General features: G+C 68.5%; 54 protein-coding genes (2 of these 54 only partly in view). 26 read left to right on the top strand and 28 right to left on the bottom strand.

The window, feature by feature from the left end:
* Positions 1-222: the final stretch of a DEAD/DEAH box helicase gene (locus tag LRK53_RS07310; protein ID WP_235642593.1), read on the top strand. It extends 1,107 nt beyond the left edge of the window; the window shows 222 of its 1,329 coding nt (coding positions 1,108-1,329); its start codon lies off the left edge, out of view; it ends in the stop codon at positions 220-222.
* Positions 223-387: 165 nt separating this feature from the next.
* On the opposite strand, the gene fghA is transcribed toward LRK53_RS07310, so the two are convergent.
* Positions 388-1,236, bottom strand: a complete 849-nt coding sequence (gene fghA / locus LRK53_RS07305; protein ID WP_027493501.1) for an S-formylglutathione hydrolase — start codon at positions 1,234-1,236, stop codon at positions 388-390.
* Between the two features lie 157 nt (positions 1,237-1,393).
* Between fghA and LRK53_RS07300 the strand changes: the two genes are divergently transcribed.
* The 4 genes from LRK53_RS07300 to LRK53_RS07285 all read left to right on the top strand — a co-directional run bounded on the left by LRK53_RS07300 (position 1,394) and on the right by LRK53_RS07285 (position 6,455).
* A complete protein-coding gene (locus tag LRK53_RS07300) occupies positions 1,394-3,238 on the top strand; it encodes a DEAD/DEAH box helicase (protein ID WP_027493502.1) in 1,845 nt (614 codons plus the stop codon).
* 425 nt (positions 3,239-3,663) lie between these two features.
* Positions 3,664-5,259 (top strand): hypothetical protein, encoded by a 1,596-nt coding sequence (locus LRK53_RS07295; RefSeq protein WP_027493503.1) that lies wholly within the window; start codon positions 3,664-3,666, stop codon positions 5,257-5,259.
* Positions 5,260-5,389: 130 nt separating this feature from the next.
* The gene (locus LRK53_RS07290; RefSeq protein WP_235642338.1) at positions 5,390-5,914 is read left to right on the top strand and encodes a winged helix-turn-helix domain-containing protein; all 525 of its coding nucleotides are present in this window, start codon (positions 5,390-5,392) and stop codon (positions 5,912-5,914) included.
* Positions 5,865-6,455 carry an IS630 family transposase gene (locus LRK53_RS07285; RefSeq protein ID WP_338109854.1) on the top strand — a complete coding sequence of 197 codons (591 nt, stop codon included), beginning with the start codon at positions 5,865-5,867 and terminating at the stop codon, positions 6,453-6,455. The genes LRK53_RS07290 and LRK53_RS07285 overlap by 50 nt, the downstream gene beginning before the upstream one ends.
* Before the next feature lie 20 nt (positions 6,456-6,475).
* On the opposite strand, the gene LRK53_RS07280 is transcribed toward LRK53_RS07285, so the two are convergent.
* Positions 6,476-6,862 carry a YkgJ family cysteine cluster protein gene (locus tag LRK53_RS07280; protein WP_027492359.1) on the bottom strand — a complete coding sequence of 129 codons (387 nt, stop codon included), beginning with the start codon at positions 6,860-6,862 and terminating at the stop codon, positions 6,476-6,478.
* Positions 6,863-7,018: 156 nt separating this feature from the next.
* Positions 7,019-7,876 (bottom strand): KPN_02809 family neutral zinc metallopeptidase, encoded by an 858-nt coding sequence (gene ypfJ / locus LRK53_RS07275; RefSeq protein WP_027492358.1) that lies wholly within the window; start codon positions 7,874-7,876, stop codon positions 7,019-7,021.
* Positions 7,877-7,999: 123 nt separating this feature from the next.
* Between ypfJ and LRK53_RS07270 the strand changes: the two genes are divergently transcribed.
* Both LRK53_RS07270 and LRK53_RS07265 read left to right on the top strand, forming a co-directional pair.
* A complete protein-coding gene (locus tag LRK53_RS07270; RefSeq protein WP_008434404.1) occupies positions 8,000-8,389 on the top strand; it encodes an MAPEG family protein in 390 nt (129 codons plus the stop codon).
* A 120-nt stretch (positions 8,390-8,509) separates the two neighbouring features.
* A complete protein-coding gene (locus LRK53_RS07265) occupies positions 8,510-9,337 on the top strand; it encodes a CPBP family intramembrane glutamic endopeptidase (RefSeq protein WP_235642592.1) in 828 nt (275 codons plus the stop codon).
* Here LRK53_RS07265 and LRK53_RS07260 read toward each other — a convergent pair.
* The 7 genes from LRK53_RS07260 to LRK53_RS07230 form a co-directional block, all read right to left on the bottom strand.
* Complete coding sequence (locus LRK53_RS07260) at positions 9,321-9,896, bottom strand: Maf family protein (RefSeq protein WP_037090221.1); 576 nt, start codon at positions 9,894-9,896, stop codon at positions 9,321-9,323. The two genes, LRK53_RS07265 and LRK53_RS07260, sit on opposite strands and share 17 nt — an antisense overlap.
* A 5-nt stretch (positions 9,897-9,901) precedes the next feature.
* On the bottom strand, positions 9,902-10,351 hold the full coding sequence (locus LRK53_RS07255) for a GNAT family N-acetyltransferase (RefSeq protein ID WP_027493560.1): 450 nt from the start codon (positions 10,349-10,351) through the stop codon (positions 9,902-9,904).
* 21 nt (positions 10,352-10,372) lie between these two features.
* Entirely contained in the window at positions 10,373-10,843 is a 471-nt protein-coding gene (rlmH, locus tag LRK53_RS07250; RefSeq protein WP_027493559.1) for a 23S rRNA (pseudouridine(1915)-N(3))-methyltransferase RlmH, read from the bottom strand.
* 14 nt (positions 10,844-10,857) lie between these two features.
* Entirely contained in the window at positions 10,858-11,244 is a 387-nt protein-coding gene (gene rsfS / locus LRK53_RS07245; protein WP_008434396.1) for a ribosome silencing factor, read from the bottom strand.
* A gap of 104 nt (positions 11,245-11,348) precedes the next feature.
* Positions 11,349-12,416: an NAD(P)H-dependent flavin oxidoreductase gene (locus LRK53_RS07240; protein WP_027493557.1), complete on the bottom strand. Its 1,068-nt coding sequence runs from the start codon at positions 12,414-12,416 to the stop codon at positions 11,349-11,351.
* A 93-nt stretch (positions 12,417-12,509) separates the two neighbouring features.
* Positions 12,510-13,202, bottom strand: a complete 693-nt coding sequence (locus LRK53_RS07235) for a DUF1345 domain-containing protein (protein WP_027493556.1) — start codon at positions 13,200-13,202, stop codon at positions 12,510-12,512.
* Positions 13,203-13,223: 21 nt separating this feature from the next.
* The gene (locus LRK53_RS07230) at positions 13,224-13,499 is read right to left on the bottom strand and encodes a GNAT family N-acetyltransferase (protein WP_037090219.1); all 276 of its coding nucleotides are present in this window, start codon (positions 13,497-13,499) and stop codon (positions 13,224-13,226) included.
* Positions 13,500-13,647: 148 nt separating this feature from the next.
* On the opposite strand from LRK53_RS07230, the gene LRK53_RS07225 reads away from it, so the two are divergent.
* Positions 13,648-14,073: an OsmC family protein gene (locus tag LRK53_RS07225; RefSeq protein WP_027493554.1), complete on the top strand. Its 426-nt coding sequence runs from the start codon at positions 13,648-13,650 to the stop codon at positions 14,071-14,073.
* Between the two features lies 1 nt (position 14,074).
* Here the strand turns inward: LRK53_RS07225 and LRK53_RS07220 are convergent, their stop codons facing one another.
* Positions 14,075-15,160 carry a 3-deoxy-7-phosphoheptulonate synthase gene (locus LRK53_RS07220; RefSeq protein WP_027493553.1) on the bottom strand — a complete coding sequence of 362 codons (1,086 nt, stop codon included), beginning with the start codon at positions 15,158-15,160 and terminating at the stop codon, positions 14,075-14,077.
* Positions 15,161-15,395: 235 nt separating this feature from the next.
* Between LRK53_RS07220 and LRK53_RS07215 the strand changes: the two genes are divergently transcribed.
* The 6 genes from LRK53_RS07215 (at position 15,396) to LRK53_RS07190 (ending at position 22,961) form a co-directional block, all read left to right on the top strand.
* A complete protein-coding gene (locus tag LRK53_RS07215; RefSeq protein ID WP_235642591.1) occupies positions 15,396-16,319 on the top strand; it encodes an oxygenase MpaB family protein in 924 nt (307 codons plus the stop codon).
* A gap of 76 nt (positions 16,320-16,395) precedes the next feature.
* Complete coding sequence (locus tag LRK53_RS07210) at positions 16,396-18,270, top strand: 3'-5' exonuclease (protein ID WP_027493552.1); 1,875 nt, start codon at positions 16,396-16,398, stop codon at positions 18,268-18,270.
* A 254-nt stretch (positions 18,271-18,524) separates the two neighbouring features.
* Entirely contained in the window at positions 18,525-20,687 is a 2,163-nt protein-coding gene (locus tag LRK53_RS07205) for a TonB-dependent siderophore receptor (RefSeq protein WP_027493551.1), read from the top strand.
* A 4-nt stretch (positions 20,688-20,691) separates the two neighbouring features.
* Positions 20,692-20,991: a hypothetical protein gene (locus tag LRK53_RS07200; protein ID WP_027493550.1), complete on the top strand. Its 300-nt coding sequence runs from the start codon at positions 20,692-20,694 to the stop codon at positions 20,989-20,991.
* A 127-nt stretch (positions 20,992-21,118) separates the two neighbouring features.
* Positions 21,119-21,382, top strand: a complete 264-nt coding sequence (locus LRK53_RS07195; protein WP_027493549.1) for a hypothetical protein — start codon at positions 21,119-21,121, stop codon at positions 21,380-21,382.
* 10 nt (positions 21,383-21,392) lie between these two features.
* Positions 21,393-22,961: a PepSY-associated TM helix domain-containing protein gene (locus LRK53_RS07190; RefSeq protein WP_027493548.1), complete on the top strand. Its 1,569-nt coding sequence runs from the start codon at positions 21,393-21,395 to the stop codon at positions 22,959-22,961.
* 157 nt (positions 22,962-23,118) lie between these two features.
* On the opposite strand, the gene nadD is transcribed toward LRK53_RS07190, so the two are convergent.
* The 8 genes from nadD to LRK53_RS07150 all read right to left on the bottom strand — a co-directional run bounded on the left by nadD (position 23,119) and on the right by LRK53_RS07150 (position 31,895).
* Positions 23,119-23,775: a nicotinate-nucleotide adenylyltransferase gene (gene nadD, locus LRK53_RS07185; RefSeq protein ID WP_027493547.1), complete on the bottom strand. Its 657-nt coding sequence runs from the start codon at positions 23,773-23,775 to the stop codon at positions 23,119-23,121.
* A 57-nt stretch (positions 23,776-23,832) separates the two neighbouring features.
* Complete coding sequence (gene holA, locus LRK53_RS07180; RefSeq protein ID WP_027493546.1) at positions 23,833-24,843, bottom strand: DNA polymerase III subunit delta; 1,011 nt, start codon at positions 24,841-24,843, stop codon at positions 23,833-23,835.
* On the bottom strand, positions 24,843-25,391 hold the full coding sequence (locus LRK53_RS07175) for an LPS-assembly lipoprotein LptE (protein ID WP_027493545.1): 549 nt from the start codon (positions 25,389-25,391) through the stop codon (positions 24,843-24,845). Before LRK53_RS07175 ends, holA begins: the two co-directional genes overlap by 1 nt.
* A gap of 5 nt (positions 25,392-25,396) precedes the next feature.
* Positions 25,397-28,219 (bottom strand): leucine--tRNA ligase, encoded by a 2,823-nt coding sequence (leuS, locus tag LRK53_RS07170; protein WP_235642590.1) that lies wholly within the window; start codon positions 28,217-28,219, stop codon positions 25,397-25,399.
* A gap of 92 nt (positions 28,220-28,311) precedes the next feature.
* Positions 28,312-28,938, bottom strand: a complete 627-nt coding sequence (locus LRK53_RS07165; RefSeq protein ID WP_027493544.1) for a PqiC family protein — start codon at positions 28,936-28,938, stop codon at positions 28,312-28,314.
* Positions 28,935-30,635: a PqiB family protein gene (locus LRK53_RS07160; protein WP_027493543.1), complete on the bottom strand. Its 1,701-nt coding sequence runs from the start codon at positions 30,633-30,635 to the stop codon at positions 28,935-28,937. The genes LRK53_RS07165 and LRK53_RS07160 overlap by 4 nt, the downstream gene beginning before the upstream one ends.
* A complete protein-coding gene (locus LRK53_RS07155) occupies positions 30,628-31,281 on the bottom strand; it encodes a paraquat-inducible protein A (protein WP_027493542.1) in 654 nt (217 codons plus the stop codon). The genes LRK53_RS07160 and LRK53_RS07155 overlap by 8 nt, the downstream gene beginning before the upstream one ends.
* Entirely contained in the window at positions 31,278-31,895 is a 618-nt protein-coding gene (locus LRK53_RS07150; RefSeq protein ID WP_027493541.1) for a paraquat-inducible protein A, read from the bottom strand. The genes LRK53_RS07155 and LRK53_RS07150 overlap by 4 nt, the downstream gene beginning before the upstream one ends.
* Before the next feature lie 123 nt (positions 31,896-32,018).
* Between LRK53_RS07150 and trxA the strand changes: the two genes are divergently transcribed.
* From trxA to LRK53_RS07135, 3 genes are all read left to right on the top strand, one after another.
* Positions 32,019-32,885, top strand: a complete 867-nt coding sequence (gene trxA / locus LRK53_RS07145) for a thioredoxin (protein ID WP_027493540.1) — start codon at positions 32,019-32,021, stop codon at positions 32,883-32,885.
* A 325-nt stretch (positions 32,886-33,210) separates the two neighbouring features.
* Positions 33,211-34,233: an IS110 family RNA-guided transposase gene (locus LRK53_RS07140; RefSeq protein WP_081666535.1), complete on the top strand. Its 1,023-nt coding sequence runs from the start codon at positions 33,211-33,213 to the stop codon at positions 34,231-34,233.
* Between the two features lie 91 nt (positions 34,234-34,324).
* Complete coding sequence (locus tag LRK53_RS07135; RefSeq protein WP_027493563.1) at positions 34,325-34,777, top strand: DUF4442 domain-containing protein; 453 nt, start codon at positions 34,325-34,327, stop codon at positions 34,775-34,777.
* Positions 34,778-34,833: 56 nt separating this feature from the next.
* Here LRK53_RS07135 and LRK53_RS07130 read toward each other — a convergent pair whose 3' ends face one another.
* The gene (locus tag LRK53_RS07130) at positions 34,834-35,439 is read right to left on the bottom strand and encodes a hypothetical protein (RefSeq protein ID WP_027493564.1); all 606 of its coding nucleotides are present in this window, start codon (positions 35,437-35,439) and stop codon (positions 34,834-34,836) included.
* Between the two features lie 397 nt (positions 35,440-35,836).
* On the opposite strand from LRK53_RS07130, the gene LRK53_RS07125 reads away from it, so the two are divergent.
* From LRK53_RS07125 to rapA, 5 genes are all read left to right on the top strand, one after another.
* Positions 35,837-36,898 carry a tellurite resistance/C4-dicarboxylate transporter family protein gene (locus LRK53_RS07125; protein WP_037090229.1) on the top strand — a complete coding sequence of 354 codons (1,062 nt, stop codon included), beginning with the start codon at positions 35,837-35,839 and terminating at the stop codon, positions 36,896-36,898.
* 245 nt (positions 36,899-37,143) lie between these two features.
* Entirely contained in the window at positions 37,144-37,800 is a 657-nt protein-coding gene (locus LRK53_RS07120) for a DUF502 domain-containing protein (protein ID WP_027493565.1), read from the top strand.
* Positions 37,801-37,824: 24 nt separating this feature from the next.
* Positions 37,825-38,058 carry a hypothetical protein gene (locus LRK53_RS07115; protein WP_027493566.1) on the top strand — a complete coding sequence of 78 codons (234 nt, stop codon included), beginning with the start codon at positions 37,825-37,827 and terminating at the stop codon, positions 38,056-38,058.
* 120 nt (positions 38,059-38,178) lie between these two features.
* On the top strand, positions 38,179-40,308 hold the full coding sequence (locus LRK53_RS07110; RefSeq protein WP_027493567.1) for a M13 family metallopeptidase: 2,130 nt from the start codon (positions 38,179-38,181) through the stop codon (positions 40,306-40,308).
* 234 nt (positions 40,309-40,542) lie between these two features.
* Positions 40,543-43,383, top strand: coding sequence for an RNA polymerase-associated protein RapA (gene rapA / locus LRK53_RS07105; protein ID WP_235642589.1), 2,841 nt, complete (start codon positions 40,543-40,545; stop codon positions 43,381-43,383).
* Positions 43,384-43,434: 51 nt separating this feature from the next.
* Here the strand turns inward: rapA and LRK53_RS07100 are convergent, their stop codons facing one another.
* The 5 genes from LRK53_RS07100 to LRK53_RS07080 form a co-directional block, all read right to left on the bottom strand.
* On the bottom strand, positions 43,435-44,790 hold the full coding sequence (locus tag LRK53_RS07100; RefSeq protein WP_027493568.1) for an amino acid permease: 1,356 nt from the start codon (positions 44,788-44,790) through the stop codon (positions 43,435-43,437).
* Positions 44,791-44,815: 25 nt separating this feature from the next.
* On the bottom strand, positions 44,816-45,433 hold the full coding sequence (locus LRK53_RS07095; RefSeq protein WP_027493569.1) for a rhomboid family intramembrane serine protease: 618 nt from the start codon (positions 45,431-45,433) through the stop codon (positions 44,816-44,818).
* 134 nt (positions 45,434-45,567) lie between these two features.
* A complete protein-coding gene (locus LRK53_RS07090) occupies positions 45,568-46,248 on the bottom strand; it encodes a C40 family peptidase (RefSeq protein WP_027493570.1) in 681 nt (226 codons plus the stop codon).
* A 183-nt stretch (positions 46,249-46,431) separates the two neighbouring features.
* Entirely contained in the window at positions 46,432-47,163 is a 732-nt protein-coding gene (locus LRK53_RS07085) for a YggS family pyridoxal phosphate-dependent enzyme (protein ID WP_027493571.1), read from the bottom strand.
* A gap of 168 nt (positions 47,164-47,331) precedes the next feature.
* Complete coding sequence (locus LRK53_RS07080; protein ID WP_027493572.1) at positions 47,332-48,756, bottom strand: M20 family metallopeptidase; 1,425 nt, start codon at positions 48,754-48,756, stop codon at positions 47,332-47,334.
* Between the two features lie 204 nt (positions 48,757-48,960).
* Here LRK53_RS07080 and LRK53_RS07075 point away from each other — a divergent pair, with 204 nt between their 5' ends.
* From LRK53_RS07075 to LRK53_RS07065, 3 genes are all read left to right on the top strand, one after another.
* Positions 48,961-49,314 carry a ComEA family DNA-binding protein gene (locus LRK53_RS07075; RefSeq protein ID WP_027493573.1) on the top strand — a complete coding sequence of 118 codons (354 nt, stop codon included), beginning with the start codon at positions 48,961-48,963 and terminating at the stop codon, positions 49,312-49,314.
* A 102-nt stretch (positions 49,315-49,416) separates the two neighbouring features.
* On the top strand, positions 49,417-49,890 hold the full coding sequence (locus LRK53_RS07070; protein WP_027493574.1) for an SET domain-containing protein-lysine N-methyltransferase: 474 nt from the start codon (positions 49,417-49,419) through the stop codon (positions 49,888-49,890).
* Positions 49,891-49,895: 5 nt separating this feature from the next.
* Positions 49,896-50,435 carry a GNAT family N-acetyltransferase gene (locus LRK53_RS07065; RefSeq protein ID WP_027493575.1) on the top strand — a complete coding sequence of 180 codons (540 nt, stop codon included), beginning with the start codon at positions 49,896-49,898 and terminating at the stop codon, positions 50,433-50,435.
* Between the two features lie 42 nt (positions 50,436-50,477).
* On the opposite strand, the gene LRK53_RS07060 is transcribed toward LRK53_RS07065, so the two are convergent.
* The 3 genes from LRK53_RS07060 to LRK53_RS07050 all read right to left on the bottom strand — a co-directional run bounded on the left by LRK53_RS07060 (position 50,478) and on the right by LRK53_RS07050 (position 55,365).
* Positions 50,478-51,398, bottom strand: coding sequence for a hypothetical protein (locus LRK53_RS07060; protein ID WP_027493576.1), 921 nt, complete (start codon positions 51,396-51,398; stop codon positions 50,478-50,480).
* Complete coding sequence (locus LRK53_RS07055) at positions 51,398-53,620, bottom strand: M1 family metallopeptidase (RefSeq protein WP_235642588.1); 2,223 nt, start codon at positions 53,618-53,620, stop codon at positions 51,398-51,400. The genes LRK53_RS07060 and LRK53_RS07055 overlap by 1 nt, the downstream gene beginning before the upstream one ends.
* A 62-nt stretch (positions 53,621-53,682) precedes the next feature.
* Positions 53,683-55,365: a flavodoxin domain-containing protein gene (locus LRK53_RS07050; protein WP_027493577.1), complete on the bottom strand. Its 1,683-nt coding sequence runs from the start codon at positions 55,363-55,365 to the stop codon at positions 53,683-53,685.
* A 237-nt stretch (positions 55,366-55,602) separates the two neighbouring features.
* Between LRK53_RS07050 and LRK53_RS07045 the strand changes: the two genes are divergently transcribed.
* Positions 55,603-55,809, top strand: the beginning of a protein-coding gene (locus tag LRK53_RS07045; RefSeq protein WP_027493578.1) for a response regulator. It continues 483 nt past the right edge of the window; the window shows 207 of its 690 coding nt (coding positions 1-207); its start codon is at positions 55,603-55,605; its stop codon lies off the right edge, out of view.

The following is a 55,809-nucleotide window of genomic DNA, read 5'->3' as shown; positions in this document are numbered from 1 at the left end:
CCGGTGGCCGGCTACGAGCCGTCGGCCCCGCTGCGGCTGGATGCCGGCGCGCCACGCCCGAAGCAGGGTGGTGGCGGCCAGCGCCAGCAGCAGCGTGCGCCGCGCCAGGGCAAGCCCGCCGGCGCGGCGCGGCCGAACGGCTACGCGCCGCAGGGTCGCGGCGAGCGGGCCGCCGGCACCCAGCGCCGCCGCTCCAACCGCCGTCCCGTCGCCAAGGCCTGATGGGGCCGGGATTCGGGATTCGGGATTCGGGATTCGGGATTCGGGATTCGGGATTCGGGATTCGGGATTTGGGATTTGGGATTCGGAAGAGCTGCCATGCGCGACGCTCTGCTTTTTTTCTAATCCCGAATCCGGGCGCTAAAAGCATCGCCCGCGAGCGGGCTCCTACAACAGCCCCAGCGCTGCCGCGTGGTGGCGCAGGTGGTCGTCGATGAAGCTGGCGATGAACCAGTAGCTGTGGTCGTAGCCGGCATGCCGGCGTAGCAGCAGCGGCTGCCCCGCCTCGGCGCAGGCCTGGTCGAACAGCTCGGGTCTCAGTTGCGCTTCGAGGAAACCGTCGGCCTCGCCCTGGTCGATCAGGATAGTGCCGCCGAAGGTCTGCCGCCGCACCAGCTCGCAGGCGTCGTGGTCGGCCCACGCTGCCTGATCGTCGCCGAGATAACGCGGAAAGGCCTTGCGCCCCCACGGCACCTGGCTGGGCGCCACGATCGGCGCGAACGCCGACACCGAGCGGTAGCGTCGCGGATTTTTCAAGGCCAGGGTCAGCGCGCCGTGGCCGCCCATCGAATGGCCGCAGATGCCGCTCAACGCCGTGTCCACCGGGAAATGGGCGCCGATCAAGGCCGGCAGATCGTCCACCACGTAGCTGTGCATGCGGAAACGCGATGACCATGGTGCTGACGTGGCATCGACGTAGAAACCCGCACCCTCGCCGAATTCCCAGTCGCCGGTGGCGCCCTCGATACCGGTGCCGCGCGGGCTGGTGTCAGGCATCACCAGCACCAAACCCAGCTCGGCGGCTAGCCTCTGGGCGCCCGCCTTGATCGTGGCGGTTTCTTCGGTGCAGGTCAGCCCGGCGAGGAAATACAGCACCGGGCAGCGCTGCCGCGTGGCTTGCGGCGGCTGATAGACGGCGAAGCGCATGGCACCGGCACAGGCTTCCGAGTGGTGGCGGTAGAAGCCCTGCACGCCGCCGTGCAGGCGTTGTTCGGAGATCGTTTCAAGCGTGCCCATCGTCGGCTCGTCGCTCCATTGGCAAAGGCAACGCGAAGCATAACCGCGCCGCCATCACGTTCGCGTTCAGCCGGAAGCGCCGCGCGCGCCCATGGACGCTGGTAGAATGCACGATCCGCGCGCCGCATTCCCGGCGCTGCCTTCCCGAGGTTCCCCCATGTCGTCCCCTGCTCCCGACCACACCCCGGTGTCGTCCGGCTTCGGCGCACTTGCGCTGCACCCCGATGTCCTGCGCGTGCTGGCCGACGTCGGCTACGAGTCCCCCTCGCCGATCCAGGCCGCGACCATCCCGCCGCTGCTGGAAGGCCGCGACGTGCTCGGCCAGGCGCAGACCGGCACCGGCAAGACTGCCGCGTTCGCGCTGCCGATCCTGTCGCGTATCGAGCGCAAGCCTGGCAAGCCGCAGGCGCTGGTACTGGCGCCCACGCGCGAGCTGGCGATCCAGGTGGCCGAGGCATTCCAGACCTACGCCGCCCACCTGCCCGGCTTCCAGGTGCTGCCGATCTACGGCGGCCAGAGCTACGGCCCGCAGCTGCACTCGCTCAAGCGCGGCGTGCACGTGGTGGTCGGCACGCCCGGCCGCGTGATCGATCACCTGGACAAGGGCACGCTGGACCTCTCCGAGCTGAAGTTCCTGGTGCTCGACGAAGCCGACGAGATGCTGCGCATGGGCTTCATCGACGACGTGGAGAAAGTGCTGCAGGCCACCCCGCCGGGACGCCAGGTCGCATTGTTCTCGGCGACCATGCCGGCGCCGATCCGCAAGATCGCGCAGCGCCACCTGAAGGAGCCGGTCGAGGTCACCATCAAGGCGGCCACCACCACCGCGGCGAACATCCACCAGCGCTACTGGTTCGTCAGCGGCATGCACAAGCTCGACGCGCTGACGCGCATCCTCGAGGCCGAGCCGTTCGACGCGATGATCATCTTCGCGCGCACCAAGCAGGCCACCGAGGAGCTGGCCGAGAAGCTGCAGGCGCGCGGCCTGGCCGCCGCCGCGATCAACGGCGACATCGCCCAGGCGCAGCGCGAGCGGGTGATCCAGCAGCTGAAGGACGGCAAGCTCGACATCCTGGTCGCCACCGACGTGGCCGCGCGCGGCCTCGACGTGGAGCGGATCAGCCATGTGCTGAACTACGACATCCCCTACGACACCGAAAGCTACGTGCACCGCATCGGTCGCACCGGTCGCGCCGGGCGCAGCGGCGAGGCGATCCTGTTTGTCAGCCCGCGCGAGCGCGGCATGCTGCACGCGATCGAGCGCGCCACCCGGCAGCCGATCGAGCAGATGCAGCTGCCGTCGGTCGAGGTGGTCAACGACGTGCGCATCGGCAAGTTCAAGCAGCGCATCAGCGACATGCTGGCCCAGGGCGACCTTGGTGAATTCCAGAAGCTGATCGAGCAGTACGAGCAGGAACACAACGTGCCGGCCGTCGAGATCGCCGCCGCGCTGGCGCGCATCGCCCAGGGCGACCAGCCACTGCTGCTGGCGCCGCCGCCGAAGCGCGAGAAATACGAACCGGCCGCCCGCGAGCACAAGCCACGCGAGCGCGACAGCGCCAGCCGCACGACCCGCGAGCACAAACCGCGCAGTCACGAAGACGCGCTGCCGCGCGAGTCTGGCCATCCCCACCCGCTGCGCGCGCACGCCACCGAGCAGGGCAAGCGCACCTATCGTATCGAGGTCGGCCACGAGCACGGCGTGAAGCCGGGCAACATCATCGGCGCGATCGCCAACGAAGCCGGGCTGGACAGCCAGTACATCGGCCGCCTCAGCATCCGCGACCACTACAGCCTGATCGACCTGCCCGACGGCATGCCGAAGGAAATCTTCGAGCACCTGAAAAAGGTGTGGGTGGTGCAGCAGCAGTTGCGCATCCATGAGTGGGACGGCAGCGACACCGGCAACAGCGCACCGCCGGCGCACAAGCCGGGCGGTTTCAGGAAGCCCGGCAGCTTCAAGCCGCGGCCCGGCGGGGCCAAACCGCCGCGGCGCAAGTAAGCGTCCGGGTCGCGCCGCACGACAAGCGACGGCGCGACGACACCACACCTGCAGGGCCGTCGTTGCCGCGAACTCGCCGTATGTCGGGCTCCAGCTCGACGGTCGAACATCGTCCATTCCGCGACGCCGAGCCGCGACTCGACTGGTCGGCGCCGGCCGCCATCGCGTACCTGCAGGCGGCCGCGTACGCGGCTCGGGATAAACGGCTGCCTGCCGTCAGGCGCCGGACGACCTCTTCACGAAAAATTCCCCTCGAAGCGCTATGACTCCGCCGTTCCGCCTGGAAGTCCAGGGGCGCGCGATGCCGAAGTCGCGTGATGGTGGAACGGTTATCGGATCCCTGTCGTGCCTGGCCACCAAAGCTGTGCAACGCCAGTCGCACGCGTCGACCCTTTCCAATGCCGTTACCTCGTGGAGGGGAACCCATGTCATCACGAAACTTGACAGCCTTGAGCATCGCGCTGGGCGCCGTTTTCGGTCTGGCGACAAGCAACCAGGCCTTCGCCGAAAACGCGGCGCCGAAGGTGGAAGTGACGCCTGCCGTGAAACACGACACCTTGCGCTCCCTGCGCGGCACGATGCCGCGACCGGAAGATTTCTCCAAGAGTCCCCGCATTCATCCGCTGCATCCACTGCCGCCGCTGGCTCCGGGCAACCAGACCGACGGCGCCGTGCAACACACCATCACCGGGGCGTTTGCGCCCGCACTGGGCGCCGGTTTCGAAGGCGTCGGCCAGGGCTTCAGCGGCCCGCAGGGCACCTTCACCGTCAACAGCGCGCCGCCGGATACGAACGGCGCTGTCGGCGCCACCCAGTATCTGCAGATCGTCAACACCGGCTTCGCGGTGTTCGACAAGGCCAGCAAGGCGGTGACCTACGGTCCGGTGCCGAGCAACACCCTGTGGTCCGGCTTCGGCGGCCCCTGCGAGGCCGACAACGACGGCGATGCCGTGGTGGTCTACGACAAGGCCGCCAACCGCTGGGTCGTCTCGCAGTTCGCCGTCAGCGCCACGCCGTATTACCAGTGCGTGGCCGTGTCGGCCACCAGCGACGCCACCGGCGCGTACTACCGCTATGCCTTCTCCTACGGCAGCGTCTTTCCTGACTATCCGAAGATGGGTGTCTGGCCGGACGGTTACTACGAGACCTTCAACATGTTCACCAGTACGTTCCAGGGTGCCAAGCTGTGCGCCTATGACCGCACGGCGATGTTGAACGGCCAGGCGGCGACCCAGCAGTGCTTCCAGTTGTCCACCAGCTACGGCGGCGTGCTGCCGGCGGACCTCGATGGCGCCACCGCGCCGCCGGCCGGTTCGCCGAACTACATGCTGAACTTCACCAGCAATTCGGTGAACCTGTGGAAGTTCCACGTAGACTGGGCGAACAGCGCCAACACCTCGTTGAGCGGTCCGCTCAACATTCCGGTGGCCGCCTTCGCCACCGCCTGCCGCGGCGGCAGCTGCATCCCGCAATACGGTACGCGGCAAAAGCTGGACTCGCTGGGCGACCGCCTGATGTTCCGCCTGGCCTACCGCAACTTCGGCACTCACGAGTCACTGGTGGTCAACCACTCGGTGCAGGTCGGCACCTCGCGCAAGAACCCGTATACCGGCGTGCGCTGGTACGAGATCCGCAGCCCGGGCACCACACCGGTGGTGTACCAGCAATCCACCTTCTCGCCGGACACCAGCTTCCGCTGGATGGGCTCGGTGGCGATGGACAAGCAGGGCAACATGGCGCTCGGCTACAGCGTATCCAGCAGCGCGCTGCACCCGGCGATCCGCTACACCGGCCGCCTGGCCAGCGACCCGCTGAACACGCTGGAAGCGGAGAACAGCATCATCGAAGGCAACGGATCGCAGAGCGGCAACAACCTGTCGCGCTGGGGTGACTACAGCGCGATGACGGTCGACCCGGTCGACGACTGCACGTTCTGGTACACCACCGAGTACCTGCAGAACACCGGCTCGTTCAACTGGAACACGCGCATTGCGTCGTTCAAGTTCCCTGGCTGCCAATAAACAGGCTCCCGGGTAATCCGCATGCCCGTCACCCATCGCGGTGGCGGGCAGCTCTCCCCTGCTGTTTCATACCAACTTGCGTTCAATAAACTAGATATACTCTTGCCATCGCCTGGAAGGGAGATGGCAAGTGAAGACACTGATCGGCAACGACAAGGCCACGGTGAAGCGACTGGCGGAGCGACTGAAGCAAGCCGGATCGCATCGCGAGTACCAGCGAATCCAGTGCGTGCTGCTACGGGCCACACTGGGGAGCTCGGCGCAGGAGATTGCCCAGATCCTGGGATGGTCGGCGTCGACCGTCCATACGATCCATTCGCGCTGGGCCAAGGAAGGTGAGGCGATCTTCGCGCTGAACGAGCGTGGCGGCCGCCATCATCAGTACTTGAGCGAGGAAGAGGAGAAGGCACTGCTGGAGCCGTTTGTGCGACAGGCCGAGATGGGTGGGATGTTGCGTGCCTTGGACATCCGGCAGGCATATGCGGCACGGGTCGGCAAACCGGTGGCGCTGTCGACGATCTATCGCCTGTTGGAGCGGCATGGTTGGCGCAAGGTGATTCCACGGCCCCGCCACCCGAAGGCAGACGTTTCGGCCCAAGCGGCATATAAAAAAACTGCGGCGCTGCGTTCGCGCCGAGGTCGCGCGTCAGGCTAGGTGCGGTCGCCCGGTTCGCTTGATGTTCCAGGACGAGGGGCGGTTTGGCCTGCTCGGCTCGCCACGGCGATGTTGGGCGCCCTCACCGACACGTCCTGTCGTGGGGGCGCGGCTGGAACGTCAATACATCTACGCCTTCGCCGCCGTGAGTCCTCACGACGGCGTCCTCGACAGTCTCATCTTGCCGTGGGTCAATGCCGAGGCCATGTCCCTGTTCCTGGCCGAAGTGGCCGGTCGCCATCCTGGCGAGTTCATTCTCATGGTCATGGATCAAGCCGGCTGGCATCAGGCAAACGCCCTGGTCGTTCCCGACTCCATGCGCCTGGTGTTCCTTCCCCCCTATAGCCCCGAGCTCAACCCAGCCGAGCATCTCTGGAAGGCCTTGCGCGAGCAAGACTTCGGCAACGAGGTCTTCAAGAACCTCGATGCCGTCGAAACGACCCTAGCCGGCGGATTGCGCGCACTGGAAGTCGATCACGACCAAACCCAGTCTTTGACCGGCTTCAAGTGGATAACTTCTATATCATTGAACGCAAATTAGTATCAGACGCCGCAGCGCGCTCAGGCGCTCTGCGGCAGCGGCGGTTCACCAGCGTCGAACGGGTCGAGCCAGTCCTCCGGCGTCAGCACCGGCAGGCCGTGCGCGAGGCGCGCCTTGTCGCACTGCGGGCTGACCGTGCCGAACTCCCACGACGGCTGCACCTCGCGGCATACCGAGGGCCGCTGCGGGTAGATGCCGCAATGCGCCGCCTCACCCACCGTACCCTGCAAGGCCACGCAGCGCGGCTGCGCGGCGTTGGTGCCGCGCATCGCCAGGCGGTGCGGGTCGAGCTTTTCGGTCAGCTCCGGCGGCACGTTGCCGCCGAGGAAGGCTTCCGCTTCCGACCAATGGAACGCCACGCGAAAGTACGCGCAGCAGGCACCGCAACGCAGGCAGGGATGTTCCATCGGATTGGCCGGGGGCGCCCCGAGGCGCGCAGGAGGCGGATTCTAGAGCAGCGGGCAGCGGCTGCGCAGCAAAAGCCACCCCTCCCTACCCTCCCCTGCAAGCAGGGGAGGGGCTTTGAAAGCAGGCAGTCGTTTTGCGGCTGCCTGCTTGAGAACTCATGGCTCACCGGCGAAGGTGTTGCACTGGGCGACGTCGCCACTGCTGAAGCCGGCCTTGAACCACTTCACGCGCTGCGCCGAGGTGCCGTGGGTGAACGTATCCGGGCGCACCCGGCCCTGCGCCTGCTGCTGCAGGGCATCGTCGCCGATGTGGCTGGCCGCGTTGAGCGCCGACTCGATGTCGCCCGGCTGCAGCCAGTTCAGCTCCTGCTGGCTGTGGTTGGCCCACACGCCGGCGTAGCAGTCCGCCTGCAGTTCCTGCCGTACCGACAGGCCGTCGGCACCATCCATCGGCACGCCACGCTGTTGCAGCTGGCGCACCTTGTCGAACACGCCGGTGAGCTTCTGCACGTGGTGGCCGACCTCGTGCGCGATCACGTAGGCGCGGGCAAAATCGCCGGAGGAGTGCAGCTCGCCCTGCAACTGCTGGAAGAACGCCAGGTCCAGGTACACCTTCTGGTCGCCTGGGCAGTAGAACGGCCCCACCGCTGTGGTGGCGCCGCCGCAGGCCGTGTTCACGCCGCCGCTGAACAGGTGCAGCTTGGGCTCGACATAGGTCGCGCCATGCGCCTGGAAAATCTGCCCCCAGCTCTGTTCGGTCGAATGCAGGATCGCGCTGACGAAAGCCTGCTGCTCGGGATCGACCTGGACGGGCTGCCCGGTCTGCGTCTGGGCGCCCGGCAGGCCGCCGCTCTGGTCCAGCAGCGCCAGCGGATTCTTGAAGAAGATCCAGCCCAGCAGCGCCAGCACGATCAGCCCGCCCAGGCCCATCCGCCCGCCGCCGCCGAAGCGCGGACCACCGCCGCCGCTGTCGACCTCCACGTTGCTGCTGCTGCCGCCTTTCCGCCAATCCATAGGAACCCCTCGTTGACTGATGCATCCGCCCCGACGCCGCGGGGCGACGATAACGCGTCGGCCAGGGTCACGCCACGCCGCGCGCTGCCGCTAAAGTAGGCGACCCTTCGTGAGGATTCCAGCATGACCCACCTGCCCGCCCTGGTCACCCTGCTCACCGTGCTGTTGCTGTTCGGCACCATGTGGGCCGTCGGCCATGCCCGCGGCAAGTACGCCATCAAGGCGCCGGCCACCAGCGGGCACCCCGCATTCGAACGTGCCTACCGGGTGCAGATGAACACGCTGGAGAACACGGTGATGTTCCTGCCCACGCTGTGGCTGGCGGCGCACTACGGTTTCAGCGGTTGGGCCGGAGTGGCCGGGCTGGTGTGGGTCGCCGGCCGTGTGTGGTATGCGCTGGCCTACCTGAAGGATCCGGCCAGACGCGGCCCCGGCTACCTGGTCGGCATGTCCGGCTGGGCCGCCTTGCTGGTGCTGGCCTGCGTCGGCGTCGGCCGCGCGATGCTGGTCTGAACACCCGGCCCGCAGGCCGCGTACGATCCTGCCGATCGGCAGGGTTGCGCGGTCGGCCTGCCAGCCACTAGCTTGAAGGCGCAGCTTGCGCCGCTCTCCGCCACAAGCGATGGTCACCGCATGCAAATCAGCAGCACCGAGGTCTCGCCACTGTCGCCTCAGGATTCGCCACCCCCACCGCATGCCGGCAGCGCTGCGCCCGGCCTGCGCGCCACCGTGGGCATCATCGTCACCTACTTCGCGCTGCAGCTCATCGTCAGCTTCCTGTTCGCGTCGGCGATCGCGGTGACGGCGGCTTTGCGCGACGGCGGCCCGGGCATCGAGGCAACCATCCGCACGACGCTGACGCAGCCGGCGATGCAGGCATTGCTGGCGATACTATCGCTAGGCGTGGCCGCGCCGCTCACCCTGTGGCTGGCTCGCCGCACCTGGCCGGCGCTGTGGCCGCTGGCGCAGCCGCCGGGTTTCGGCTTCACGCCGCCGCGCCAGCCGCTGTTCTTCGCGCTGGCGGTGCTGGTCGGACTGGCGGCGCCGTTCCTCGGTGCGCTGTTGACCGAGTGGCTGGCCCAGGGCCACACGGTGACCCAGGACATCCAGCAGATCGGCGGGCGTACTCCACTGGGCCTGCGCCTGCCACTGCTGGTGATGGTGGTGGGCGTGGGGCCGCTGGTGGAGGAACTGCTGTTCCGCGGCGTGCTGCTGTCGGCCCTGATGAAGCGCTGGCCGGTCGGCTGGGCGGTGGCCGTCAGCTCACTGCTGTTCGCGCTGGTGCATCTGCCAGGGCTGGAGTATCAGTGGTACGCGCTGCCGAACCTGCTGTTGCTGGCACTGCTGCTGGCCGGCCTGCGTCTGCGTGCGGGCTCGATCTGGCCGACGGTGCTGGCGCATGGCGTCAACAACCTGCTGGCCACCGCCGCCTGGTTCGTGGCGGTCAACCCGCCGGGCTGATCCCGCCAGCGCGCAGCAGCCGCGCGGTCTCGAACAGCGGCAGGCCCATCACTCCGGAATAGCTGCCGTCGAGGTGCGCGACCATCGCCGCGCCGCGGCCCTGGATCGCGTACCCGCCGGCCTTGCCGAACGGCTCGCCGGTAGCGACGTAGGCAGCGATGGCCGCTTCGTCCAGCGTGGCGAAGCGTACCTGCGACACGCACACCTCGCACTGCTCGCCGCCGGCGCCGACCAGCCACACCGCCGAAATCACCGCATGCGTGCGGCCCGACAGCCGGCGCAGCATGGCGGCCGCATCGGCGGCATCACGCGGCTTGCCGAACACTTCGTCGTCCAGCACCACCTCGGTGTCCGCGCCGATCACCCGCGCGTCGCCCGCGTGCGCCAGCGCCGCGAGGCCGGCGCGCGCCTTGTCGCGCGCCACCCGGCTCACGTAGCCCCGCGGTGATTCACTTGGCGCGCGCTGCTCAGGCACGTCGACGTCGAGTACGGCGAAATCCACGCCGAGTTGTTCCAGCAACTGGCGCCGGCGCGGCGATTGCGAGGCGAGGTGGAGCACCGGCGTCAAAGTGTCAGGCCGTATTCGCAGAACTGGCGGTCGCGCTGCCAGCCCAGCGATTCGTACAGCGCCTGCGCCGGCGCGTTGTCCAGCGCGGTGGACAGCGACAGGCTGGCCGCGCCCAGCGCGTGCGCATGCTCCGCGGCCGCCTTCAGCAACGCGGCCCCCACGCCTTGCCGCCGCGCCGTCGCGGCCACGAACAGGTCGTTGAGCAGCCAGGTGCGCACGGTGCGCACCGAGGAAAACAACGGATACAGCTGGGTGAAACCAAGCCCCGCGCCATGCTCGTCCAGCGCCAGCAGGACCAGCGATTCGTGGTGGTGGAAGCGCTCCGCCAGGAAATCCCGCGCCCGCGCCAGGTCCGCCGGTTGGCCGTAGAACTGGCGGTAGCCGTCGAACAGCGGCGCCAGCGTATCGAGGTCGAGCATGGTGGCCTGGCGGATCTGGAAGGACATGGCGGGCAGGTTCCGTGGGGGTCAGGCACGATGATACGGGTGGCCGGACGCGATCGTGGTGGCGCGATACAACTGCTCGGCCAGCACCAGCCGCACCAGCATGTGCGGCAAGGTGAGCGGCCCCAGCGACCAGCGCTGCTCGGCGCGTGCCAGCACCTCGGGCGCGTGGCCGTCGGGGCCACCGATCAGGAACGCCAGGTCACGCCCGACCATGCGCCACTTCGCCAGCTGCGCGGCCAGCTCCTCGCTGGACCACGGCTTGCCACGGCCATCGAGCGCGACGACGTGGATGTCGTGCGGCAACGCCGCGAGAATCGCCGCGCCCTCGTCCTGGATCGCCCGCGCATCGTCGCGGCCCTTGCCGCGGTTGCCTGGCTTCAGTTCGACCAGTTCCAGCGGTAGCTCGTGCGACAGCCGCTTGCGGTATTCGGCAAAGCCTTCCGCCACCCAGCCGGGCATGCGTTCACCGACCGCGATCAGGCGCGCGCGCATGCCGTGGGTCGGACTCAGCCCGCTTGTGCAGCGTCGGCTTCGTGCCCGTGGTCACCCACCGTCCACAGCCGCTCCAGGCCGTAGAACTCGCGGATGCGCGGCAGCATCACGTGGACGATCACGTCGCCCAGGTCGACCAGCACCCATTCGCCTTCCGCCTCGCCTTCCACGCCCAGCGGCATCACACCCGCCTTCTTGGCAAACTTGCCCACTTCGTCGGCGATGGATTTGACGTGGCGGGCCGAGGTGCCGGAGGCGATCACCAGCAGGTCGGCGATGGAGGTCTTGCCGCGGACGTCGATCTCGCGCACGTCCTTGGCCTTCAGTTCTTCGAGCGCGTCGATGACCGACTTGCGCAGGGCGGCCGTGGTGACGGCCTTGTGGGTACGGGCTGTGCTCAAGAGGATGGGCCTCGATGCGGGATCGCAGCGCGAAATGGCGCGGTCGCAGTATAACCGCGCAACCGCAACGGCACGTCAAGGCGGCGGCCCGCAGCTGCGCTCGCTCAACCCGCCAGCGTGCGCCTGGCCAGCCGGTATTCGTGCATCAACCGCGCCACCAGTTCGGCGGCTGGCTGCGGACGCACCAGGGCGGCAGCCTGGCCGCACCATTCGGACAGCAGGTCGCCGCGCCCAGCTTCCGCGGCGGCACGGCGCAACGGCGCAGTGAGCGCATTCAGCACCGGATACGGCAAGCCCTGCGCCGCCTCGGGCATGGCCTCGACGAAGCGGTTGCGCAAGCCGCGCGCGGCGCGACCGGAGAAGCTGCGGATGGTGGTGACCCGGTATTCCTCGGCAAGCGGCAGGTCGCGCTTCCACGCCTCGGCCGCCGAACACTCCGGGCAGGCGAGGAAGGCGGTGCCGAGCTGGCTGGCCGCCGCGCCGAGCACTTCGGCCGCCAGCAGGCCGCGGCCGTCCATGATGCCGCCGGCGGCGATCACCGGAATGTCGACCGCCCGCACGGCGAGCGGCAGCAGCGCGAACAAGCCGATCATCGCGTCCTCGGCCTCGTGCAGGAAGCTGCCGCGATGGCCGCCAGCCTCGGCGCCCTGCATGGACACCGCGTCGGCGCCGGCCTCGGCCCAGGCGCGCGCCTCGGCCACCGTGGTGGCGGTGCCGATCACATAGATGTCACGCTGGTGCAGCTCACGCATCTGCGCCGGAGCAATCACCCCGAACGCGAAGATCGCCACCGCCGGGCGCGCCTCGCACAGCGCGGCGAACTGCTCGGAGAAGCGCGGCGCCCAGCGTGACGGCAGGCTGGTGCACACGTCGAGACCTTCGCGCGCCATCAGCGCATCGAGCTGTGCGCGCGCCTTCGCCACCGCGGCCATGTCGGCCGCGAATTCGTCCGGCAGCACGAACAGGCCGATCGCATACGGTCGCTCACCGAGCGCACGGATCCGCGCCGCCTGATCAAGGATCGCCTGCGCTTCGAGATAACCGGCGCCAAGCGAACCCAGCGCACCCGCGTTCGATACGGCGGCCACCAGCGCCGGTGGCGTCGAGCCGGACATCGGAGCCTGGATCAGCGGATGCTCGATGCCGAGCCGGCTGGCGAACGCGGTTTGCATGGCATGGTGGCCCGCAGTGGAAACCGGCCAAGTATCCGCCTGTGCGCTGCGCGGCAGAAGCCACCGACAGTTGCGCCTGCCGGTGTCGAACGCTCAGCCGCCCTGTCCAGCCACGATGTTCACCGTGATCGCGATGATGAACACGTTGAAGAAGAACGAGATCACGCTGTGCAGCAGTACCACGCGGCGCAGGTACTTGCTGCTGATCTGCACGTCGGAGACCTGGAAGGTCATGCCGATCACGATCGAGAAGTAGGCGAAATCCCAGTAGTCGGGCCTGGGCGTATCGGGAAATTCCAGTCCGGCATGCTTGCCGCCGAGATCGCCGTAGTAGCCATGCGCATAGTGCAGCGCGAACATCATGTTGAGGAACAGCCAGCTGAGGACCACGCTGAGCACACCGACCGCCAGCGCCAGCATGCCGCCTCCCTTGGCCGCGTGCAGTTCGTTGCCCAGCGCGGCCAGTACCACCGCGGACAACAGCACGCCGCCCCACAACACGCCCCAGCGCCCGATATCCAGCTTCTGCGCCCGGCTGCGCATGTGGTCCGGCGTGGCCCGGTTGAACAGGCGCGCCAGGCTGCCCAGGTAGACCACCGCGGCCAGGTCGAAGCCGAGCAGCAACGCGGTGGTCGGGCGCATGCCGAAAGCCGACAACACCACCATGCAGGCGACGAGGATGGCCAGCGCCGCGATCATCCATGGCCGGCCCTTCACGAAATGCCACGGCCGCCAACCATGCGGCTTCGTTGCACCCGATGCCGCCCCTGCCGGGGTTTTTTCCATGCGTATCTCCGCGTCAGGAACTCAGCCGAGCAGGTCGTGGTATGCCGGATGCCGCTGCATCCACGCGGCAGCATACGAGCAGGCCGGCACCACCTTCCAGCCTTCGGCGCGCGCCGCCGCCAGCGCCTCCTGCACCAGGGCAGCGGCGATGCCGCGCCCGCCCACCACGGCTGGCACTTCCGTACGGGTGATCGTCATCACGCCGGTGGCCAGGGTGTAATCGAGCAGGCATAGCTCGCCATCCACGCGGGTTTCGAAGCGATGGGCAAGGCGATCGTGCTGAATGGCGAACGGCATGCGAACTTCCTCCGGAAAGGCAGTCGACAAGGATACGACCTGTGCGTGGCAACCGGGCGTGAAGCGATGGCGTCGCTTCGTTCGCGCCGGCTGCATGCGGCATCGGGCATCGTGGGTACCTGCCTGCCACAACCCACGGGAGAATCCCATGAAACGATCCGCGTCCGCGCATTGGTCCGGCGGCATCAAGGACGGCCAGGGCACGATGTCGACCGATACCGACGTGCTGCGCGAGGCGCCGTACGGCTTCAAGTCGCGTTTCGAGGACGGACCCGGCACCAACCCGGAGGAATTGATCGCCGCGGCCCATGCCGGCTGCTACTCGATGGCGCTGTCGCTGGAGCTGGGCAAGGCCGGCTTCACCGCCGACAGCATCGACACCAAGGCAACGGTGACCCTGCTCAAGGACGGCGACGGCTTCAGCATCACCGCGGTAGCACTTAGCTGCCGGGCCAAGGTGCCGCGCATCGACGCGGCCACGTTCGACAACATCGCGCAGGCGACCAAGCTGGGCTGCCCGGTGTCCAAGCTGTTGAAGGCCGAGATCACGCTGGACGCCCGGCTGGAAAGCTGACTCAGGCGGCAACCTCCGCACGGGGCACGGATGCATCGGCCTGGCGCCGCTGGCGTACCGCCTGCGCCAGATGCTGCAGCACCTGCACCGAGCTGTCCCAGTCGATACAGCCGTCGGTGATGCTCTGGCCGTAGCGCAGCGGCTGGCCCGGCTGCAGCTCCTGGCGGCCGCCGAGCAGGTGGCTCTCCACCATCACGCCGAGAATGCGCGTTTCCCCGGCGGCGATGCGCGCGGCGATGTCGCCGACCACTCGCGGCTGATTCTCCGGCTGTTTGCTGCTGTTGGCGTGGCTGGCGTCGATCATCACCTGCGCGCGCAGACCGGCCTTGCCGATCGCTGCGCAGGCGGCGTCGACGCTGGCCGCGTCGTAGTTCGGCGCCTTGCCGCCGCGCAGGATCACGTGGCAGTCGCCGTTGCCGCTGGTCGCCGCCACGGCGGCCTGGCCGTCCTTGGTCACCGCCATGAAATGGTGCGGCTGCGACGCGGCCTGCACCGCGTCCACCGCGATCTTCACGTTGCCGTCGGTGCCGTTCTTGAAGCCGACCGGACAGGACAGCCCCGAGGCCATCTCGCGATGCACCTGGCTCTCGGTGGTGCGCGCACCGATCGCACCCCACGCCACCAGGTCGGCGATGTACTGCGGCGTGATCATATCGAGGAACTCGCAGCCGGCCGGCACGCCCAGCACGTTGATGTCCCGGAGCAGGCCGCGGGCGATGCGCAGGCCCTTGTCGATCTGGAAGCTGCCGTCGAGGTCGGGATCGTTGATCAACCCCTTCCAGCCGACCGTGGTGCGCGGCTTCTCGAAGTACACCCGCATCACGATCTCCAGCGCATCGCCCAGCGCGCGGCGCAGCGGCGCCAGCCGCGTGGCGTATTCCAGCGCGGCGCGCGGGTCGTGGATCGAGCACGGGCCGATCACCACCGCGAGGCGGTCGTCGTCACCGGAAAGGATGCGGTGCAGGACGCGGCGCGACGCGTCCACGGTGGCCAGCGCCGCGTCGGTGGCCATGCAGTCGCGGATGATTTCGGCTGGTGTGCCGAGGCGGGTGAAGGCGCGGATGCGCAGGTCGTCGGTGGTATGCATGGCGGCTCTCCTGGGGATTTTTCAGGTAGCGGCCATAAAAAAACCGCCCTGTGGTGGCGGTTCGGTGTGGTTCTTTCGATCAGTTCAAAACGATCGCGTCCGCGCCGCCGCCATTGGCTTCGGGTAGCCGTAAAACCAGAAATACAGGCGGGCGGTGATGGAGGACATGACGACATTGATAACACAATGGACGTCCAAATCAAACTCCCCGCCGGCAGAAGGCTAGACTGGCGGCATGCCATTGCCCCTCGACCTGCTGACCCGACCCGCCCGCGAACCGATCCGCCGCTGGGTGCTCAAGGCCTTTCCCCGCGCCGAAAATGGAGGCCCCGACTACGACCACCCGCACGGTGACCCCGGCCTGTTCGGGCCGCACAGCGCGACCTGGCGTGTGCATGCGGACTTCCCCGGCATGCTCGCCGGCGGCCTCGCCGCGCTGACCCTGCAGGCGCTGCACCCGCTGGCGCTGGCCGGGGTATGGGACCACTCCAATTTCCGCGGCGATCTGCTCGGCCGGCTGCGCCGCACCACCGCATTCGTCGGTGGCACCACCTATGCGCCGCGCGCCCAGGCCGAGGCGCTGATCGAGCACGTGCGGCAGATCCATGACCACATCGTGGGGCATGGCGAGGACGGGCGCCCCTACCGCGCCAACGATCCCGAGCTGCTGACCTGGGTGCACGTCAGCGAGGCGTACTGCTTCCTACAGGGCTACCGCCGCTACAGCCATGCGGCACTGCCGGAAGACGCGGCCGACCGCTACTACGACGAGGTGCGACGGACCGCCGAGGCGCTGGGCGCCCACGGCGTGCCGGCCAGCGAACACGAGGTGGCGGATTATTTCCGGCGCATCCGCCCCGAGCTGGCCTTCACTGAACGCTCCCGCGTCGTGCTCGATCTGCTGGCGCGGGTGCGCCTGCCGGTGCCGGCGGCCGGGCTGTCGCGCGACCTGTTCCTGTACGCCGGCCACGCGCTGCTGCCGAACTGGGCGCTCACGCTGCTGCGCCACACGCCGTGGCAACGCCGCCAGGCGCAACTGGCGGCGCATGCGCTGTGGTCGGTGGCGCCGGTGTTCCATGCTGCGCTGAAGGACGGCATCGCCAGCCGCGCCTGCCGACGCATGGACAGGGCGCCGGAACAGTTGCGGCACTGGAGGTAACGCCGCGCCGTCCAGCGGCATTGACAGCGTCGTCCCATCGGCTAACGTCGTGCGACAGCGTCAGTCGAGGATTTCCGTGGCGACCCTCATTCCGACCCGCAACAGCTGCCTGCCGCGGATGACCGGCGGCGAGAAACGCGTTTCCGAGCGGCTGGAACAGAAGCTCGAGGACGACTACCTGCTGTGGTACGACGTGCCGGTCGGCGTGAAGCAGCGCCATCCAGACTTCGTGGTGTTCCACCCGCGCCGCGGCCTGCTGGTGCTGGAGGTGAAGGACTGGAAGGCCGACACCCTCCGCCACGCCGACAGCACCCAGTTCACCCTGGTCACCGAACGCGGCCTGGTGAAGGAGAACAACCCGCTGCTGCAGGCGCGCGCGTACGCGCTGGAGATCGGCGTGGTGCTGGAACGCGACCCGGCGCTGCGCCACCCGGAAGGCTCGCGTTATGCCGGCAAGCTGATCATGCCGTGGGGCTGGGGCGTGGTGCTGGCCAACATCACCCGCAAGCAATTCGATGATGGCGCACTGGGCGAGGTGCTGCCCGAACACCTGGTGATCTGCCGCGACGAGCTGTACGAGACGGTCGACGCCGAGGCGTTCCAGCAACGGCTGTGGGCGATGTTCCCGCAGGTGTATCCGGTGGCGCTCACCCTGCCGCAGATCGATCGCGTGCGCTGGCACCTGTTCCCGGAATTGCGCGTGGAAGCCGGCAGCGGCCAGTTCGGCCTGTTCGGCCCCACCGACGCGGCGGTGCGGCCGCTGGAAATTCCCGACCTGGTCAAGGTAATGGACTCGCAGCAGGAGCAGCTGGCGCGCTCGATCGGCGACGAGCACCGGATCATCCACGGCGTGGCCGGCTCCGGCAAGACGATGATCCTGGGCTTTCGCGCAATGCAGCTGGCGCGCGGGATGGACAAGCCGATCCTGGTGCTCTGCTACAACAAGACGCTGGCCGCGCGGCTGGAACAATTGATCGGCGAGCGCGGCCTCGGCGAGAAGGTGCAGGTCTACAACTTCCACAAGTGGTGCCGCAAGATGCTGGTGGCCTACCACGAGCCGCTGCCGCCCGGCAGCGGCAAGGCCTTCGTCGACGCGCTGCCGCCGGCGGTGATCGCCGGCGTGGACCGCGGCCAGATTCCGCGCGCCCAGTACGGCGCCGTGCTGGTCGACGAAGGCCACGACTTCGAGCCGGACTGGTACAAGCTGATCGTGCAGATGATCGACCCGGCGACCAACTCGCTGCTGGTGCTGTACGACGACGCGCAGAACATCTACGGCAACCCGAACCGCCGCAGGATCAGCTGGAAAAGCCTCGGCGTGCAGGCGCAGGGCCGCACCACCATCCTCAAGCTCAACTACCGCAACACGCTGGAAATCCTCTCCGTCGCGCGCGCCTTCGCGCAGGACCTGCTCGCCTCGCGCCTCGACGAGGCCGATGGCGACGGCGTGCCGCTGATCGCCCCGGAAAGCGCCGGCCGCCGCGGCGCCGTGCCCGAACTGGTACGCACCGACACCGCCCGCGCGCAGATGGACGTGCTGATCGCGCGGCTGCGCGACGAACACGCGCATGGCCGTCCGTATTCCGAGATGGCGGTGATCTACCGCAACCAGTGGGAAGGCGAAAAGCTGCACGAGGTGCTGCGCGGGCTGGACATCCCCAGCCGGCTCGCCGACAACACCGGCAAGCAGACCCTGTTCGTAGTGGAGGACAGCGTCAAGCTGGTCACCATGCATTCCAGCAAGGGCCTGGAATTCCCGCTCGTGATCATCCCCGGCATCGGCGGCCTGCCCAAGGAAGGCCAGGGCGAGAACGACGAAGCGCGTCTGCTCTACGTGGCCATGACCCGCGCCACCGAACACCTGCTGCTGATCCATCACCTGGACTCGGTGTTCTCCCGGCGCATCCGCGATTCGATCAACGACGTGACGGCACAACTGGCCGGCCACTGAGTGCCACCCTTCCGCGACACCGTGCCGCACCGTAGGCGCGGTTGTCGTGCTGCGAGACAATCTTTACAATAAGAATCATTCTCACCTGATCGGTAGCGGTGGGCGGCGCCCAGGCCCGCCTGCGTCCGGTATCGACCGGTGCAGATAAGAAAAGCCATCGCGCGACAACCGGCCAGGCGAGTCGCCTCCGATCACCACCGGCCGCACGCGCGAAACGCCAGCCCATCCACGCAGATCCGTCCACAAGGTTCCCCATGCCACTGCCGATCGCATCCTCCGTCGCTGCGCCGTTGCCGCGCGCCATTCGCCAGGCCCTGACCAGCCTGCCCCTGCTCGCTGCGCTGGCGTTGCTGGCGGCGCCGACGTACGCCGCCGACACCGCTGCCGCCGACGACGCACAACGCAAGGCGACCACGCTCGAAGGCGTGCAGGTCACCGCGCCGATCGCCAAGGACAGCGATTCGGTGACCAAGACCGATACGCCGATCGTGGAGATCCCGCAGTCGGTTTCGGTGATCACCGACGAGCAGATGCGCGTGCGCGGCATCCACGGCATCGAGGAAGCGGTGTGGTACACCGCCGGCGCGCAGGGCGGCGGCTACGGCCCCGATTCGCGCAGCGACTGGCTGCTGGTGCGCGGCTTCGCCCCGGCACGCTACATGGACGGGCTGGCCCTGCCGGCCGGCTCGGGCACCGAGCTCACCCGCATCGAGCCGTACGGGCTGGAGCGGCTGGAAGTATTGAAGGGCCCGTCATCGGTGGTCTACGGCGCGATGCCGCCAGGCGGCATGATCAACATGGTCAGCAAGCGCCCAACCGAACAGCCGCTGCATGAAGTGGGTGTCGAGCTCGGCAGTTTCGACCTGCGCCAGGGCACGTTCGATTTCGGCGGCCCGCTGAACGATTCGGGCACGTTGCTGTACCGGCTCACCGGGCTGGCGCGCAACAGCGACACCATGGTCGACTACATCAAGGACGACCGCTACTACCTCGCCCCGGCGCTGACCTGGAAGCCCGACAACAGCACCTCGCTGACCGTGTTGTCGCGCTTCCAGAAGGCCGATACCGCCTCCGGCGGCGGCTTCCTGCCGGCGTCGGGCACCCTGCTATCGAACCCGAACGGCAAGATCCCGCGCCACCGCTTCACCGGCGAGCCGGGCCAGAACGACTACAACAAGAAGATCGCCTCGATCGGCTACGAATTCCACCACGATTTCGCCAGCGGCCTGGCGTTCAACCAGAACCTGCGCTACGGCAAGGCCGACGTCGACAACAACGGCGCCAACGTGGGCGCGTTCGGCCTGCTCGCCGACCAGCGCACCCTGCTGCGCTATCTGTTCCCGAACGAGAACCACACCAAAACCTTCGGCGTCGACAACAACCTGCAGTACACCTTCGGCAGCGGCAACGTGCAGCACGTGGTGCTGGCCGGCATCGACTACCGTCGTTCAAAGGACGACTACGCCTCTGCCTTCGCTTTCAACGCGCCGCCGCTGGACATCTTCGATCCGGTCTACGGCAGCCCGGTGACCGTCCCGGCCTACACCAGCCACACCGTCCAGACGCAGTCGCAGCTGGGCGTGTACCTGCAGGATCAGGTCAAGCTTGGTCGCTGGGGCATCACCATCGGCGGTCGCCAGGACCGCGTGAAGACCGACACCGACAACCGGCTCGGCGGCAGCACCGCGCACCAGACCGACCATGCGTTCTCCGGCCGCATCGGCGTCAACTATCTGTTCGACAACGGACTGGCGCCGTACGTCTCCTGGTCGCATTCGTTCCAGCCCACCGTGGGCACCGACTTCGCCGGCAAGGCGTTCGAACCGACCACCGGCAACCAGTACGAAGCCGGCCTGAAATACCAGCCGGCCGGCGGCAACGGCCTGCTCACCCTGTCCACCTATCAGATCACCCAGAAGAACTCGCTGACGATCGACCCGAACCACACCCTGTACCAGGTGCAGCAGGGCGAAACGCGCCTGCGCGGCGTGGAGCTGGAAGGCCGCTGGAACATCGGCACGAACTTCACCGTCTACGGCGACTACACCTACAGCAACTCGAAGGTCACCCGCAGCAACGACCGGCCCTCGCTGGGCAAGCAGATCGCCTTGCTGCCGAAGCAGCAGGCTTCGCTGGGCGCCGACTACACCATCGTCGGCGGCCCGCTGGCCGGGCTCGGCTTCGGCGGCGGCGTGCGCTACGTGGGCAGCCACTACGGCGACATCTACAACGACTGGAAGACGCCGTCGTACACCCTGCTCGATGCCGCTGTGCACTACGACACGGGCAACTGGCGCTTCCAGCTGAATGTCACGAACCTCACCGACAAGGACTACGTCTCCGTCTGCAACAGCGCCTACTGGTGCTACTACGGCTACGAGCGCACGGTCACCGCCAGCGCGCGTTACCGCTGGTAAGCGCGTGGCTTTCTGGCTGAGCATGGCAGCCGTCGCGATGGCCGCATTGTCCGCCGTTGCGCTGTACGCCGCGTCACCGCATTGCATGTGGAACGCGCTGCGCGGCAGGCCGCGTGTCGCGCGCAACCTCGGCATCGTGCTGGCCATGCTGTCGTTGCTGATCTGGATCGACGTACTCGGCGCCGCCGTCGGATTGTGCGCGATGCTGGCCAGCTGGATGCTGGCGCTGGCCGTGCAGCCGTACCTGGCCTGGTGCGCCGGCACGCCGGACGCCCACGTCACCGCTACGGAGCAGGAGCGATGAACAGACTCCACGCCTCTTGCCGTAGGAACCCGCTGGCGGGCGATGCTCTTCGCTTCGGAAATCCAGGGCAAGGGCATCGCCCGCCAGCGGGTTCCTACGGAAGCGTCGATCTGCCGGAGTCACGCTGATGTGGGCACGCGCCAGCGCCGGCATCGTGCCCGGCTTCTTCCTTGCCGCCGCGCTGGTCGGCATGGTCAGCTGGCTGCTGCCCGGTGCGTGGGAATCCACCATGGTGGCCGGTCTGCTGGCGTTCTTTCCGCTGTGGATCGGCGTGTTCTGCGTCGCGTTCCGCTTCTCCAGCGGCGCTCGCGCGTGGGCCGGGCTGAGCGCGCTGGCGTTGTCCGCGCTGGGCCTGCTGTGGCTGTTGCAGCGGTCCGGCTGGGTCCGTTGAGATCGTCCGCATGAAGCTGAAACCCGCCACCCTGCGCACCTTCACCACGCTGCACTCATGGATGGGCATGGTTGCCGGCTTCGCGCTGTTCGTGGCGTTCTACGCCGGGGCGATCACGGTGTTCCATCGTGGCCTGCAGCAGTGGTCGACGCCGCAGGCCGTCGACGCCGCCCCGGCCACGCTCGACGACGCGCAGCGCCTGCTCGACGGTGTGCTGGCGCGCCACCCGCAAGCGCGCGAACACCTGGGCATGACTTTCCCCGGCTACGAACTGGCGCAGCCCACCGCGTACTGGCTGGACGCGCACGGCACCTGGCAATTCGCCACGCCGGATCACCTGGCCGGCAGCCCGACACCACCGGGCGCCAGCCTGCCCGAACTCATCAACGAACTGCACTACACCTTGGGGCTTCCTCTCGTCGGTACCTGGCTGATGGGACTGGTCAGCCTGCTGTACGGCGTCGCCCTGGTGTCCGGCTTCGTGATCCACCTGCCGCGACTGGCCAAGGACCTGTTCGCGCTGCGCCCCGGACGCAACCTCAAGCGCTTCTGGCAGGACGCGCACAACGTGATCGGCGTGCTCAGCCTGCCGTTCCACATCATGTTCGCGGTTACCGGCGCACTGCTGTGCCTGCTGTTCGTGCTGATGCTCGCGCTGAACCCGCTGATCTACGACAGCAAGCTGATGGCCGCGTCGCCCGCAGCGATGGATACCGCACCGATTGTGCAGAAAGCCGATATCGCCAGGCCCCTGTCGCCACTGGCGAGCTGGCATGCGCGCTCGATCGAAGTCGCGCGCGAACACGGCGTCGCCGATTTCGAGCCGGGTTACCTCAAGCTGGCGCATGCCGGCGATGCGCATGCGGTGGTCGAGGTCACCGGCCGTTCGTCGCATGGACTGGGCAGCGGCGCGGTGGCGCTCGCTGCCGTCGACGGCAGCATGCTCGCCACCCAGTTGCCCGGCGCGCGCGACGCCAACCACGCCACCCTGGCCGCGGTGTACGCGCTGCATTTCGGCGACTACGGCAATGTCGTCGTGCAGTGGCTGTACTTTCTGCTCGGGCTGGGCGGCGCGTTCCTGTTCTACTCGGGCAACCTGCTGTGGATCGAGTCGCGGCGCAAGCGGCGGCAAACGGAACAGGGCCGCACCTCGCTGGCGATGGCCCGCGCCACCGTGGGCATCTGCATCGGCGTGTGCGTGGCCGTCTCGGCCGCCTTCGTGGCAGCACAGCTGCTGCCGTGGCTGGGCTGGAACTCGGCAACGGGCGAACGCTGGGTCTGCTTCGCCAGCTGGGCGCTGTGCGTGCTGTGGGCGTCGTGGCGCGCACCGCTGCGCGCGGCGCGGGAACTGCTGTGGCTGGCCGCGATCGTCACCGCGCTGGTGCCGTTGGCGCATGGCCTCGCCACCGGCTGGTGGTTCTGGCGCAGCGCCGCGGTCGGGCATGGCGCGCTGCTGGCCATCGACCTTGGCGCACTGGCGCTGGCTGCCGGGTTTGCCGCACTGGCACGCGCCACCTCCCGCCGTGGCCGCGACGGGGCGACGAACAGCGTGTGGGCCATTTCCGCCCCTCAGCCGTAGGAGCCCGCTGGCAGGCGATGCTTTGGGGCCGGGATTCGGGATTGGTGATTCGGGATTCGCGAAAGCAGAGCATCGCCCGCGAGCGCGCTCCTTGTACGTTGGTCATCAAGGGCGACAAGCGTAAGGTCGTCCCTGCTTTCGGGGAAGACGCGGGCTCCTACACGGCAGGGGTGCGATAGGGCGCCAACAGGGCGGGATCGTCGAACAGCCCCGCCGGCAGCAGGTAGCGCGGGTCACGCCCGGCGGCGAGCAGTTCGCGGACGCGCGTGGCGGAGATTTCCAGCGGCGTCACCGCCAGCTCGATGAGCTTGCCCGCCGGCAACGCCCGCAACGCGGAAGCGTCGGCGACGCGCCGGTCGGCCACTTCGCGCTCCAGCTCGTCCGGCAGTACCGCGGAAACCCCGGGCCGGCTCAGCACGCCGAGATGCGCCGCGCCGAACAGCTCGTGCCAGCGATGCCACGTGGCAAGGCCGGCAAACGCGTCCGCGCCGAGCAGCAGCACCAGCGGGCGTTCGCCCTGCTCCGCGCGCAGTTCGTGCAAGGTGTCGATGGTGAACGATGGCCCGCTGCGATCCAGCTCGCGGGTGTCGAGCGTGAGCCGCGACTGGCCGCGCAAGGCGGCGCACAGGATCGCCACCCGCTGCGCTGCCGTAGCGATCGGTGGCGCGCGGTGCGGCGGCACGCTGGCCGGCAGCAGGCGCACCTCGGCATCGAGCAGTTCGGCGGCTTCCCATGCCACGCTGAGGTGGCCGAGATGCACCGGGTCGAAGGTGCCGCCGAAGATGGCGAGTGGTTTGTTTGCGGTGTGTGGCAAGAGCTTTACCCCTCCCCAGCCCTCCCCTGCTGCGCAGGGGAGGGAGCGATCAGGCGATCAGGCGAGCGCGCGGGTGGCGCGCGGTTCGGCGATGGCGGCGACCAGCCGTTCGGCTTCCTGCCACGGGTTGCCCTGTTCGCGGCCCTTGACCATGCGGTCGATGCGCGCGGCGCGGGCCAGGCATTGCAGCCAGTGCTCGCGCGGCGCACGGCGCAGGGCCTGGCGGAACTGCTGCGCGCGGCTGTCCCACAGGTGCTCGGCCTTGGCCTGCGCGGCGAAGTCCGGCGCATTGGCCAGGCGCAACGCCAGCTGCAGTTGGTTGACCAGCCAGCCCATCAGCGCCAGCAGTTCGTCGCCCTCGGAACGCAGCCCGGCGAGGATGCGCAGCGCACGCGCGCCGTCGCCGGCAAAGGCGGCATCGGTCAGCTTGAACACGTCGTAGCGGGCGCTGTCGGCGACCAGGTTCTCCATCTCGGCGGCATCGACGCGACCCTCGCCGTGCAGCACGGCGAGCTTGTCGACCTCCTGCGCCGCGGCCAGCAGGTTGCCTTCGACGCGCTCGGCCAGCAGCGCCACCGCGTCGGGCGTGGCGGTGAGTCCGCGCGAGGCGAGCCGCGCGCCGAGCCACGCCCCCCACTGGTCCGGTCGCGGCGAGTTGAACACCACCATCGCACCGCTGGCGTCGAGCTTCTTGCTCCAGGCACCGTCGTGCTTGTTGCTCCACTCCATCGCGGTGATCAGCAAGGTGACGTCCGGCGGCGGATCGGCGCAGAACGCGCCGATCGCCTTGGCGCCGTCGATGCCGGGGCGGCCGGTGGGCAGGCGCAGGTCGAGCAGCCGGCGGGTGGCGAACAGCGACATGCCGGCCGCCGCACGGGCCAGGTCGTTCCAATCGAAATGCTGGCCGACCTCGAGCACTTCACGCTCGCTGTAGCCCAGCTTGCGCGCCTGCGCGCGCAGCGCATCGGCGGCTTCCAGCACCAGCAGTTGCTCGCCGGCGAGCAGGTAGACCGGCTGCAGGCTGTCCGCCGCCAGCGCCTTCTGCCATTGGCCGGGACTGAGCGGCATCAGTGCGTGCTGGCGGCGCTTGCCGGTGCGGCCAGCTCATGTTTGCCGACGGCCTGCAGGCGGAACAGGATCGCCTGCACCATGTCGTCGTTGAGGCTGCGCTGGATCTCCTCCACCTGCGATGTGTTGCCGACGGTGTTGCTGGCGTCGTAGCTGTAGTTGCGCGACATATCGATGCGCTGCCGCGGCACCAGTTCCTGCCCGGCGCCATCGAATACGTCGAACTGCACCTGGTAGTGCACCGCGTATTCGGTGATGCGCACGTAGCCGCCGGCGCTCAGCGTCTCGGTGCTGAAAGCCGCCACCGGCACGCGCAGTTCGGCAATGCCGGGGCCGCCGGCATCCTCGATGGTGGCGCCGGAGGTCTGCAGCGCGCGGGCCAGGTGGCGCTCGAACTCGCCGCCGCCGTTGACGGCAAGGTGCACCCGCTGCATCCGGGACGGCAGGGTGGCGTTCTCGCGCAGGTGGAAGCCGCAGCCGCCCAGTACGAGCGTTGCGGCCAGCAGCAGCGAGACCTGGAACAGGCGGTGCGCCTTCATGAAGCTCATGGGTTTCATCCTGCGACGATGTTGACGATCTTGCCGGGTACCACGATGACCTTGCGCACCGTCACGCCTTCCAGGAAGTGCGCCACCTGCGGCTGCGCGCGGGCCAGCGCTTCGGCCTCGTCCTTCGAGGCGCTGGCGGCGACCTCGATGGTAGCGCGCAACTTGCCGTTGACCTGCACCGCCAGGGTCAGCGTGTCGCGCACTAGCGCGGCGGCGTCGACCTGCGGCCAAGGCTGATCCTCCAGCACGGTCTCGGCGTGGCCCAGCACCTGCCACAACGCGTGGCTGACGTGCGGCACGACGGGGTTGAGCAGCAGCACCATCGCCTCCAGCGCCTCGTGGCGCACGGCGCGGCCCTGCTCGCTCTGGTCGTTGAACCGGCCCAGCGCGTTCAAGAGTTCCATCAGCGCGGCGATCGCGGTGTTGAACGCGTGCCGGCGGCCGAAGTCGTCACTGACCTTCTGGATCGTCTCGTGCAGCTGGCGGCGCAGCGCCTTCTGGCCCGCGTCCAGTGCGGCGGGGTCGATGACGCCTGCGGCACCTTCCCCTGCCTGCAGGGGAAGGGAAGCGGGGTGGGCTGCGGCCACGGCTTTGTGATCGGGTCCCGCCGCGTGCGTAGTCACCTCGCGCCACAGCCGCTTGAGGAAGCGCGCCATGCCCTCGACGCCGGCCTCGCTCCATTCCAGCGACTGCTCCGGCGGCGCGGCGAACATCGAGAACAGCCGCACGGTGTCGGCGCCGTACCTGTCCACCATGGTCTGCGGGTCGATGCCGTTGTTCTTCGACTTCGACATCTTCTCGGTGCCGCCGATGTGCACGCTCTGGCCGTCGGCCTTCAGCACCGCGCCGACCACGCGTCCCTTGTCGTCGCGCAGCACCTCGACCGCGGCCGGATTGATCCAGTCCTTCGAGCCGTCGGCGTGGTCGCGGTAGAACGTCTCGGCGATCACCATGCCCTGGCACAAGAGGTTCCGCGCCGGTTCGTCCGAGTGCACCATGCCCGCGTCGCGCAGCAGCTTGTGATAGAAGCGGAAGTACAGCAGGTGCATGATCGCGTGTTCGATGCCGCCGATGTACTGGTCGACCGGCAGCCAGTAGTTCGCGCGTTCGTCGATCTGCGCATTCGCGCCGGGGCTGGTGTAGCGCGCGTAGTACCAGCTCGACTCCATGAAGGTGTCGAAGGTGTCGGTCTCGCGCTCGGCCGGGCCACCGCACTGCGGGCAGGTGGTCTTGCGCCACTCGGGGTCGGCCTTGATCGGCGACTGCACGCCGCTGAACGCCACGTCCTCGGGCAGCACCACCGGCAGCTGATCTTCCGGCACCGGCACCGCGCCGCAGGCGGAACAGTAGATCACCGGGATCGGGCAGCCCCAGTAGCGCTGGCGGCTGACGCCCCAGTCACGCAGACGCCAGTTGACCCGGCGCCGTCCCTTGCCATCGGCCTCGAGCACGCCGGCGATGTAGTCGAAGGCGGCGCGGTAGTCCTTGCCGTCCATCGCCCCGGAGTTCACCACCACCATGCCGGGGTGCGCCTTGTCCGAATACCAGTCGTGCCAGACATCCGGGTCGTAGCCACTCCCCTCTCCCACCGGGAGAGGGGCCGGGGGTGAGGGTTCGGCGTTGCCGCGCGCTCCGCCCGTACCCGCATCCGCCCCATCCTTGATCAAGGATGGGGCACCTTCTCCCAAAGGGGGAAGGGATGGCTGCAGGGCGATCACCTGCCTGATCGGCAGGCCGTACTTGTGCGCGAACGCGAAGTCGCGCTCGTCGTGGCCGGGCACCGCCATCACCGCGCCGGTGCCGTAGCCCATCAGCACGAAGTTGGCCACCCACACCGGCACGCGCTCGCCGCTGAGCGGGTGGATCGCGTACAGGCCGGTGGCCATGCCGCGCTTGTCCTGGGTTTCCAGTTCCGCCTCGGAGACGCCGCCGTGCTTCAGCTCGTCAAGGAACGCGGCCAGCTGCGGGTTGCCGTGCGCCGCCTTGTGCGCCAGCGGATGCTCGCCGGCGATGGAGACGAAGGTGACGCCCATCAGGGTGTCGGGGCGGGTGGTGAACACGGTCAGCGGCGCGGCCTCGCCTTCCACCGCGAAGTGGATCTCCAGACCCTCGCTGCGGCCCAGCCAGTTGCGCTGCATGGTCTTCACCGCGTCGGGCCAGCCCGGCAGCGTGTCCAGGCCGTCCAGCAGCTCCTGCGCGTAGTCGGTGATCTTCAGGAACCACTGCGGGATCTCGCGCTTCTCGACCACCGCGCCGGAGCGCCAGCCGCGGCCGTCGACCACCTGCTCGTTGGCCAGCACGGTGTGGTCGACCGGGTCCCAGTTCACCACCGCGTTCTTGCGGTACGCCAGGCCCTTCTTCAGCAGCCGGGTGAACATCAGCTGTTCCCAGCGGTAGTACTCCGGGCGGCAGGTGGCGAACTCGCGGCTCCAGTCGATCGCGTAGCCCAGCGACTTCAGCTGGCTGCGCATGTGCTCGATGTTGGCGTAGGTCCACTTCGCCGGTGCGGTGGCGTTCTTGATCGCGGCGTTCTCCGCCGGCAGGCCGAACGCGTCCCAGCCCATCGGCTGCAGCACGTTCTTGCCCTGCATGCGCTGGTAGCGGCTGATCACGTCGCCGATGGTGTAGTTGCGCACGTGGCCCATGTGCAGCGCGCCGGACGGGTACGGCAGCATGGAGAGGCAGTAGAACTTCGGCCGCGACGCGTCCTCCTTCACCGCGTAGGCGCGCTGCGCGTTCCAGTAGCGCTGCGCGGCGGCTTCCACCGCCTGCGGGCGATAGGCGGCTTCATCCTGGTCGGGGGTGGTCGGGGTTTGAATGTCCTGCATGGTTCCGTTGCCGTGGTGCGGGCCGGCGCGGGCCGGCGGAGTGAACTGGTCAGACTAGCCCAGCGCAGGCCGGGCGCCAAGCTGGCGGGCCTTCAGCCGCTCGGGCAGACCGCGGCCCGACCGCCGCCAAGCGTGCGCGCCACGCCGGCGATCTGCGCCGCCAGCCGGGCGATCGCGCGCTGGTGGCCCTGCACCAACGCGGCGTAGCCCGGGCCCACCGTCTCGCCGACCCGGCTGGTGCAGGCCAGCGTGACGGGCCGCTCGCCATGCAGCAGGCGCACGCTCCAGGCGGCCTCGACCAGGGCGTAGCTGCCGGGCGCGGAATCGAACCGGCGCAGGTCCAGCTTGATCCGCAGCAGCGGCCTGTCGTTGCCGGGCAGACCGCTGACGTCCGCACTGTGCAGCTCGCGCGCCAGGTCGGCGGACAGCGCGCTGCGCACCTCGTCGCCGAGCGGCGCGATCCAGCGCTCGCTGCCGAGCAGGGCCACGCCCTGGTCGCCCTCGCGCACCACCAGTTGCGGCTGGTCGACCTGGGCCGGCACGCCGACTGGCAGCAGTTCGAACGGCAGCGCTGGCGCGGCCGCCACCGGCGCTACCCGGCTGCCGGCAGACTCGTCCGCCGGCGCAACGAGCGTGTAGTAGTGCAACGGCGCCGAGGCGCAGGCCGCCAGCAGCAGGGCCGCCGCCACGCCCGGCAGATATCTTGCGCTACGCATCATGGCTTGCTCCCTTGCGCCGGCGACAGCGCCGCGGGCGTGGTGACGGGTTTCGGCTCGGCCGGCTTCGGATCCGCTTGACGGCCGCGGACCAGCGCCTCCGGATGGCCGCCCAGGTAATCGGTCAACACGCGCAGCGAGCGCGCCATGCGCTGCAGCTGCTCCAGCGTGGCGCCCAGGTTCTGCTGCAGCGGCGAGTCGCCGGCCAGCGTCTCGTTCGCCGTGCCCATGGTCCGCTGCACGCCGTGCAGGGTGTCGCTGAGCGCTGGCAGGGTCTGGCCGTTGACCTGCTTCAGCGTGCGGTTGAGCCCCACCAGGGTCTGGTCCAGGTTCTGCCCGATGCTGTCGAACGGCACCTTGTCGAGCTTGTCGACGATCCCGGCCATCTGCTCCTGCAGCTTGTCGAAGCTGCCCGTCACGGTCGGGATGGTCAGCGGTTTCGCGGCCGGGTCGAACGCCACCTTCGGCGTCTTCGGGATGAAATCCAGCGCCACATACAGCTGGCCGGTGAGCAGGTTGCCGGTACGCGCCTGCGCGCGCAGGCCGTGTTCGACCAGGTGGCCCATCAGCTGCGACAGGTCGGGGTTCTCCCCATGCGCCTTGGCCAGCGCCTCCAGCTTGTCGTAGGCGGCGCCCAGGCGCTGCGGATAGACCACCGCGCCGACCAGCACCGGGAAGCGCTGCGTCTTCTCGTCGTAGTCCAGCCGCACCGACGCCACCTTGCCGATGTTGATGCCGAGGAACTCCACCGGCGCATCCACCGCCAGCCCGCGCACCGACTGCTCGAAGCGCATGCGGATGTAGTGCGGCGCACCGTCCGGCGGCGCCATCGCCGTGGTCTGGTCGCCGAACAGCTGGTACGCGTTGTCTTCTGGCGCCGGCGTGCTGTCGTGCGGCCCGGGCGGGTCCTGGAACGCCACGCCGCCGGCCAGCACGGTGGCCAGTGATTGCGTGTTGAGCTTCAGCCCGTTCGCGCCGATCGACACGTCCACGCCGCTGGCGTTCCAGAAGCGCGCGGAACGGGTGACGAACTTGTCGTTCGGGCCGTCGACGAAGATGTGCAGCAAGACGCCCTTGCCGTCCTTGTCCAGCTCGTAGGACGCCACCCGGCCCACCTGGATCCGCCGGTAGTACACCGGCGAGCCGATGTCGAGCGAACCGAGATCGTCGCTGTGCAGGGTGAAGCTGCGCCCTGGCGCACCGTGGTTCACCGACGGCGGCAGCTCCAGCCCCTTGAAGTCGTCCTCGTACTCTGTCGAATCGCCCACGTCGGCGCCGATGAACGCGCCCGACAGCAGGGTGTCGATGCCGGACACGCCGCCCAGCCCGATCCGCGGGCGCACCACCCAGAACCGGGTGTCCCGGGTGGCGAAGCCCTCGGCGCTCTTCTCCAGCGCCACGTTGACCAGCACATGGCTGCGGTCGCCGCTCAGGTGGATCTTGTTGACCCGCCCGATCACCACGTTCTTGTACTTCACCGGGGTCTTGCCGGCATCCAGACCCTCGGCGCTCTGGAAGCTGATGGTGATCTGCGGGCCGGCCTGCAGCCAGTTGTTGATCACCAGCGACAGGCCGACCAGCGCCGCCAGCGCCGGCACCAGCCAGATCAGCGAGGCATTGACGCGGCGCCGCCTCACCATCGGTTGCGGCAGCTCGCCGTCACCCGGCGCGGCCCGTTCGATGGAGTTGTCGTCAGTCATCGGTATCCTTGCCATCCCAGATCAGGCGGGGGTCGAAACTCATCGCGGCCAGCATGGTCAGCACCACGGTTAGGCCGAAGAAGATCACACCGGGCAGCGGCTCCACCAGGCTCAGCACGCTGAAACGCACCAGCGCCGTCAGCAAAGCCACCACGAACACATCCAGCATCGACCAGTAGCCGATCAGCTCGACCAGCCGATAGAGTTTTGCACGTTGCACCCGCGCCCAGCCGCTGCCGCGCCAGCTGCTCACCAGCAAGGTGCCCAGCGCGAGGAACTTCAGCATCGGCACCACGATGCTGGCGGTGAACACGATGATCGCCAGGTCCGGCGAGCCCTTCACCCACAGCTCCACCACGCCGCTGATGATGGTGTTGTCGTCGATGTCGTTGAGGCTGGCGGTGCGCATGATCGGCAGCACGTTCGCCGGGATGTACATGATGAACGCGGCGATCAGCAGCGCCCAGGTGCGCGCATAGCTTTGCGGCTTGCGCCGGCGCAGGGTACTGCCGCAGCGCGGGCAGGCCATCGCGTCGCCCACGCTGTCGCCGTCCAGCCGCGGGTCGCCGGGCACGGCGCGGCACACCTGCCCGCACACCGCGCAGGCGATCAGGCCCAGCTCGGCGGCGCGCGGCAGTGCGCTCACGCGGCACGCTCCGGCACGTCGTCCCACAGCTGGCGCAGGTCTACCCCGGCGAGAATGGTGATCAGCAGGGTCAGCGCCGCGTAGGCGTAAATGCCCGGGGCGGGTATCACGTCGAAATAGGCGTGCGCCTTGACGATCGCCACCAGCGCGCCCAGCACGAACACCTCGCTCATCGTCCACGGTCCGAGGTAGTGCAGCGCCACCATCAGCCGCACGAAGCCCGGCGCACGGCGCCCGGCCCGGGCGAACCACAGCAGCCAGCCCAGCATGGCCATCTTCATCAGCGGGAAGAAGAACAGCGTGGCGGCCACCAGCACCGAGACCACCTGGGCCTGCTCACGCCACATCGCGATGATCACGCCCCACAGCGTGGTGCCGCTGAGCTGGCCGCTGAGGCCCAGCGTCACGATCGGCCACATGTTCGCCTGCACGAACACGATCAGCGCGGTGAGGATCAGCGCCAGCAGCGCATTCACGCCCAGCCCGTGGTGGCGCTCCAGCTCCGCCTGGCAGCGCGCGCAGGTTGCCACCTCGCCGCGCCCCAGCGGGCGCCGGCGGTAGACCGTGTCGCAGTGCTCGCAGATCAACAGCGTGGTTGGCGATGCCGTGCCCATGCACCCGATGCCTTGTTGCGACGTGACGATCGGGTGATTCTCGCAAATCTATCGTGAACGCGCCGCTTGATATGCTCGGTGGCGCCCCGATCTGAACCGGCACCTGCCGAGCTGGAGTTTCCCGTGACCGATGCCGCCACTGTTTCCCATGTCTTCGACGTGGACCAGCAGACCTTCGAAGCCGACGTGCTGCAGGCCTCGCTGACCACGCCGGTGCTGGTGGACTTCTGGGCCAGCTGGTGCGGACCGTGCAAGACACTCGGCCCGATGCTGGAAAAACTCGCCGCCGAATACAATGGCGCGTTCCGGCTGGGCAAGGTCGACGTGGACGCGCAGAAGGAACTGGCCGGCATGTTCGGCATCCGCAGCATTCCCACCGTGGTGCTGGTGAAGGACGGTCAGGTGCTCGACGGCTTCACCGGCGCGCTGCCCGAAGGCCAGCTGCGCGAATTCCTGTCGCGCCACGTGCAACCGCTGGAGGCGCCCGCGCCCGCCGCCGAAGAAGTGGCCGTGTCGGAAACACCCGAGCAAGCGATCAACCGGCTGCAGCAGGCGATCGCCGGCGAGCCGAATCGGCCCGAACTGAAACTCGACCTGGCGCTGGCGCTGATGCACGCCGGCAACGTCGCCGCCGCCGCGGTCGAGCTGGCCGCGCTGCCGGCGAACCTCGCCACCGACGCCCGCGCCGTGCGCCTGCGCAACGAACTGGAGCTGGCCCACGCGGCGCGGGACGCGCCGGGCATCGCCGAACTGCAGCAGCGCGTGCAAACCGACCCCGCCGACTGGGCCACCCGCGACCAGCTCGGCGTGCAGCTGCTGTTGCAAGGCGACACCGAAGCCGGCCTGGAACAATTCCTCGCCATCCTGCAGCAAGCCCGCGACTGGAACGACGGCCAGGCGAAGAAACGCCTGCTCGCCGCCTTCGCCACGCTCGACGACGCCGAGTTGGTCAGCCGCTACCGGCGGCGGATGGCGTCGCTGCTGTTCTGATCGTCCCGACGAACCCTGTAGGAGCGCACCCTGTGCGCGATGCTCTTCGTCACGTGACGAAAAGCATCGCGCACAGGGTGCGCTCCTTAGGTCTTGATGTCCGACCTGTCAGGGTCGAGCATTCCCGACTGATCATCGGGGGAACCGGGTGATGCCGATGCGCTCCTTTGGCTTCGAGCCCGTGACGTAGATGCACACCCCGGTTCCGATTTCGCTCATCCAGAAGTTTGAACGGTACCCTCGGCCCGCCACTGGCGTGAGCCTGCACACCTAAGGATCAGCCGGATGAGCATGGTGATCGGAACAAACCATGCGAGGTAAGGCGATGACAAACGTTGTGGGAGTGGATGTGGCCAAGGCCACGTTTGATGTGGCCGTTGGTCTGGCCAAGCCGGGCAAATTCCAGACACGCGCCAAGGTGGCCAATCGTGAAGAAGGCTTCCAGGAGTTGATGACCTGGTTGGACAAGCACGCGCCGGAAGCGGCGGTGTGCATGGAAGCGACGGGGATCTATCACGAGGCACTGGCCATCTTCCTGGTACAGCAAGGCAAGACGGTCTACGTGGCCAATCCGGCGCAAGTAAAGTACTTCGGCAAGAGCCAGCTGACGCGAACCAAGACCGACCGCACAGACGCCAAGCTCATTGCGCAGTTCGCCACCAGTCAGCAGGCCGGCACCCATCCGATGGCGCCGTGGATGCCGCCGACAGCGGCCCAGCGCACCTTGCGCGCGCTGGTCGAACGGCTGGACGATCTCAAGGGCATGGAGCGGATGGAAGCGAACCGACTCGACGTCGCCAATGACGCCGTACGCGACTCGGTGGAAGCGTCGCTCAAGGAACTGCGCAAGCAGATCAAGGCGCTGGAGCAGCGCATCAACAATCACATCGACAAGGATCCCCAGCTGCGCTACGACGCGGCGTTGATGACGTCCATCCCCGGCATCGCCAAGACCACGTCGGCCTCCCTGCTCGCCGCACTGGGCGACCTGCGACGCTTCGACGCGCCGGGCAAGCTGGTCGCCTTCGCCGGCCTCAACCCGGCACGGCGCGAGTCGGGCACGCTCAAGGGACAGGTCCGGATCTCCAAAACCGGTGCCCCCGGCTTGCGCGCCAAACTCTACTTTCCCGCCATCTGCGCCAAGAACCACAACCCCGTGGTTCGTGCCTTCTGCGAACGGTTGCTCGCACGCGGGAAGCTCCCCATCGTGACCGTGTGTGCCGCCATGCGGAAGCTCCTGCACCTAGTCTGGGGCGTCATCCATACCAACTCGCTGTTTGATCCTGACTACCCCAGACACCGCCTCGTTGCCTCTGCGCACGCATCACCTGGATGCTCGCTTGCATAACGCGGAACGAGACGGTATCTACACGTGTCGCCAATCCATACCATTGCGTACGCTCGGGTAAGATTTCCATTCCGATCCGACGAGCCTTCCCATGCGCGCCTCCACCCTCCGCCGCCTGCTCAACCTGTGGCCGCCCTACCTGTGCAGCGGCATCCGCGTGCTGACGCTCAGCGACGACTACACCGAGGCCAAGGTGGCGCTGCGGCTGCGCCCGTGGAACCGCAACTACGTGAAGAGCCAGTTCGGCGGCAGTCTGTTCGCCATGGTCGACCCGTTCTGGATGCTGCTGGCGATGCACCGGCTCGGCAGCGACTACTACGTGTGGGACAAGGCCGGCGCAATCGACTTCGTGGCGCCGGGCTACGAGGACGTCTACGCGCACTTCAAGCTCGAGGCCAGCGTGGTCGACGAACTGCGCGCCGCCGCGGCCAGCGGCGACAAGGTGCTGCGCTGGTTCGAGACCGAGGTGACCACCGCTTCAGGCGAGGTTATCGCCCGCGTGCGCAAACAGCTCTACGTGCGGCTGAAGCCGCGGGCGCGCTGAGCGCCAGCTTCGCGCACGGCGCGGGGGCGCGAAGCTGACGCGCGTGGCTGCCTGTATCAGCCCACGACCCGCCCGTTGTGCTTCTTGCGGTAGATGCCGCGGCTGTTGCGGTTGTCGACGCGCTGGATGTGGCGTTGCTCGTGCGGCCCCACCTGGCCGTCGCGGGCGGCACGCTGCTCGACCTGCGCGGCGTGCGCCTGGCGCCCTTCCAGCTGAGCGGTCTCGTACGCGGTCAGCGCGCCGGACTGCACACCGTGCTCGATGCGCGCCTGCTGGTGCACGTCGCGCGCAACGTCGCGCTGCAGGCGCTCGGACGAGCGCGACTGCGGGTTGCCGCTGACGCCGTTGTGCCGCTCGGCGCGGATGGCCTGGCTCTGGCGGTCCTGCGCCGCCGCGAGGCGCGCCTGCTCGCCCACATTCAGACTGCCGTCGCGCAGCGCGTGCGCCTGCAGGCGATCCACCTGCGCCTGGCCCCGCTCCAGCCGTGCCGCCTCGGCCGTGCTCAGCTGGCCGGACTTCAACCCCTGTTCGATGCGCTGCTGCTGATTGACGTCACGCTGGGTGCCATCGGCCGTGCTCTGCGCCGCGGCCGTCACCGCGCCGCCCAGGCCGATGCCGACGACGGCCGCGGCCACCAGCCACCTGCTGTGCAAGCTGTTCATGGTGCTCCCTCCTCACGCCGCCACCGTGGCGGGTTGAGGGCAACAAACGATGCGGCCCTCGTCAGGATGACGCTCGTCGCCTGCACGGATTCAGCCGGCGGTTATCTGCCGCGCCCACTCACTCGCGCTCGAAGCGGGCGATCTCTGCCAACGCGATTTCAGCCTTGCGGATCGCGCTGCCGGCGAAGTTGTTTCCCACTGGCGAGAAGCCCGCCTTGCCCCTCCCCCTGCGCGCAGGGGGAGGTTGGGAGGGGGTAGCTCCGTGCAAGGCAAGAGCACCCCACCCCAGCCCTCCCCTGTCAGCAGGGGAGGGAGCAACGGCATCCGCGCGTCCCTTGACCCCTCCCCCACACGAGCCATCCGCATAATCCCCGCAACGAGCCTACGGACTCCGCCCATGACCCTGGCCGACACCCTGCTGCAACGCGCCCGGCATCTCGCCCCGGGCAGCTTCGCGCTGGTGATGGCCACCGGCATCGTCTCCATCGACACCAGTCAGCACGGCCTGCCGTGGGTGGCGCGGGCGTTGTTCGCATTCAACCTGCTCGCCTTCGCCTGGCTGCTCGCGCTGAGCCTGCTGCGCCTGGCGCGGTTCCGCCGCGAGCTGGTGACCGACTTCACCCACCCCGGCCGCGGCGCCGGCTTCCTCACCTTCGCCGCCGCCAGCTGCGTGCTGGGCAGCCAGTGCCTGCTGGTGGTGCATTGGCCGTGGGCGGCGCGCGCGCTGGCGGTGCTCGGCGCGCTGGCATGGGCGCTGCTGACCTACCTGTTCCTCGCCGCCGCGATCACCACGCGAATCAAGCCCGGCTTCACCCGCAGCATCCACGGCGGCTGGCTGGTGGCGGTGGTAGCCACCCAGGCGCTGGCCACGCTGCTGACCCTGCTCGCCGCCGACCGGCCTGCGGCGCACACCGGCGTGCTGTTCGGCGCACTGTGCCTGTACCTGCTCGGCGCCGCGCTGTACCTGCTGATCATCACGCTGGTGGTGTACCGCATGCTGTTCTTTCCACTGCGCGCACGTGAGTTCACTCCGCCGTACTGGATCGACATGGGCGCACTGGCCATCACCACCCTCGCCGGCAGCCTGTTCGTGCTGCATGCGCCGGCGGTCGGGCCGCTGCGCGAACTGGTGCCGTTCGTGAAAGGCTTCACCCTGTTCTTCTGGGCCACCGCGACGTGGTGGATCCCGCTGCTGGTGCTGCTGGAAATCTGGCGCCACGGCCGGCGCCACGTGCCGCTGCGCTACGAAACCGACGACTGGGACATCGTGTTCCCAATCGGCATGTACACCGTGGGCACCTATGCGCTGGCGCAGGCGCTGCAACTGGACTTCCTGCGCGTGATTCCTGCCGTCGGCATCTACGTCAGCCTACTGGTGTGGGTGCTGGTGGCTGGCGGGGCGTTGCTGCGCGGGTATCGCGGTTTTCGCGTCGATGGGCGGCGGCGTCTGCCGCGGTGACGTTGCGCGCATCTTCACCTTGTAGGCGACTTCAGGCGCGATGCTTTTGGCTGTTGCGGCGTATGGGGAGAAGAGCTGCCAGAGCAAGAGCATCGCCCGCGAGCGGGCTCCTACCAGGAGCGGAGCTGCGGGGCGTGGATCAGGACGCTGGCGCGGAAAGGGCTGCGCGCTCGCGAAAGCCGGCAAGACCATCGCACCGCCGGCCTCGCCTACAATGCCGGGAATCGCCACCCACGGACCACCCCATGCCCCGCCTGCGCGTCAAACGCTACTTGATCACCGGCCTGCTCACCTTCCTCCCGCTGTGGGTGACCTGGCTGGTGTTCAAGTTCGTGCTGGGGCTGCTGGCCGGCATCGGCGCGCCGCTGGTGGCCGCGCTGCTGAACGGGCTGGCGCTGGTGGCGCCGCATGCGGCCGAGTCACTGAAGATGGAGTGGCTGACCTTCATCGTCGCCCTGCTGCTGACGCTGGTGGCGCTGTACCTGCTCGGTTTCGTGGCGAACCGGGTGATCGGCCAGCGTTTCCTCGACGCGTTCGATTCCCTGCTTGCGCGCATCCCCCTGGTGCAGACGATCTACGGCGGCACCAAGAAACTGATGGCGGTGCTGCAGAACAAGCCCTCGGGCGTGCAGCGTGTGGTGCTGGTGGATTTTCCGCGCCAGGGCATGAAGGTGGTGGGCTTTGTCACCCGGGTGATGGTGGAGGAAGGCAGCGGCCGCGAGATGGCGGCGGTGTACATCCCCACCACGCCGAACCCCACCGGCGGCTATCTGGAAGTGGTGCCGCTGGACGAACTCACGCCGACCGACTGGACCATGGACCAGGCGATGGCTTTCATCATCTCCGGCGGTGCGGTGGCGCCGGATACGTTGCCCGCTTCGCCGCGCCTGTCTGCCGACTAACGTGTAGGAGCGCGCTCGCGCGCGATGCTTTTTCGGGGCCTCCGGCAAAGGGCATCGCGCGCCAGCGCGCTCCTACAGCTGCACGACGCCCCTGCCTTCGCCGCCGACAGCCGCGCCCGGCTGATGTACTTCTTCGAGCGCTCGCCGTGGTACGCCGCGCAAACCGTGGGCGCCTACCCGGTATTGCGTCTGGACGCCGCGCAGCTGCGGCAGCTGCCGGCACCGCAGCACTCGCCCCGGCGGACGCCACGACCCTGACCTTTGACACTGGGTCACCCATGACGTTTGGCCTAGTGTGAGCGGCCATGCCCGCGTCCCTGGGGGGGGGGCCGACGGCGCGACCAGACGACACCACTCATCACCCACAGAGGGATATCCATGACCAAGCAGTATCTGAAGCCGCTGGCGCTGGCGCTGGCCGTAAGCGTGGCCCTGTCGCTGAGCGCCTGCGGCAAGCAGGAGCCGGCGGGCAACGCGCCGGCATCGGCCAGCACCGCCCCGGCCGCCGCCAGCACCACGGCCGCCGCCAACCCCGGCAAGGGCATTTTCGACGTCAGCGAGCTGGATCCGGCCATCAACGCCTGCCAGGACTTCAACGGCTTCGTCAACGCCAAGTGGGTTGCCGCCAACCCGATCCCGGCCGACCGCACCCGCTGGGGCGCGTTCGACCAGCTGGCCGAGTCCAGCCTGAACACCCAGCACGCCATCGTCGAGAAGGCTGCCAAGGATGCCGCCACGGCCCAGGCCGGCTCGATCGAGCAGAAGATCGGCTACCTGTTCCAGTCCGGCATGGACGAGGCGGCCATCGAGAAAGCCGGCTTCGACCCGATCAAGCCCAAGCTTGACGCAATCGCCGGTCTGAAGAACGGCGCCGACGTGGCCAGCTACATCACCAAGAGCTACGTCGATGGTGACGGTCTGGTGTTCCACTTCGAGTCCGACCCCGACTTCCAGCACGCCGACATGCAGATCGCCTATGCGTTCGAGGACGGCCTGGGTCTGCCGACCAAGGACTACTACAGCGACGCCAAGTACAAGGACATCCGCGACGCCTACGTCGCCTACATCGCCAAGGCGCTGGAGCTGACCGGCGTGGCCGAAGCCGACGCGAAGAAGCAGGCCGACGACGTGCTGGCGTTCGAAACCCGGCTGGCCGCCGCCTCGCTGTCGCCGGTCGAGGCGCGCAAGCCGGAGAATCAGTACCACTTCGTCAGCATCAAGGACGCCGACAAGGCCACCCCGCATTTCAGCTGGGACAAGTTCTTCGCCGCCCAGGGCGTGACCATCGACAAGGGTTTCTCGCTGTCGCAGCCGAAGTTCTTCGCCGAGTTCGACCAGCAACTGGCCAAGGCGCCGATCGCCCGGTGGCAGGCCTACCTGCGCTTCCACACCATTGACGACGCCTCGCCGTACCTGAGCAAGAATTTCCAGGACAACAAGTTCGCGTTCTACGGCAAGACCCTGTCCGGCCAGCCGGAACAGAAGGCGCGCTGGAAGCGCGTGCTCGGCACCGTCAACGGCTCGATGGGCCAGGCCTTGGGCCAGCTCTACGTGGCCGAGGTGTTCAAGCCCGAGGCCAAGGCCCGTGCGCAGGAACTGGTCGACAACGTGCGCAATGCGCTGAAGACGCGCATCGAGAACCTCGACTGGATGAGCGCCGAGACCAAGGCCAAGGCGATCGCCAAGTGGAATACCTTCCTGCCGAAGATCGGCTACCCGGACAAGTGGCGCGACTGGTCCGGCCTGAACATCACCAGCGACAATTACTACGCCAACGTGCAGGCGGCAGTGAAGTTCAACTACGACTACGACATCGCCAAGATCGGCAAGCCGACCGACCGCGAGGAATGGGGCATGACCCCGCAGACGGTCAACGCCTACTACAAACCGAGCGACAACACGATCAACTTCCCGGCCGCGATCCTGCAGCCGCCGTTCTTCAATGCCAACGCCGACGACGGCATCAACTACGGCGGCATCGGCGCGGTGATCGGCCACGAGGCCAGCCACGGCTTCGACGACGAGGGCAGCCAGTTCGACGGCGCCGGCAACAACGTCAACTGGTGGACCAAGGACGACCGCGCCAAGTTCGATGCGCGCACCGACAAGCTGGTCGCCCAGTTCGATGCCTATACGCCGATCAAGGACCAGCCGGACCTGCACGTCAACGGCAAGCTGACCCTGGGCGAGAACATCGGCGACCTCGGCGGCCTGAACGCGGCCTACGACGCGCTGCAGGCCGCGCTGAAGAAGAACCCCGACGAAGCCGGCAAGAAGATCGACGGCTACACCCAGGATCAGCGCTTCTTCCTGAACTGGGCGCGGGTGTGGCGTGGTTCCATCCGTGAGAAGCAGGCGGTGCTGCAACTCAACGTCGACCCGCACGCCCCGGCCTCGCTGCGCGCCATCGGTGCGCCGTCGAACATGCCGACCTTCGCCAGCGCGTTCCAGTGCAAGCCGGGCGACGCGATGGTGCGGGCGGACGACAAGCAGGTGAAGATCTGGTGAGTCTGCGGCCGCCACGGCATCTGCCGTGGCGGCCAGCTTGCCAGCCCGGAAACGCCGCGCTTCTGCGCGGCGTTTTTGTTTCCGTCGCCCGCGCACGCCGGGGTCAGATCGCACCGATGCCGGCGGCCGGCCGCCGCACGCTGCCCCGAAACCGTACGCGGCCGCGCCGCGGCGGTTCCCAGCACGGGCCGTGGAGCGGATAATCGTCGGCCCTTGATGCCGCACGGTCGCCCCATGTTCGTCCCTGGTCAACGCTGGATCTCCTCCGCCGAACCCGAGCTTGGCCTCGGCACCGTGCTGCGCGTCGAGGGACGCGGCGTGCAGGTGCTGTTCGCCAAGGCCGGGGTGCTGCGCCCGTATGCGGTCGATTCAGCGCCGCTGCTGCGCGCCGAGTTCCGCGCCGGCCAGCGCGTCGCCGGCAAGGGCATCGCATTCCTGGTCGAGCGCGTCGAGATCAAGGACGACCTGCTGATCTACCGCGGCGAAGGCCGCGAGCTGCACGAGGGCCAGCTCGACGACGAGCAGAGCGTGAGCCAGGCCGACGACCGCCTGGTCGGCGGTCGCACCGATGCCGTGGCGCAGTTCGAGCTGCGCCTGGAAGGCCTGCAACGGCGTGCCGAGGCACGCCGTTCGCCGATGTGGGGCCTGGGCGCCGCGCGCATCGGGCTGGTGCCGCACCAGCTGCGCGTGGCGGGCATCGCTTCGGCGCGCCGACCGCCGCGCGTGCTGCTGGCCGACGAGGTGGGCCTGGGCAAGACCATCGAGGCCGGCATGATCATCGCGCGCCAGCTCGCCACCGGCCGCGCCTCGCGCGTGCTGCTGCTGTTGCCCGACACCCTGGTCTACCAGTGGTTCGTGGAGATGTTGCGCCGCTTCAACCTGAGCTTCGCGATCTACGACGAAGAACGCTGCGAGGCGCTGGAACAATCCGGCGACGCCGGCAACCCGTTCGAGGACGAGCAACTGGTGATCGCCGACTTCGGCTTCCTGGAAAGCTCGCCGAAGTACGCGCGGCAATTGCTCGACGCGCCGTGGGATCTGCTGGTGGTGGACGAGGCGCACCACCTGGCGTGGTCGCCGGAAGCGGCCAGCCCGCGCTACACGATGGTGGAGCAACTGGCCGCGGCGATCCCCGGCGTGATCCTGCTCACCGCCACCCCGGAACAGCTCGGCCGCAGCGGCCACTTCGCCCGCCTGCGCCTGCTCGACCCGCAGCGCTACGGCAACCTGGAAAGCTACCTGGCCGAGGCCGACCGCTACCTGGCGCTGTCGAAGATCGCCGACCGCCTGCTCGATGGCCAACCGCTCGACGACGCGCAACGCGCTGCCCTAGCCGAGGCCTTCCACGGCGACGCCGTGCTCACCGCGCGGCTGGCCGAACCGACTCGGCCGGACAACGCGCGCGAGCTGCTGGCCGCGCTGATCGACCGCCACGGCACCGGCCGCGCGATGTTCCGCAACAACCGCGCCGGCGTCGGCGGCTTCCCGCAGCGCCGGCCTGAATGGCATCTGCTGCCGGCCAATGCGGTCGACGACAGCACGCGCCAGGCGCTGCTGGCCGAGTTCCACGCCGACATCCAGCAGCCGCCGGCGCTGATCGAGGTCGATTACGCCGCCGACCCGCGCATCGACGCCCTGGTCGCCCTGCTCGACGCGCATCCGCAGGACAAGTTCCTGCTGATCTGCCGCAGCCAGGCCAAGGTGCTGGCGCTGGAGGAAGCGCTGCGCACCAAGAGCGGCGCCGGCGTGGCGCGTTTCCACGAAGGCCTCAGCATCGTGCAGCGCGACCGCAACGCCGCGTACTTCGCCCAGCCCGACGGCGCGCGATTGCTGCTGTGCTCGGAGATCGGCTCGGAGGGGCGCAACTTCCAGTTCGCGCACCGGCTGGTGTTGTGGGACCTGCCGCTGGACCCCGACCTGCTGGAACAGCGCATCGGCCGGCTCGACCGCATCGGCCAGAAGCACGACATCGACATCCACATCCTCGCCGTGGCCGACAGCGCCCAGCACGTGCTCGCGCGCTGGTACGGCGAGGGCATCGACGCGTTCCGCCTCAGTCCGGCCGACGGCCGCGAGCTGCTGCGCCGCTACGGCGAGCCGCTGACCCGGCTGGCCGACGAGCACGCCCGCGGCGACGACAACCGCGACCAGGAACTGGACGCGCTGCTGGCCGAGACCCGCGCCAGCCACGAGCAGCTGGCCGTGCTGATCCGCGGCGGCCGCGACCACTTGCTGGAGCTGGCCGCCAGCCGCGACCTGCACGCCGACGAGCTGCAGCAGGCGTTCGCCCGCGAGGACCGCGACTCCACCCGCGACGCCTTCGTGCAACGCCTGCTGGAGGCGTTCGGCATCCATGCCGAGGAACTCGGCGGCCAGGTGCTGCTGCTCGACCCGCAGTACCTGTCCACCGACGCCCTGCCCGGCTTCGCCGAGGGCCCGCAGTCGGTGACCTTCGCGCGCGCGGTGGCGCTGGCGCGCGAGGACCTGCCGCTGCTGCGGCTGGATCATCCGCTCGTCGCCGGCGCGCTGGACCTGGCGCTGTCCGGCGAACAGGGCAACGCCGCGTTCATGGTCGACGACGTGCTGCCACCGCGCACCGCGCTGCTGCAGGCGGTGTTCCTGCTCGAATGCGTAGCCGATCGGAAACTCGACGCCGAACGCTTCCTGCCGGTGCTGCCGATCGCCGTCACCGTCGACACCCGGCTGGCCGAGCGCGCCGACTTCGCGCCGAGCGAAATCGCCCTGCGCAAGGCCGGCGATCGCAACATCGAGGTGGCGCGCTACCGCAAATTCCTCGGCAAGCTGGTGCCGCCGATGCTGGAACGCGCCGAGGCGCTGGCCGGCGCACGCGGGCAGGCGCGCATCGACGAGGCGGTAGGCCTGGCCACCACGGCGCTGGATGCGGAGTTGTCGCGGCTGCGCGCGCTGCGCGCGGTGAACCGATCGGTAAGCGAGGCGGGGATCGCCGCCGTCGCCGCCGAGCGCACCTCCCTGCTGGCCGCGCTGCCGCAGTCGCGGCTGCGGCTGGACGCGGTGCGCTTCGTGGTCAGCGCGGACTTCCTGGCGCTGCGCTGAGGCCCGGCTTGCCCGCGTGCGGGGAAGCCCCGCGGCGACGTTCCGCCCGACTCAGGCCTGCGCCACGCGCATGCGCCGCTCGATACCGAAGCCGTAATAGGCCACGGTGAGCAGCGCCAGCCACGCCACGCCCACGTAGATCGCCACGCGGGTGTCGGGGCTCCAGCCCAGCATCACCCACACGAACAGCAGGAAGGCCAGGCACAGCACGCTGGACAGCGGCCACAAGCGCAGGCGGAAGCCGAGCGGCTGCACCTGCCGGCGGCGGAAGTTCCAGTGCGCCACCAGCACCATGCCCCAGGTCCACACCGTATTGAAGGCGAGGATCGACATCATCATGCCGAAGATGCGCCCCGGCACCAGGTAGTTCATCAGCACGCCGAACAGCAGGAAGGCCATGGTCACCAGCACCCCGCGCATCGGCACGCCGTGCCCGCTCAGGCGACCCATCGCCGCTGGCGCCTGACCCTTGTCGGCGAGGCTGTGCAGCATGCGGCTGCCGCTGAAGGTGGTGGAGTTGAAGCTGGACAGCGCCGCGGTGATCACCACGAAGTTGATCAGCCCCGCCGCACTGGGGATGCCCAGCCGCGCGAAGGTGGTGACGAACGGGCTGCTGTTGGCGTCCAGCGCGTTCCACGGGTAGATCGCCATGATCACGAACAGCGAACCGATGTAGAAGATCAGGATGCGCCAGATCACCGAGTTCACTGCGCGCGGAATGGTGCGCTCCGGCTGCGCGGCTTCCGCCGCCGCCATGCCGATGGTCTCGATGCCGCCGAAGGAGAACACCAGCACCGGCAGCGCCAGCACCATGCCGGTGAGGCCGTTGGGGAACCAGCCGCCGTGCGTCCACAGGTTGCTGAGGCCGATCGGCTTGCCGCCATTGCCCCAGCCCAGCCAGATCATCGCGCACCCGCCGGCGATCATCGCCACCACGGTGAGCACCTTGATCAGCGAGAACCAAAACTCCAGTTCGCCGTAGATTTTCACTGCCAAGAGGTTCAGCCCGCCGATCATCGCCACGCTGGCGAACGCCCAGATCCATTGCGGCGTGTCGGGGAACCAGGTCTTCATGTAGATGCCCACCGCCGTGCTCTCGGCGATGCCCACGCCCATCATCAGGATCCAGTAGTTCCAGCCGGTGATGTAGCCCGCCAGCGGCCCCACGTACTTGTGCGCATAGGTGCTGAAGGAACCGGCGATGGGTTCGTGCGCGGCCATTTCGCCCAGCGCGCGCATGATGATGAAGATCATCGTGCCGCCGAACGCGTAGGCGATGAGCACCGAGGGCCCGGCGAGCTTGATCGTGCTGGCCGAACCGAGGAACAGCCCGGCGCCGATGCACATGCCCAGCGCCATGAAGGTGATGTGTCGCGGGGTCAGCTGGCGCTGCAGGACTGGGCTCATGAAGGGTTCAGCGGCGTGGAAACGTTCAGCGTAGCAGACGCCGACGCGGCTTCCACGGCAGCCGGCCGCGCCAGTACTGGATCAGCACCAGTCCGCCGAGCATGCCGCCCAGATGGGCGAAATGGGCCACGCCCGGCTCGATCCCGGTCACGCCCATGGTCAGCTCGGCGGCGGCGTAGAGGATCACGAACAGCCACGCCGATATCGGGATCGGCAGGAAGATCAGCATCACCTTTTCGTGCGGGTAGAGCATGCCGAACGCCAGCAGCAGGCCGAAGATCGCGCCGGACGCGCCCAGCGTGGGGCCGTACTGCGCCGGCGGGAAGAACCACAGCACCGCCAGCTGCAGCAGCGAGGCGACGATCGCGCAGGTGAAGTAGTAGATGGTGAACTCGCGCGCGCCGAAGGTGCGCTCGATGGTGCCGCCGAACATGTACAGCGCGAGCATGTTGAACGCGATGTGGGTGATGCCGCCATGCATGAACGCGCTGGTGACGATCTGCCAGACTGCGAACAGGCCGGAGCCGAGCGGCCACAGCGCAAAATGCAGCAGCAGGAACTGGCCCGCCACGTATTGCAGGAAGAACACCGCCACATTGGCAATCAGCAGGTTGCGGGTGACGGGCGGCAGGTCGACAGGCATCGGGCGGTTTCCGTGGAATCAGGGCGCAGCATAGCTGCCCGCCAGCTGACCGCGGCCGGCGGCGATCGTTCAGCCATGGCGGCAGCAAAAAGCCGCCTTGCGGCGGCTCGGCGAAGCACCGGCGACGACCGGCATCAACCCTTGGCAGCCACCTGCGCCATCGCTTCCGGACGCTTGGCGCCGGCGAAGCGCTTGGCCCAATAGCCCTCGTTGAGGCTGGAGATCTCCACCGACTTGCCACTGGCCGGCGAATGGATGAAGCGGCCGTTCGAGATGTAGATGCCCACGTGCGAAATGTGCCGCTTGCCATGGGTACGGAAGAACACCAGGTCGCCCGGCTGCATGTCGGCGCGGTTGACCTTCAGGCCGGCCAGGAACTGCGACGCGGAGTTGTGCGGCAGCTGCATGCCGACCGCGTGGGCGAACACGTAGCGGACAAAGCCGCTGCAATCGAAGCCGGTGGAGGGGTCGCGGCCGCCGCGCACGTAGCGCGTGTCGCGCAGTTTCATCGCCATCGCGATCAGCGACTTGCGCAGGTCGGTGATGTCCGCCGTGGCAGCGTCCTGCTCATCCGCGGCAGCATCGGCAAGCGGCTGCGCCGGCGCCAGCATCGAGGCGGCATCCGGGACCACCGACCGCGCCAGCGCAGTCGCCGGGTCGAGGACTGGCAGTTGGACCAGCAGGGGTGAATCGAAGCGACCGGCCGGCGTGCTGCCGGTGGCAGGTGAAGCGGGGAGGCTCTTGGCTTGAAGCGGGCCGGATGCCAGCAGCACGAAGACGAGCGAGGCGGCGGCGGTCAGTGGCTTGATGGGCATGCCGGAAAAAATCCCTTGCTGTTCACAAGATTGGCCGCCCAGCAGAAGCCGACGACGTAACGAAGTGGTGAACTTAACAAGAAGAGGGTGCCCAGATGTTGGATCGAGGTTAACTGAACCCTGTCGTTTCAAAAAGCGGCGACCCTGTGCACATTTCATCCAGCTCATTGATCCAGCTTCATTTTACGTGTTACCTGCCGGCTCCGGCCAGTAATACGAGTCCGGATACGGCCGGTTGCCGAAGATCGCCGTGCCGATCCGCAGCTCGGTTGCGCCCTCGACCACGGCGAGCGGGAAATCGCCGCTCATGCCCATGGAAAGCCGGGGAATGTCATGGCCCTGCGCGATGGCCTGGTCGCGCAGTTCGCGCAGCCGGCGGAAGCAGCCACGCACCTCGACCGCTTCGTTCGAGTGGATCGCCAGGGTCATCAGGCCGCGCACGCGCAGGGTGTCGTAGCCGCGCAGGGTGTCCAGGAAGATCGGCAGCTGCTCAGGCGGCAGCCCGTACTTGCTGGGCTCGGAGGAGGTCTTCACCTGCACCAGCACGTCGATCGCGCGGCCCTCGTGCTGCAGCCGCCGGTCCAGCGCCTCGGCCAGTTCCAGCCGGTCCAGCGACTGCACTTCGCTGGCCAGCTGCGCCACGTCTTTCGCCTTGTTGCTCTGCAGGTGACCGATCATCACCCAGTCGATGCCGCAGTCCGCCAGCAGTGGCGCCTTGTCGCGGATCTCCTGCACCTTGTTCTCGCCGAAGCGGCGCATGCCCAGCGCCACCGCGGCGCGGATCAGCTCCGGGCCGAAAGTCTTGCTGACCGGCAGGATGGTCACCTCGGCAGGGTCGCGGCCGGCCTCACGGCAAGCCTCGTCCACCCGGCGGCGGATGTCGGACCAGTTGGCGGCGAGGTGGGATGCGTCCATGTGAAAAGCCTCTGGCGGTCACCTCCTCTACCCTTTGGGGAGAGGATTGAGGTGATGGGCGGGTGCTCGCAGAAAAATCGGCACCGAAGCGCAGCGTCTTTGACAACGCGCCGCAAGACCAGCCCCTCATCCGGGCCCTCTCCCCGCAGGAGAGAGGGAGCAAAACGTTCAGCTCTTGGCGCCCTGCTCGAAGTGCTTCGCCACCACCTCGGCCACCACCATGCTGACCTTCTTGCCGGTGGGGATGTGCAGGAACTCGTTCGGGCCGTGCGCGTTGGAATGCGGGCCGAGCACGCCGGTGATCAGGAACTGCGCCTTGGGGAACTTCTCGCCCAGCATGCCCATGAACGGGATGCTGCCGCCCTCGCCCATGTAGGTGGCCGGCGCGCCGAAATGGTTCTGCGAGGCATCGCTGACCGCCCGCTCCAGCCACGGCGACAGCGCCGGCGCGTTCCAGCCTGAGCCGTCCTTTTCCAGCGTGAAGCTGACCTTGGCGCCGTACGGCGGGTCCTTCTCCAGCAGCTGCTTGACGAACTCGCCGGCCTTGGCGCCGTCCAGCGTAGGCGGCACGCGCAGGCTCAGCTTCACCGCGGTGAACGGGCGCAGCACGTTGCCCGCGCTTTCCAGCGGCGGGATGCCGCCGATGCCGGTGACCGCCAGCTGCGGGCGCCAGGTGCGGTTGAGCACCAGCTCGGCCAGGTTCTTGGTGACCGGCTGCATGCCTTCGGTCCAGGGGAACTTGCTGTAGATGTCCTCGCCCAGCACTTCGGCCGAGAGTTTGGCCTGGTCGATGCGCTGCTGCGGGATGTCGACGTACAGCTCCTTCGGCTTGATCGCGCCGGTGGTCGGATCTTCCAGCCGCGACAGCAGCTCGCGCAGGATGCGGAAGCTGGACGGCACCACGCCGGAGGCGTCGCCCGAGTGCACGCCCTCCTCCAGCACCTGCACGCTGAGGTTGCCGCCGGTCATGCCGCGCAAGGACGTGGTCAGCCACAGCTGGTCGTAATTGCCGCAGCCGGAATCCAGGCACACCATCAGCGAGGGGCTGCCGATGCGTGCGGCCAGGTGGTCGACGTAGAACGGCAGGTCGTAGCTGCCCGATTCCTCGCAGGCCTCGATCATCACCACGCAGCGCGCATGCGGAATGCCCTGCTCGTGCAGCGCCAGCAAGGCCGCCAGCGAGCCGAAGATCGCGTAGCCGTCGTCGGCGCCGCCGCGGCCGTACAGCCTGTCGCCCTTGAGCACCGGCGTCCACGGGCCGAGGCCTTCGGTCCAGCCGGTCATCTCCGGCTGCTTGTCCAAGTGACCGTACAGCATCACGGTGTCGTCGCCGGTGCCCGGCACCTCGATATAGATGAGTGGCGTGCGCCCTTCCAGCCGCACCACTTCCAGCGTGGCGCCCGGCAGCTGGCTCAGCTTGGAGCGCGCCCAGGTTTCCATCAGCCTCACTGCCGCGTCCATGTAGCCGTGCGCCACCCAGTCCTGGTCGAACATCGGCGACTTGTTGGGAATACGGATGTATTCGACCAGCTGCGGCACGATCTCGTCGTCCCACAGGCCGCTGACGTAGCGGGAAAGGCGGGCAGTATCCATGGCTCACTCCATCAGGCAGACAAGAGCGGCATTGTAACAGCGCGCTTCCGGCATACCGACACGGAAGCGGAAGCCGCCCACAGCCGAAAGCGCCCACTGCGCACGCCAACCCTGCAGCGGCCCCCACTGCGCCGCCTCGCGTCGCGGCGCGATAGTGCGCCGGCGGCCGCGGATGCCGCACTCATCGTCCAAGGAGAAAAGGCCATGTTCAACAAACTCGTCGCTGCCGCTCTCGCGTTCGCTCTCGCCGTGCCCGGGCTGCTGCTGGCCGCCACGCCGGTCAACATCAACCAGGCCGATGCGGCGGCCATCGCCAAGTCGCTGGACGGCATCGGTCCGGCCAAGGCCGAGGCCATCGTGGCCTGGCGCGAAGCCCACGGCCCGTTCAAGAAGGCCGACGACCTGAAGCACGTCAAGGGCATCGGCAAGGCCACCATCGAGCGCAACCGCGCCGCCATCCTGCTTGCCGACGATGGCTCCGCCGCCCCTGCCACCGCCGCCAAGAAATTGCACCGGAGCAAGAAGGCCGCCATGACCGAGGCCACCGCCGAGGAATAGGCCGCGACCAAGATTCCCGCCAACCGGGAACCGGTGGCGCGGCCCACGGCGGGCCGCGCCGCTTGCGTTACACTCGCGCGCCCCTTCCGCCGCCGTGCCGCCATGATTTTGCCGCGCTACCACATCGCCGCTTCCGCCATCCACGGCGCGGGCAACGGCCTGTTCCTCGACGAAGCCGTGGCGGCGGGACGCATCATCACCGCGCCAGACGGCATCGAGCAGACCTTCCGCTACGCCGACATCATGGCCTCGCCGCCGCTGCGCGCGCAGTTCCATGCCAGCGCGCGCTGGTTCGAGGACCGCTACACGCTGTCGCCGGACTGGCCGGACGAGTGCTACATCAACCACAGCTTCACGCCGAACGGGCTGTGGCACCTGGGTTTCGTGTTCGCGCTGGCCGACCTGGCCGCCGGCAGCGAGATCACCGTGGACTACCGCCACCTGCTGCCGCCTGGCCAGGCCGAGGATTTTGTCGATGCGGTCACCGGTGAGACAATCACCGGGTTGACCTGGCAGCAGAGCCTCGCCGACAGCACCCGTGTCCTGGCTGAACTGCTGGCCGCCGCCCACCGCTGATCGTGATGTTCGACATTCCCACCATTGAAACGGCGCGCCTGCGCCTCACCGCGCTCACCGAGCGGCACTTCGACGACTACGCCGCGATGCTGGCCGACCCGGACAGCACGCGCTGGATCGGCGATGGCGAGCCGCTGGACCGCACCAACGCCTGGCGCTCGCTGGCCATGCTGCTGGGCCACTGGCAATTGCGCGGCTTCGGCATGTGGGCGCTGGAACTGAAGTCCACCGGCGAATTCATCGGCCGCGCCGGCCTGATGTACCCCGACGGCTGGCCCGACCTGGAAATGGGCTGGATGCTCAAGCCCGGGCACCGCCACCACGGCTACGCCACCGAGGCGGGCAACGCCGTGCTCGACTTCGCCTGGAACCAGTTGCACGCCCAGCGCGTGATCAGCCTGGTGCGGGTCGGCAACGAAGCCTCCGACCGGGTCGCTGCGCGACTCGGCGGCGAACACATCGAGGACATGGACTTCTACGGCAGCCACAGCCACGTGTTCGCCTACTACCCGCCGCACCGCGAGCACCGCCGCGCCTACGGCTGAACCGCCGCCCGCCAGCGTGCGCCGGCCGGACGACGAAGAACCCTACAGCGCCTGCGGCAGACCGCCGCCACGCCGCGACGACGACAGCGAACGCGCCACCTCGGCCAGCGCGTACACCCGGGCCATGCGCACCCAGCCCAGCACCAGCACCACCAGTTGCGTCAGCAACATGGCCAGCAGCAGGCCGCTGGTGCCGAGCGCCGGGGTGTGCAGGCGGCCCACGCCGAGCGCCAATGCCAGCGCATAGCCGATCACGCTGATCAGCACGTAGCTGAGCAGCGTGCTGAATGGCCGGCGCAGCAGCTGCATGAAGCCTCGACCAAAGGCGCGGGTGGCTGAGCGCAGGTTGCCGTCCGCGATGAACGCGGCGCGTCCCGACTCCACCATGGCCTGCGCCAGCACGAACAGCACGCCGGCAACCAACAGCGCCAGGTGCGATGCGCGGTCGGCCTGCGCTTGCAGCACCGCCTTGCCGCCGACGCCATCGGCCATGTGCAACGCAACGCCGATCAGCCCGCCCATCACCGCATACGGCACGACCGACCACAGCATCAGGCGGAACATGCGGCCGTACTCGACGATGCCGCACTGGAGCAGATGACCGAAGCCCAGCGTACGACGGGCGCGCCCGCCGCCGACCAGCATGCCGTTGAGGAACGGCGACAGCAGCAGGGTCAGCAGCAGGCCGAGGATCGCCACGCCGCCAAGCCAGCCGCTGTCGTTCCTGAGCACCGACACGGTGTCGCCAAACATCAGCGGACTGAACTGCACGGCCCAGGCCGGCGCCTGCACCGAATGGTCGAGCAGCCCGCTCAGGCTGCGCCACAACGGCAGGCTGACCACCGCGGTCGGCAGCAGCAGCAACAGTGTCCACAGCAGCAGCAGGCGCCACTGCATGGCGATCAGCGGCGCACGCATCACGGCGCCAAGATCGACCCGACGGGAAGCATGTTTGCCCATCATCACAGCGACCCCATCAAGGCGTAAAAGACCTGCAGCAAGGACGCGGCATCGGCGCTCCAGCGGCGCGAGGCGCTGCCATCGGCCATGGTCGTACGGCTGTCGTTGAGCTTGTTCGTATCCAGCAGGATCTTCTGCTCGGGATCGAGCGCGGCCGAGACCGCCTTGGCCGGCCGGGTGAAATCGAAGCGGGCCCAGCGGCGGCCGTCGTTCCAGCGCACGTCCTCATGGCTGCCGTCGGCGAACTTCACCCGCAACAGCTGCGGCACCGGCGCGCCGTCGCGGCGCACGGTGATGGTGCTGTGCCACGGGAACGGCCCGCTGCCCGGCTTCGCGTCCGGATGGGCATGGTCCCAATCCTTGCGCTGCTTGTCGGCCTGTTTATCCAGGGCGTCGCCGTCGAGCTCGCTGCGCTTGCCGTCCTTCAGCGTGCTGCCGGCCAGCGGCAGCACTTCGGCGGTGTCGATGCTGGCCACCCGATCGTCGATCTGCGCCGTGCCGTAGACGTACTGGTCGAAGATCGCATCGACCGCCTGCGGCTTGCCGGAGACCTCGGCCAGGGTGGCGCGCAAGTCGGCCACCGACGGATGGCGGAAGCGCCAGCGCCGGTAATACTCGTGCATCGCGCGCTCCAGCACCGGCTTGCCCAGGCGCTCCTCCAGATCGTGCATGGCGGTGGCGGTGCGTGCGTAGACCGTGCCGTAGCTGCTGCTGGACAGGCGGTTCCACGCATTCGCGCCCAGCGGATCGGGCGGCTGGCGCAGGCCGGCGATCATGCGCTCTAAGACGAACGGCGGAATCGTCGGCGCGATGCCGAGACGTTTCGTCCAGCCGCTGGCCGCCACGATGTCCTGGCCGCGCGCGCGCAGCATGCGGTCGTCCCAGTATTCGTTCATGCCCTCGTCGAGCATCGGCTCCTCGAACTCGTTCGAGGCCAGGATGCCGTAGAAGTAGCCGTGGCCGAACTCGTGGATGGTGACGAAGTCGAGCGCGTACTGGGTGAGCGTGCCCGGCTCGACCTTGGCGTAGCCGTCGGCGGTGAAGAAGGTCGGGTATTCCATGCCGCCCGCCTCCGACGCGTTGTACGGCGGCACCACCGCCGTCACCGTCTGGTACGGGTAGGCGCCCAGCGAGTTCGAGAAGTAGGTCAGCGAATCGGTGGTGGCCTTGAGCACCGGCGCGGCGCTGGCGGCGTATTCCTCGGGATAGATCACCCGCACGTCGACCTTCGGGCTGCCCGGCCCCTGCCACGTGCCGTCCAGCGTCTTGTAGCCCTTGGCGGCGACCCAGGCGAAATCGTGCACGTCGCCCTGCACGTAGTGGTAGGTGCTCTTGCCGTTCGCCGTCTCGGGCGGCCCCTGCCGCTTGCCGACCGCACCCACGGTGTAGTCACTGGGCACGGTGAGGCGCACGTCGTACAGACCGAAGTCGGCGTAGAACTCGCTGTTGAAGTGGAACTCGTGCACGTTCCAGCGTGGCGCGCTGGCGCCGCGCTCGCCGGCCAGCTCCAGCACGCCGATCTTCGGGAACCACTGCGCCACCAAGTTGAAGTCGCCCCACCAGCCGGTGCGCTCGACCACCCGCGGCAACTGACTGAGGAAGTCGATGTCCAGGGTCAGCGTGCCGCCGGCCGGCACCGGCTCGGCCAGGTCGATCCGCGCCACGGTCTGGTCGCTGGCCGGACCGCCGTCGGGCTGCACGAAGCGCCACTTCAGCGCGGCGTCGCCCTGCTTCACCTGTTTCAGCTCGATCCAGCCCCACTCGCCCTTCTTCAGCACTGCCGCGCCGCGCGAACTGCCGTGCGCGGTCAGCACCTTGCGTTCGGTGAACCAGGTGCTGCCTTCGTTCTGGAACGCGTTGAGGTACAGGTGAAAGTAGACCTTGCTCAGCGGGCGGTCGCTGCGGTTGCGCCAGGTCATGTGCTGCTGGCCGCTTACCGTGTGCTTCGCCGCGTCAAGCGTGGCGTCGATGCGATAGCTCACCACGCGGTCGGACAGCATCGGCTCGTTGCCGCTGCGCTCGCCGCCCCAGGCGTTCGCGGCGCTGGGCACACTGACCGCGGCGGCATCGGCGGCTGCGAAGGGAATGTCGGGAAGCGCCACGCTGACCGCCCTGGCCGGCGCCGCGGTCGATGCCGCCGGAGCAACCTGCTGCGCCATCGCCAGCCACGGCCACAACGCGGCCACGGCGCACAGGCGCCCCCATTTGCGTACGCTTCGCCGCATTCCGTCACCCCCCTGGGCAATCCCCGCAGAGTGCACCCAAGCAGCCAGGTCATGCAATGGACTCAGTAGACGTCGCGCCGGTAGCGCCCCTGCGCACGCAACTGCCCGACCTCCGCATCGCCCAGCACGTCGCGCAATACCGCATCGACACCCGGCGCCAGGCCGTCGAGGCTGCCGCACACGTAGATCGCCGCGCCGGCGTCGACCCAGCGCCGCAGTTCACCGGCCGCCTCGCGCAGCCGCTGCTGCACGTGGATGCGCTCGGCCTGGTCGCGCGACCAGGCAAAATCGGTGCGTTCGATCCAGCCGCCCGCCAGCCAGCGCTCGATCTCCTCGCGATAGAAGCCATCGTGCGCCGCATGCCGCTCGCCGAACAGCAGCCAGTTGCGCCGATGGCCGGCGGCGATGCGTGCCTTCAGCAGCGCGCGCAACGCCGCCAGCCCAGTGCCGTTGCCGATCAGGATCAGCGGCCGCGCATCCCGCGGCAGATGGAAATTGGGGTTGCCGCGCACGCGCAGGGCCACCGGCGCCCCAATCGACGCATGCGCGGTCAGCCAGCCGGAGCCGAGGCCGAGGTAGCCGCCGCGGCCGCGCATCTGGCGCACCAGCAGGTGGATCGCGCCGTCGCCCGGCAGCGAGGCGATCGAGTATTCGCGGTGCGGCAGCCGCTGCAGCCTCGCCGCCACGGTCTGTTCGTCCAACCCGTCGATCTCGCCGGCTTCAGGCAGGCGGCAACGCGCCAGCCATCCGGCCAGCGGCAGGCGCTCCCTGCCGAACGCCACCGACACACGGCCATCCAGCCCGCTGGCCGCCAGCCAGGCCGCCACCTTTTCCGGCGCATGACAGGGGCCGATCTCGACCAGGTCGCCGGCCTGCCAGTCTGCAAGGCCCTCAAGCGGCTGCAGCTCGAGATGGAAGCAGGCTTCGCCCACGCTGCCGGGATTGAGCAGGCGCCGTTCGGCCAGCCGCCAGCGCTGGTACTTCGGCGCCTGCCAGTCCGGCAGGTCGCTGACGCCGGTGAGCATCGCCAGGTGGTGTTGCCAGTGGCGCAGGCTGGCCTCGTCTTCGCTGTCCACCTCCACCGGATCGAACAGCGCCCGCGCACCGCTGGCCTCGAGCCAGCGCTGCAGCTGCCGGCCGAAGCCGCAGAAGTCCTCGTAGTCGCTGTCGCCCAGCGCGAGCAGGCCGTAGCGCAGCCCGTCCAGCGGCGCCGGCTGCCGCATGGCCAGGCGGCTGAACGCCTGCGCCATGTCCGGCGGTTCGCCATCGCCGGTGGTACTGGCCACGAACAGCACGCGACCGGCACGACGCAACTCATCGGGCGTTACGCCGTCGAGGCCATGCAAACGCGCCGGCACGCCAGCAGCCTGCAGACTCTGCAAGGTCTGCCGCGCGAGTTGTTCGGCGAAGCCGGTCTGGCTGGCGTAGACCACCTGCACGCCGACCCCGGCCTGCGCCGCGCCGGCTGTTGCCCCGGCCACCGCCGTGGCCGGATCGCGGGTGGTGGCGGTATCGGCCACCACCCGCGGCTTGCGCGGCGCCGGCACGCGCCGCAGGCGCCACCAGCCGAACAGCCCCAGCCACGCCGCCAGCAGCAGCGCCGAGCCGAGCCAGCCCAGCGCCTGCGGACTGCGCGCATCGGCGTGCCGCAGGAGCAGCGCCGCCGAGAGCAGCGCCAGCCCGGTCGGCAGGATCGCGTTGCCGATAACCGCGCGCCATGTCGTCGTCGCGCCGTGCCTGCTCATCGTGGCGGCTCCGGCAATCTGGTGGATGATGACGGCTGACCCATGCTTGTCCATGATTCGCATAGACGCGCCAGCCGGGGAACCGCCGCCGGTACATGGTGGTCTCGATGGGCGCAAACTCCGCAGTCACGGCCTGCGCCGGCGACCATTAGACCGCAGACAAGAATCAATCTCAACAAATCGACCCACCGGGCCTGGCATTCAGCCAGCTCCGTGCATTACAGGAGCACCCAGCGCATGCGCATTCTTCTGGCCGAGGACGACCCCGCCATCGCCGACGGCCTCTGTGCCTCGTTGCGCCACGGCGGCCATGCGGTGGACCACGCCTCCCGCGGCAATCTCGCCGACGCCGCGCTGCGCGATCACGACTACGACCTGCTGGTGCTGGACCTGGGCCTGCCCGCCCTGGACGGCACCGAGGTATTGCGCCGCCTGCGCCAGCGC

The organism is Rhodanobacter thiooxydans (genome assembly GCF_021545845.1).
GTDB lineage: Bacteria > Pseudomonadota > Gammaproteobacteria > Xanthomonadales > Rhodanobacteraceae > Rhodanobacter.
This window is presented reverse-complemented; position numbering and strand designations above follow the sequence as displayed.

What these genes read in the sequence shown, in the direction of transcription:
- fghA (WP_027493501.1), bottom strand. Translation starts at nt 1,236, where the DNA reads ATGGGCACGCTTGAAACGATCTCCGAACAACGCCTGCACGGCGGCGTG.
- LRK53_RS07300 (WP_027493502.1), top strand. Translation starts at nt 1,394, where the DNA reads ATGTCGTCCCCTGCTCCCGACCACACCCCGGTGTCGTCCGGCTTCGGC.
- LRK53_RS07295 (WP_027493503.1), top strand. Translation starts at nt 3,664, where the DNA reads ATGTCATCACGAAACTTGACAGCCTTGAGCATCGCGCTGGGCGCCGTT.
- LRK53_RS07280 (WP_027492359.1), bottom strand. Translation starts at nt 6,862, where the DNA reads ATGGAACATCCCTGCCTGCGTTGCGGTGCCTGCTGCGCGTACTTTCGC.
- ypfJ (WP_027492358.1), bottom strand. Translation starts at nt 7,876, where the DNA reads ATGGATTGGCGGAAAGGCGGCAGCAGCAGCAACGTGGAGGTCGACAGC.
- LRK53_RS07270 (WP_008434404.1), top strand. Translation starts at nt 8,000, where the DNA reads ATGACCCACCTGCCCGCCCTGGTCACCCTGCTCACCGTGCTGTTGCTG.
- LRK53_RS07265 (WP_235642592.1), top strand. Translation starts at nt 8,510, where the DNA reads ATGCAAATCAGCAGCACCGAGGTCTCGCCACTGTCGCCTCAGGATTCG.
- LRK53_RS07255 (WP_027493560.1), bottom strand. Translation starts at nt 10,351, where the DNA reads ATGTCCTTCCAGATCCGCCAGGCCACCATGCTCGACCTCGATACGCTG.
- rlmH (WP_027493559.1), bottom strand. Translation starts at nt 10,843, where the DNA reads ATGCGCGCGCGCCTGATCGCGGTCGGTGAACGCATGCCCGGCTGGGTG.
- LRK53_RS07240 (WP_027493557.1), bottom strand. Translation starts at nt 12,416, where the DNA reads ATGCAAACCGCGTTCGCCAGCCGGCTCGGCATCGAGCATCCGCTGATC.
- LRK53_RS07235 (WP_027493556.1), bottom strand. Translation starts at nt 13,202, where the DNA reads ATGGAAAAAACCCCGGCAGGGGCGGCATCGGGTGCAACGAAGCCGCAT.
- LRK53_RS07230 (WP_037090219.1), bottom strand. Translation starts at nt 13,499, where the DNA reads ATGCCGTTCGCCATTCAGCACGATCGCCTTGCCCATCGCTTCGAAACC.
- LRK53_RS07225 (WP_027493554.1), top strand. Translation starts at nt 13,648, where the DNA reads ATGAAACGATCCGCGTCCGCGCATTGGTCCGGCGGCATCAAGGACGGC.
- LRK53_RS07220 (WP_027493553.1), bottom strand. Translation starts at nt 15,160, where the DNA reads ATGCATACCACCGACGACCTGCGCATCCGCGCCTTCACCCGCCTCGGC.
- LRK53_RS07215 (WP_235642591.1), top strand. Translation starts at nt 15,396, where the DNA reads ATGCCATTGCCCCTCGACCTGCTGACCCGACCCGCCCGCGAACCGATC.
- LRK53_RS07205 (WP_027493551.1), top strand. Translation starts at nt 18,525, where the DNA reads ATGCCACTGCCGATCGCATCCTCCGTCGCTGCGCCGTTGCCGCGCGCC.
- LRK53_RS07195 (WP_027493549.1), top strand. Translation starts at nt 21,119, where the DNA reads ATGTGGGCACGCGCCAGCGCCGGCATCGTGCCCGGCTTCTTCCTTGCC.
- LRK53_RS07190 (WP_027493548.1), top strand. Translation starts at nt 21,393, where the DNA reads ATGAAGCTGAAACCCGCCACCCTGCGCACCTTCACCACGCTGCACTCA.
- holA (WP_027493546.1), bottom strand. Translation starts at nt 24,843, where the DNA reads ATGCCGCTCAGTCCCGGCCAATGGCAGAAGGCGCTGGCGGCGGACAGC.
- LRK53_RS07175 (WP_027493545.1), bottom strand. Translation starts at nt 25,391, where the DNA reads ATGAGCTTCATGAAGGCGCACCGCCTGTTCCAGGTCTCGCTGCTGCTG.
- leuS (WP_235642590.1), bottom strand. Translation starts at nt 28,219, where the DNA reads ATGCAGGACATTCAAACCCCGACCACCCCCGACCAGGATGAAGCCGCC.
- LRK53_RS07165 (WP_027493544.1), bottom strand. Translation starts at nt 28,938, where the DNA reads ATGATGCGTAGCGCAAGATATCTGCCGGGCGTGGCGGCGGCCCTGCTG.
- LRK53_RS07160 (WP_027493543.1), bottom strand. Translation starts at nt 30,635, where the DNA reads ATGACTGACGACAACTCCATCGAACGGGCCGCGCCGGGTGACGGCGAG.
- LRK53_RS07150 (WP_027493541.1), bottom strand. Translation starts at nt 31,895, where the DNA reads ATGGGCACGGCATCGCCAACCACGCTGTTGATCTGCGAGCACTGCGAC.
- LRK53_RS07140 (WP_081666535.1), top strand. Translation starts at nt 33,211, where the DNA reads ATGACAAACGTTGTGGGAGTGGATGTGGCCAAGGCCACGTTTGATGTG.
- LRK53_RS07135 (WP_027493563.1), top strand. Translation starts at nt 34,325, where the DNA reads ATGCGCGCCTCCACCCTCCGCCGCCTGCTCAACCTGTGGCCGCCCTAC.
- LRK53_RS07130 (WP_027493564.1), bottom strand. Translation starts at nt 35,439, where the DNA reads ATGAACAGCTTGCACAGCAGGTGGCTGGTGGCCGCGGCCGTCGTCGGC.
- LRK53_RS07125 (WP_037090229.1), top strand. Translation starts at nt 35,837, where the DNA reads ATGACCCTGGCCGACACCCTGCTGCAACGCGCCCGGCATCTCGCCCCG.
- LRK53_RS07120 (WP_027493565.1), top strand. Translation starts at nt 37,144, where the DNA reads ATGCCCCGCCTGCGCGTCAAACGCTACTTGATCACCGGCCTGCTCACC.
- LRK53_RS07115 (WP_027493566.1), top strand. Translation starts at nt 37,825, where the DNA reads ATGCTTTTTCGGGGCCTCCGGCAAAGGGCATCGCGCGCCAGCGCGCTC.
- LRK53_RS07110 (WP_027493567.1), top strand. Translation starts at nt 38,179, where the DNA reads ATGACCAAGCAGTATCTGAAGCCGCTGGCGCTGGCGCTGGCCGTAAGC.
- rapA (WP_235642589.1), top strand. Translation starts at nt 40,543, where the DNA reads ATGTTCGTCCCTGGTCAACGCTGGATCTCCTCCGCCGAACCCGAGCTT.
- LRK53_RS07100 (WP_027493568.1), bottom strand. Translation starts at nt 44,790, where the DNA reads ATGAGCCCAGTCCTGCAGCGCCAGCTGACCCCGCGACACATCACCTTC.
- LRK53_RS07095 (WP_027493569.1), bottom strand. Translation starts at nt 45,433, where the DNA reads ATGCCTGTCGACCTGCCGCCCGTCACCCGCAACCTGCTGATTGCCAAT.
- LRK53_RS07090 (WP_027493570.1), bottom strand. Translation starts at nt 46,248, where the DNA reads ATGCCCATCAAGCCACTGACCGCCGCCGCCTCGCTCGTCTTCGTGCTG.
- LRK53_RS07085 (WP_027493571.1), bottom strand. Translation starts at nt 47,163, where the DNA reads ATGGACGCATCCCACCTCGCCGCCAACTGGTCCGACATCCGCCGCCGG.
- LRK53_RS07080 (WP_027493572.1), bottom strand. Translation starts at nt 48,756, where the DNA reads ATGGATACTGCCCGCCTTTCCCGCTACGTCAGCGGCCTGTGGGACGAC.
- LRK53_RS07075 (WP_027493573.1), top strand. Translation starts at nt 48,961, where the DNA reads ATGTTCAACAAACTCGTCGCTGCCGCTCTCGCGTTCGCTCTCGCCGTG.
- LRK53_RS07070 (WP_027493574.1), top strand. Translation starts at nt 49,417, where the DNA reads ATGATTTTGCCGCGCTACCACATCGCCGCTTCCGCCATCCACGGCGCG.
- LRK53_RS07065 (WP_027493575.1), top strand. Translation starts at nt 49,896, where the DNA reads ATGTTCGACATTCCCACCATTGAAACGGCGCGCCTGCGCCTCACCGCG.
- LRK53_RS07060 (WP_027493576.1), bottom strand. Translation starts at nt 51,398, where the DNA reads ATGATGGGCAAACATGCTTCCCGTCGGGTCGATCTTGGCGCCGTGATG.
- LRK53_RS07055 (WP_235642588.1), bottom strand. Translation starts at nt 53,620, where the DNA reads ATGCGGCGAAGCGTACGCAAATGGGGGCGCCTGTGCGCCGTGGCCGCG.
- LRK53_RS07050 (WP_027493577.1), bottom strand. Translation starts at nt 55,365, where the DNA reads ATGAGCAGGCACGGCGCGACGACGACATGGCGCGCGGTTATCGGCAAC.